Origin of the sequence: Williamsia sp. D3 (assembly GCF_000506245.1) — a bacterium.
Classification (GTDB): Bacteria; Actinomycetota; Actinomycetes; order Mycobacteriales; family Mycobacteriaceae; genus Williamsia; species Williamsia muralis.
The window spans coordinates 230,687-274,719 of sequence record NZ_AYTE01000012.1; the positions used below are offsets into that span (position 1 = coordinate 230,687).

Consider the following 44,033-nt stretch of genomic DNA (forward strand, 5'->3'; position numbering starts at 1 on the left):
GCCGATGTCACCCCGTGTCCGTCTGAGATGCCGACCACCCGACCACTGCCTCGAATCGAGCTTCCGATCCTCACGGGTGCCGGCATCGAAAGCGCAAGCCGAGCCTGCACGGTGGCCGAGCCCGGGGGTTGTGAATGGTAGAACTCAGCGCCGCCGACGATCTCGGCGAGTGTGGCGACCGAGGTCAGTCCGGCATCGCCCCGGTGGTCCACCAATCCGGTCCCCACGTACTGACGAAACGATCGAACCCCCGCGTCGGTCTTCGAGTACTCGATGGCGAGCGAGGTCAGCGGCCCGGACGATTCGGTCATGTCCACTACCTACCACGACCGCCGCGGGTACGGCTCAGCCGGGAACGAGTCCATGCAGCTCCGGCAACGTGTAGGGGGGTTCGTCCTGATGTCCGCGATACGCCACGAAAGCAGGCTCGAAAGCCGGATATCGGCCGATGAATCCTCCTGCTGCACTGAATATCTGGCCGGTCACCTCGGACGCCAGATCACTCACCAGGTAGGCGTACAGCGGGGCCACGTAATCCGGTGGTGCCGGATCGAGCGCGGCGTCACGGGTGAACTCGTCGAGCAGTCCGCGCTCGAAGAGACCCTTGATGTGCGCTTCGTAGCCGGCACCGGTCGACAGTCGGGTTCTCCCACCGGGACAGATGACGTTGACCCGGACGCCGTGCGGCTTCAGGTCTGCGGCCAGCGCCAGCGCCAGACCGTTGACGCCGCCCTTGGCCGCCGGGTATCCGGTGCCACCGAAGTTGCCGGCCGCGGCCGCCGAGCCCGTGGCCACGATCGACCCGTGAGCTTGCCGGGACAGGACCGGCGCGGCCACCCGAGCCAACTCGAAGGTGCTCAGCAGGTGGGCGTCGAGCTGCGCGCGGAAGTCGGCAGTCGACATGGTGAGGATCGACGACTGTTCGGGTTCGGCGATCCCGGCGCAGTTGATCACCGCATCCAAGCGGCCGAACCCGTCGATCGATGCCGCGATCAATGCTTCGGCGACGCCGTCATCGGCCGCCGAACCGGCAACCGCCACAGCGACACCGCCGCGGTCCCTCAGATCGGCGGCGACGCGGGAGGCCACGTCACCGTCGCGTCCGTTGATCACCACCGATGCACCCTCGGCGACAAGGCATTCGGCCACGGCGCGACCGATTCCCCGGCTCGAACCGGCGATCACCACGCACTTGCCGGAGAGATGCTGTTCGGCCACGGAGGTCAGGCGCCCGAGTTGACCGGCGTGATCGACAGCGGGATACCTCGATCGGCGAATTCAAAGGTCGATCCGCCGCTGAATCGCGCAATCGTGACCTCGCCGAGTTCCTTGATGGCTTCGGCATGTGCGATCTCGACCACAACGTCGCCACCGTCGCGGTAACCGGTCACCGCCGACCAGGTGAGATCGACACCGGTGGCCATCGCCAGGACCGGTTCGAGATGGTCTGGATCGATGTGTGCCAGCCAGCCGCCGTCGCCGACCGCACTGGAATCGGCAGGGATACGCAGCCGGACGATGGCGGACTCCCCCGTGCCGTGCACCGACACCTCGGTGCCCGCGTACTGATCAGGGCCGAGGATCGGATGTACCCGCAGTACCGCGGCCAGATCCTCGGCGCCCTGTCCAAGGCCAAGGCATTTACGCAATCGATCGGCCGTCAGACCGGATATTCCCGTCAACTGCTTGCGGAAGATCTCGGCTGCCTTGTCTTGGTCGGTCTTGCCCCGCACCGACATCAAGAAGCCCAACGCCAGCAGATGGTGTTGCAGTGCAACCTCTTCGGCGATACGCACCAGGGCCGAGTGGGACCAGTCCTCGAAACGCAGGTCTTCCCAGACCGGCCCGATGTAGTCGCCGTGGCCCTCGCTTTCCGGGTCGATCGGCGACAGTTCAATCTTCGCAGCCTGTGTTTTCGACATCTCGATGGATTCGGGAGGCAGCGGTAGCTCTTCGCGGTCCGGCTCGATGGTGACCGTCCACGCGCAGTGCGGGTGCTGATCGGCCGGACGGCGAGGTGGCCGGTGGATCGGGCGAATCCGTGCCCGCCGGTTGGTGGCGATCGCGGTGGCGTCGAAGGTGGGGTCTTCGATGTCGTGGCACATCGAGGTCACGTAGTCGTCGCCCATCGGCTCCACGTCCATCAACGCGCCGCAGTGGTTGAGGACGAACTCGCCGTGATACTTGTCGAAGATCGTGTAGCGGAAGTCCATGAACTGCGGTGGTGCGCCGATGTCGAGTTGCAGGCATTTGAACATGTCCGCCACGCCGTCACCGTCGATCTGCAGAGCGGTTCGCATCCGCCCGGTGTAGACCGGGCTCGCGGCCATCCACTCCTCGATCGCAATCTGTGCCATGGTCTCGCGGCCGAAAGCCGCTATGCAGTGCGCCATTCCGGACCGGTCGATCAATTGGCCGGACAGCAGTAGTTCTGGCACCAGCTTGGCCAGCTGGGCGCGACTCAGGTCCGCGTATGACATCTGCCGGTCACCACATCGGAACTGGAGTCTTGCCGAGGGGGTACCACCCTGGCAGCAACTCCTTGGCGTTGACGACCCGGTCGATGCGGCCCTGCATTCCCTTGCTCATCACGCCGTCGGTCATCATCTCCATGAACAGTGCGGTGACGTTGCCGTAGTCGAAGAAGTCCCGCTGCCAGCCCCACTTGTAATCGCCGGCGTACTTGAACCAGCTGCCCTGGATCCCTTCCAGCCCATAGTGCGAACCATCCGGGCGGGTGGCCTCGAAGATCTGCTTCCACAGTCCGAGCATGTCGCCGGTCTTCTCATCGATCACCCACGTCTGGTAGGGGTAGGTCCACCCGTCGAGACCGTCCATCTCGTAGCCGATCGCGTAGTCACGGATCTCATCTCGACCGACCGCCATGAAGTCATGCTTGGCGCCATAATTCCAGCCGTATGTGGCGTCTTCGGTGTAGAACTCCGCAAGTGGACGCCAGTCGCCGGCTTTCTCGCAGTCGACGTTCCCCTGCAGCCAGCGCTCGACCATCTCGTCGAGCTCAGCGCGATCAAATGCCATGGAAATAACCAACTTTCATTCTTCAATGATCTTGAGGGCCTGAGTGGGACAGTAACGCACAGCGCGCTTCACGTCCTCCAAATGACTGTCATCCGGTTGCGGGTCAAGGAGATTCACCGATTCGCGTTCAGCTTCGAAGATCTCCGGCGCTTCCATTTCGCACATTGCGTGTCCCTGGCACAGATCCAGGTCGACTTCGATTCTCATCGGCTGCTCCCGTCTTCAGCGAGCGCGCTTGCGGTACTTCACCTTGCACGGCTGGGCGAGCTGCACAACCATTTTCGAGTGATCGTTCTTGTACGACTCGGACGGCTGGCTCATCTCGAACTCATAGTTCTGCAGCAGCACAGAGAAGATCGCCTTGAGCTGCATGATGGCGAACTGCGCGCCGACGCAACGGTGCCTGCCCGCACCGAAGGGAATCCACGTCCACCGGTTGGCGAGATCTTCCTGACGGGGTTCGAGGTAGCGGTCCGGGTCGAAGCTGTCCGGGTTCGGGAAGTCTTCCGGCAACCGGTTGGAGATGGCAGGCGACGCGGCGATGGTCTGGCCCGCGGTGATCTCGAAGTCCTCGACGATGAACTCGTTCTGGACCACGCGCATCAACACGATCAGCGGAGGGTGCAACCGCAGGGCTTCTTTGAGCGCCGACTCCAGCTTGGGGATCTGACGCATCGCACCGAAGCTGTATTCGGCACCACCGGAGTAGATCTCGTCGAGCTCGTCGGTGACCTGCTTCATGTAGTCGGGGTGGCGCAGCAGTTCGATCAGCGTCCAGGCAGCGGTGCCGGATGTGGTGTGGTGTCCGGCGAACATCATCGAGATGAAGATCCCGGTGATGGTGTCCGCGGTGAAACGGAGGTTTCCCTCCTCGTCGCGGATCGAGACCAGGACGTCGAGCAGGTCCTTGTCGTCGCTCTCGTCCGGCTCGGCGATGCGGGTGTCCATGATTTCCTGGACCAGCGCGACCAGTCCCTCGCGGGCGGCGTCACGCTTGCGGAAACTCTCGATGTCGGCATGGGCGTCCACGTACGCGATCGGGTCGGTGCCCTTCTCGAGGTCGTGGTAGAGATGCGCGAACCTGCCGTCGAGCTGTTCGCGGAACTTCTTGCCCACCAGGCAGGTCGACGACGTGTAGATGGTCAGTTCGGCGAAGAACTCGAGCAGATCGATCTCGCCCTCGTCACCCCAGTCGGCGATCATGCGCTCGACCTCGAGCGGGATCGTGACGGCGTGGTTCTTCATGTGGGCACCCTTGAGCGCCTGGTTGTGGAGCATCTCCGAACGCCGTTCGGGGCTGGCATCGAACACCACACCCTCACCGAAGATGGGCGTCATGAAGGGGTAGGCCGCCGCCTGGTCCAGGTCCTCTTCCGATGCACGGAAGAAGGCTTCATTGGCCGCGGCGCCCGAGACCAGCGCGACCTCGCGGTCGGCGAGCTGGAAGATCCCGACGTCGCCGCATTCTTCACGGACCCGCTTGAACAGGCCGATGGGATCGGTGGACAACTCGTCGAGATGGCCGTGCTCGCCGTCGCCACCGGATACGCGCTTGGGCTTGGTCAGTGTCATTTGCTGTCTCCTTCAGTACGAGCGACCGGGGCTTCGGCCTCGACCTCGACCAGGCGCATGTGTGCACCCCGAGGCATTGAAACGATGGTTGTGACCGCGGTGGCCAGATGAACGGGCTTGAGGAAGTTGCCGTGCCGGGCCAGGCCCCACGGAATCCAGTCGTTGAGCACCGATTCGGCGACCTCGGGCGAGAAGTTCATCCCCATGCCGGTCATCACCTGGCCGGGACGAACGAGACTGGCGCGCACACCCGTGCCCTCGAGTTCCATCCTGGCGACTTCGGCGAGTCCTTCGACACCGCATTTGGCGGCCACGTAGGCGCCCATCTGCGGACGCGGCGACACCACCACATCGGAGCTGATGAACACAAAATCACCACGCCGGCGACCGATCATCTCGGGAATCAGCCTGCGGTACAGACGTTGCGCCCCGAACAGGTGGATGTTCACCTGCGCGGCGAAGTCGTCGGTGGACACCTCGAACGAGCGTCCCGGTTCCAGGTCGCCGGCACCGGACACGGCCACCTCGATGGGACCGAGCTGGGCTTCGGCCTTGGTGACGAACTCGTCGATCGAGTCGGCATCGGTGATGTCGAGCGGCAGGGCGATCGCCTCGCCACCCGCTTCGTTGATCTGGTCGGCGAACTCCTGTGACTTCTGCACCCGCCGGGCGCCCAGTGCCACCGGATAGCCGGCCGCACCGAGCATGACGGCCGTCGCTGCGCCGATGCCGGACGAGGCACCGGCGACGACCACCGGCCTGCGTTCTGGGTGTCCGGGGAACCGTGGCATCAGCGCACCTTCACTTTCATGGGCAGGGCCGCGAACCCGCGGACGTTGACCGAGTGCACCCGGGCGGCGTTCTCGATGTCGATGTCGATCTGGTCGATCGACTTGACGATCTGTCCCAGTGCGACATTGGCTTCCAGCCGCGCGAGGTGTGCGCCGAGGCAGAAGTGGGTGCCGAGGCCGAAGCTGGTCAGGGCCTGCGAGCTGTCCCTGGTGATGTCGTAGTTGTCGGGGTTCTCGAACACGTCCTCGTCGCGGTTCGCCGAGCCCAGGAGCAAGAGCACACGCTGACCGGCTGGGATCGTGTAGCCGCCGTACTCGACGTCCTCCATGACCCGGCGGACGACGATCTGGGTGGAGTTGTCGTACCGCAGGGTCTCTTCGGTCCACTGGGGCACGGCCTCGGGATCGGCCATCGGTATCGCGAGCTGATCAGGGAACCGCCATCCCCAATACACCGCATTCGCAAGCAATTTGGTGGTCGTCTCGTTGCCTGCGACGATCATCAGGATCATGAACCCGATGATCTCGTCCTCGGTGAGCCTGGTCTTCTCACCCGTCTCGTCGTCGAGGACCTCGGCGTCGAGGAGAGCGGACACCAGGTCGGTACCCGGCTTCTTGCGGCGCTCGACGAGCAGCTCGGTGTAGTAGCGGGTCAGCTCGAAGTAGGCGAGCACCGCGGCCTCGGGAACGTCGAAGACGCCCTCTTCGCGGTGGATCAGCAGGTCGGACTGGGTCCGCAGGTGGGCGCGGTCGGCCACCGGCACGTCGAGCAACTCCGACACCACATCCATCGGCAGCAGACCGGCGAACTCGGTGACGTAGTCGAACTCCCCCATCTCCAGGCAGCGACTCCAGTGTTGTTGGGTCAGTTCAGCGATCCGGTCACCCAGCTCCGCGACCCGCTTGGGCGTGAAGCCCTTGGAGACCAGTTTGCGGATACGCATGTGCTTCGGGTCGTCAAGGGCAAGGAACGACATCGACTTGTGCGCATCGGGGCCGTACGCGGCCGGGTCCATCGACACACCCCAGCTGTTGGACAACCGGACCGCATCGCGGAATCCGTTGCGTACGTCCTCGTGCTTGGCGAACGCCCAGAAGTCCATGTCCGCGTTGTGGTACACCGGCGCCTCGGCGCGCAGGCGGGCATACGTGGGATAGGGGTCTTCGTGGAAGTTGTAGTCGTAGGGGTCGAACGGGACCCGGGTCTGCATACCTGTGGTCATCGGTTCTCCAGCAGTAGTCGTGCCGCCGCGTCGAGCCGGTCGGCGATGGCGGAATAGGTTTCGTATCCCATGCCGGCACGCACGAGCGCGCCGGAGTACAGCATTTCGAGCGCCTCCAGCAGCGCCTCGTTCTCAGGGGCCTCGGGGTCGCCGCCGAGGGCGGTGGCCAGTCGTTGCCGGATCAACACGCCGATCCGCAACCGGAGGTGCTCGACATCCGGATCCGAGCCCAGCAGCGATGCGGTCACCGCACGGGCCAGATGGGTGTCGTCCTCGACAGCCAATGCCACCGAACGCAATTGGGTGACAACCCGTTCGGTTCTGGGCAACGAGGGGTCGGGGTCGGCGATCCCCTCGGCCAGCCGGCGCCAGAAGAGCTCGGCCACCACATGGCCCTTGGAACTGAAGTACGTGTAGGCCGTGGCCGGTGCGACGCCTGCGCGCTTGGCCACAGATCGCACGGTCAAGGCGTCGTATCCGACTTCCCGCAACACCTCCACCGCCGCGGCGGTCAACCGGTTGACGGTCTCCGCCTGAGCGGTCGTCAGCCGCCGGCGAGTGGATTCGAAAGAAACCGGACTGGACATGGACGCTGACATTACACTAGGTTCATACTCGAGTCCAGACACGTGTCCAGAAGGAGGCGACCAGCAATGGCGCTGAAGCCAGAAACCAGCTCTGAGCTGCTCATCGACGGGAAGCTCGTACCCGGTTCCGGTGGCACTTTCGACATCATCAACCCGGCCACCGAGGAGGTGATCGGGCAGGCCGCCGACGGCACCGTCGCCGACATGGAGGCCGCCATCGCCGCCGCGCGCACGGCATTCGACACCACCACCTGGCGCCACGACCACACCTTCCGGGCCAAGTGCCTGCGCCAACTCCGCGACGCCTTGCAGGGCCATATCGAAGAGCTCCGCGAGATCACCATCGCCGAGGTGGGTGCCCCCCACTTCCTGACCTCAGGCCCCCAACTCGAGGGCCCGATCAACGATCTCGGCTGGTTGGCCGACCTCGCCGAGAGCTACGAATGGGAAAGCGACCTCGGTCGGGCCAAGCCGATGGGTATCAAGACCCAGCGGCGCGTACAGCGTGAGGCCGCCGGAGTGGTCGGCGCCATCACGCCGTGGAACTTCCCGCACCAGATCAACTTCGCGAAGATCGGCCCCGCGCTGGCGGCCGGTTGCACGGTGGTCCTCAAGCCCGCCCCCGACACCCCTTGGTGCGCGGCGCTGGTCGGCAAGGTCATCGCCGAGGAAACCGATATCCCGGCCGGTGTGATCAACATCGTCACCTCGAGCGATCACTCTGTGGGAGCCGTACTTTCGAGCGATCCCCGCGTCGACATCGTCTCGTTCACGGGCTCCACCGCAACCGGCAAGAAGGTGATGGCGGCAGCCGCCGACAGCCTCAAGCGCGTCTTCCTCGAACTCGGCGGCAAGTCGGCGTTCATCGTGCTCGACGACGCCGACCTCGCATCGGCCTGCTCCATGGCCGGCTTCTCCGTGGTCACCCATGCGGGCCAGGGTTGCGCGTTGACCACGCGACTGCTGGTTCCCCGCGAGAAGTACGACGAAGCCATTGCGCTGACCCGTGATTCGATGGCGGGACTACCTGCCGGAGATCCCACCGATGCCGGAACCATCTGTGGTCCGGTCATCTCCGCGACGCAGCGAGACCGCGTCGAGGGCTACTTGAAGCTGGCGCGCGACGAGGGCGGCACCATCGAGATCGGTGGCGGCAGGCCCGCGAACAAGGAGAAGGGCTACTACATCGAGCCCACCCTGATCTCGGGGGTGGAGAACTCTGCACGTGTTGCGCAAGAAGAGATCTTCGGCCCCGTGCTCGTGATCATCCCCCACGACGGCGACGACGACGCGATCAACATCGCCAACGATTCCCCCTACGGCCTGTCCGGTGCTGTGTGGGGCACCGACCCCGAGCGCATCCAGCACGTTGTCGACGGCGTCCGCACCGGGACGATGAGCATCAACGGTGGTATCTGGTACGGCGCCGACGTACCGTTCGGCGGCTACAAGCAATCCGGCATCGGACGCGAGATGGGCGTTGCCGGATTCGAAGAATACCTGGAACTCAAGGCCATCGCGGCACCAGCATAAGGAGCATGTATGAGCAACAACCGATTTGAAGGCAAAACCGCCATCGTCACCGGCGCCGCCGGTGGTATCGGCGAAATCTATGCACGCCGTCTGGCCGCCGAGGGCGCCAACGTTGTGGTCGCCGACCTCAACGACGAGGCAGGCAAGCAGGTCGCTGGCGACCTCGGTGGACTCTACGTCAACACCGACGTCTCCGATCCCGAGTCGGCGCAGGCCCTGGCCACCGCCACCCTCGATGCGTACGGGCAGATCGACTATCTCGTGAACAACGCCGCGATCTACGGCGGGATGAAGCTCGACTTCCTCATCACCGTCCCCTGGGATTACTACAAGAAGTTCATGAGCGTGAACCTCGACGGCGCCCTTAACGTGACCCGTGCGGTCTACGGTCACATGAAGCCCGGTAGCGCGATCGTCAACCAGTCCTCCACCGCGGCATGGCTGTACAGCGGCTTCTACGGCTTGGCCAAGGTGGGAGTGAACGGCCTGACCCAGCAGCTCGCCACCGAACTCGGCGGTTCCGGCATCCGCGTCAACGCGATCGCACCGGGGCCCATCGACACCGAGGCGACCAAGTCGACGACGCCGGGCAGCATGGTCAAGGACATGGTCAGCAAGCTGCCGCTGTCTCGCATGGGTACACCCGACGATCTGGTCGGCATGCTCCTGTTCCTGCTGTCGGACGAAGCCGGCTGGATCACCGGTCAGATCTTCAATGTCGATGGCGGACAGATCATCCGGTCATGACAGATCAGAAAGCAGTCGGCTTCATCGGCCTGGGCAACATGGGTGCCCCCATGGCCGAGCGCCTACTCGCCTGGCCCGGCGGCCTGGTTGTCTGCGACACCCGGCCCGAGGCGGCCGACAAGCTGGTCGAAGCCGGAGCCACGCTGGCTGATTCGCCTGCCGAGGTCGCCAAGACCGCAGGGGTCATCGGCATCACCGTCCTCAACGACGAGCAGGTCAAGTCGGTGGTCTCCGGCCCCGACGGCATCCTGCAGACCGCGGCGCCCGGCACGGTCATCGCGATCCACTCCACGATCGGTCCGCAGACCGCGATCGATCTCGCCGCGGTGTGCGCGAAGTCCCGCGTGGAGTTGGTGGATGCACCGGTCTCCGGGGGCGCCCCCGGAGCGCAACAAGGCAAGCTCGCCATCATGGTCGGCGGTGAGCGGTCGGCCTATCTACAGCTGAAAGAGCCGTACTCATCCGTCTCGGACATGATGGTGCACGCCGGACCGGTGGGTGCTGGTACCCGGATGAAGTTGGCCCGCAATCTGCTTCACTTCATCGCTTTCACCGCGACCACCGAGGCGGCGCGGCTGGCGGAGGCGGCGGGCATCGACATCGCCAAGCTCGGCAAGGTGGTCCGGCACACCGATGCGATAACGGGTGGACCGGGTGCGATCATGCTGCGGGACACCACGGCGCCCATCGATCCCGACGACTTCTGGTACGGGATCTTCACGCACGTGCGGGATCTCGGCGAGAAGGACCTTGCACTCGCCTTGCAGCTCGGCGCCGAACTCGGGGTCGATCTGCCGCTCGGGCATATCTCTTTGGATCGTTTCGCTGACGGCTTGGGTGTGGGAAAGGCAAACAATGACAACTGAGGGCACGTCAGAGCGACGTCAACGGGGCCTGGACATGATGTCCAAGGTGTACGGGTGGGACATGCAGGACGGCCCGGGCGACTTCTTCGCTCACACCGCCGATCAGCTGTTCGCCGAGGTGTGGACCCGTGAGGGTCTCACCGTGCGGGATCGGAGACTGCTGCTGCTGGGCGCGCTGGCCGCAACCGGGCAGACCGATGTCGCCGAGATCCAGGCCGGCGCCGCACTCGGGAACGGCGAACTCGATGGCGATCAGCTACTCGAAATCGCTTTGTTCCTCTGCTATTACATCGGCTGGCCGCAAGGTACCCGGCTCAACATGATGTTCGGCGAGGTCATCAAGAACCACAAGAAGGCGACGCGGGCAACGGACTGAGAGTCGTCCGGTGACATTCTTCGCGACTCGATTCGACTTCCGCGCTCCCGGCGCCACCCCCCGCCGCCCGCGGCGAACTGTTCGCGCGGTCGGTGGAGCAGGCGAAGTACCTCGACACGCACGGCCAGGACGCCCTGATGTTGTCGGAGCACCACGGTTCGCCCGACGGCTACCTCCCGAGTCCGATGCTGGTGGCGTCGGCGTTCGCCGCGCGAACGTCTCGGATCGCGATCACAGTGTCCGCGCTTGTCGCGAATTTGTACGACCCGCTGCGGCTGGCCGAGGACATCGCCGTCCTCGACCACCTCAGCGGGGGCCGGGTGTCGTACACACTGGGACTCGGGTACCTGCCCCACGAGTACGCCCAACTCGGTCGGCCGTGGGGCAGTCGGGGCGCCGATATCGAACGACTGATCGGCGTTCTTCGGGCCGCGTGGAGTGGAGAACCGTTCGAGTTCGAAGGACGGACAGCGCAGGTGACTCCGGCGCCGTTGTCCAAGCCCCATCCGATGTTGTTCTACGGCGGCGGCTCCAGGGCTGCTGCTCTGCGCGCCGCCCGGCTCGACCTCGGCTTCCAACCCCAAGTCGCCGACACCGCGTTGCGCGACCTGTACGAGTCCGAATGCCGTGCGCACGGCCGCGAACCGGGTTTTGTGATGATGCCGCCGCCAGGGCCGTCGACGGTGTTCTGCTCCGAAGACCCGGACCGGTTCTGGCACCACTACGGTTCGTACCTTCTCGCCGACGCCCAGGCGTACGAGGCATGGCACGGCGATCACGCCTCGCATGTTCGAGACAGCTCCACCACCGTGGACGAACTTCGTAGCGGCACGGGCTATCTGGTCTGCACCCCGGACGACCTGGTCGAGAAGTGCCGAAGTCGCGAAGTACGCCTGGTGACAAGTCACCCCCTGTGCGGCGGGATGCCTGAGCAACCATCCTGGGACAGCGTGCACCTCATCGGCGAGAAGGTGCTCCCCGCACTGAGGAACTGACGCCCCAGAGACTGGGACTGAGTCGGCCTCACACTGTGTAGTTGTCAAGGAGCTGGTCGATCGGTTACATGGTCTGCAGTTCGAGATCTCGAGTTCTAGGCGGCGGCCGGCAGGACGATCTGCGACCGCCGGTGGGCCGGTATCGGTTTCTGTCGTCGATCGACACTCTTCGGTGGCGTGAACCACGGATGCCCATCGCCACCTATCGCGACTGCCCACCCCTGGTGGTGAATCATTCGGTGATGGTGCCGACACAACAGGACGGTGTTGCTCAGGCTGGTCTTGCCGCCTTTGGACCAGTGCTCGATGTGATGGGCATCGGTCCATCCCGCAGGGCGACCACATCCTGGGAACGCGCATCCACAATCGCGCGCCAACAACGCTTTCCGTATCGCCGGGGTGACCGTGCGATGTTCTCGACCGACGTCGAGAGGTACACGTTCACCGTTGAGGATCATCGACGTCAACGTGGCATCGCAGGCCAGTAACCGTGCGGCTTCACCACTGATCGGACCCATCCACTGCAAGTGGAACGCGCTCGTATAACCCCGATCATCGAGGAACTGCGCGTACTCATCCGTCGACGCCCCTGACCCCGGCAGTGCCGCCCCTTCCTCGGCCAGCTCACGCGCATCAACGGTCATCGTCAGATGCGGGCGCACCCCACCCACCGTCGGCCGGTCTTCGGCCTGCAAGTAGGCGTCGATCAAGCGCTCGAGGCCTTCGGCCATTCGTTGTTCGGTCGAGCGTGGGTCGGGCGTGCCGTCGTCGGCCGGCATCGGCCTGGTCAGTGGATCCAGCCCGGTCAACAATTTCTCCCCGAGAATCGCGTCGACGTCGAACTTTCCGCGCACCCGCCCGTCACCACCGGGAGTGACCGTGAAGCCGTTCAGCGCAGCGTTTTCCGACACCGGCACCGCACCGGTTGTTGGCGCGAGCGCGCACGCATCACCACGAGCCCGTTCACCGATCTCAGTGGGTGTGGCACCCGACCACGCCTGCCCCAGCAGGCGGTTCACACAGCGTCGCGGGCTGCGTCCGGCAATTCGGGCACAGCTCGCTCGACATGCGCTATGCCCCGCACGATCGCGTCGACCTGCTCGCCGGAGAAGTCACCGTCGCGAGCATGATCCTCGACCCGCGGTAACAACGCCAAGGCACGACCTACCCGCACCGTGCGGTGGGAACACCCCGGCGCAAGTCCCCCGCTCATCAACAGAGCAGCAGTGGACGCCGCTCCGAGCCGCTTGGCCACACCACGCCGATCGAGCGCCCCCGCCCACACCGACAACACGTGATCAACAAGATGACGAACCTTGATCAACGCCACCACCTGCTCGGCCAGAACGGCATCAGCTTCAGGCGGTGACCCCTGCGCAACCACAGCCAACGCTGTGCGGATTCCCCCGATATCCATGCCTCAACTTTAGAACAAGATCACCGCTCGCACAAGTGTTCGAATCAATTTATTTCGCTGCGCCGCAACCCATTTCGAGGCGGCAAACACTGGGGAACCACCCAGTCTAACCGCGGGGTCTGACAGTTCTTTCGACCAGAAAGAGCCCAACTCAGCCCGCAACGCTCTCCGAGTCACCTTTGCGCGCACCCATGTACGCCCGCTCGACCAACGATGGATCGTCCGACAGCACCGACGAGGGCTGGTCGAGGACCACTTCACCGTGCACCATGATCACGGCCCGGTCCGCGATCCCGAGGGCGAGGTGGACGTGCTGTTCCACCAGCACGACTGCGGTGTCGCCCCGGTCCGCGACCGCGCGGATGATCGGCAGGATCGACTCCACCACAACGGGTGCGAGCCCCATGCTCAGCTCGTCGATGAGCAGTACCTTCGGCCGCTGGATGAGTGCGCGGCCGATGGCCAGCATCTGCTGCTCGCCCCCAGACAGCTGGCCGGCGTCGACTTTGAGGCGAGCACCGAGCGCCGGGAAGTACTCGAGCACCTCGTTCAGAGCCTGCTTTCCGCGGTCACGTCCGCGGGTCGCGAGCTGAAGGTTCTTGCGCACGCTCAGCCCGCGGAAGAGCGCGCGGTCGTCGGGCACCAGCACAAGGCCCGATCCCACTGCCGCGCGCGGACTTCCGCGACGAAGGGTCTGCCCACCCACCAAGACGTCCCCGCCGAAACTCGGCAACAACCCGGCCAAGGTGAGCAACAAGGTGGTCTTGCCCGCACCATTCGGCCCCAGCAGCGACACCACCTCGCCCGCGCCGATGTTCAGGTCGACGTTGCGCACACACGGGCTGCGCTTGAAGTACCCGGCCTCCAGGCCCTTGCATTCCAGCACGCTCATGAGATCACCTTCTGTTCCGTGAGCCCGGTCGCCGATGTGGCCTCGGCGGTGTCCCGACCACCCGCAGGCACACCCAGATAGGCACGGATGACGTGCTCGTCGGCCCGGATGGCGTCGGGTGTCCCACTGGCGATGACCTTGCCGAGATCGAGAACGATGATTCGATCGCACACGGACAGAACGAGTTCCATATCGTGGTCGACGAGGAGCATCGTCATGCCGTTGTTGCGGACGGCGCGTAGCCGTTCACCGAGCCACCGACTCTCGTTGCTGTCGAGGCCGGCGGCGGGCTCGTCGAGCAGTGCCACCGAGGGATTGCCCGCGAGCACCCGCGCCATCGACACCAATTGCCGTTGTCCTTGTGACAGTGAGGCAACGGTGACATCGGCGACCGAATGCAGATCGAGCAAGCCGAGAACATCGTCGACGCTATCGTCGCTCGTGGAAGCCTTACCGCCACGCGCGCCGACGGTGACGTTCTCCCGCACGGACAGGTCGTCGTACAGCTCGACATCCTGGAACGTGCGACCCAATCCACGTCGGCTGCGTCGGTGCGGAGCCAGATCGGTCACGTCGGTTCCGTCGAGAGTGATGTGTCCCGACGCCGACGCGAACCCACTGATGGCGTCGATCAGAGTGGTCTTTCCGGCACCGTTCGGCCCGATCAGCCCGACAATCTCGCCGTCGAACACCTCGAACGACACCTCACTCACGGCGGTGACCGCGCCGTACTGCACCGACACGGAGTCGACCTTCAGCAGCGTCCGGTCACGATCGATCACCGGTGTACCGGCGTCGAGCCGACCGGACGCCGTCGTCGGCGCCGTCGAGGCATCAGGCTCCCCTGCCGGGGCTCGGGGTGTCTCAGGGCGCGAAAACCGTTGCACCAGAGGGGTGATGCGTCCGGCGATGCCGTCCGGGTTGATCATCACCGTCAGGATGAGGAGCACCCCACTGGCCAGCGCGTAGTAGTCACCGAAGTCGAAGGCCCGGTCGAGCACGATGTACAGCAACGCACCGGGAGCGAGGACACCTGCGAGCAGGGCGCCCGACACGGACGTGATCCCGGCTGTGTAGATGATGGCGAAGATCGCGATGCCGGCGAACACACTGAACGGATCAGCGGTTGCGAGAGTTTGTTGGTATGCGAGCAATGTGCCGCTGAGCCCGGCGAGAAACGAGCCGATTGCGAACGCGGCCAACTTGGTTCGCGACACGTTGATACCCGCGGCGGCCGCGGACCTCTCGTTGGCACGGACGGCCAGCATGGCCGAGCCGAGCCGACTGCGCCGCAGCAGACCGACGCCGACCGCAGCGATCACCACGATGATCAGGCACAGGATCCCGAACGAGATCCTCGGGTAGTTCTCTCCGGCGCCGATACCCAGATCGATCCCGAAGATGCTCGGTGCGTCGAAGTTCGAGCCCTTGAGTCCGCCGTTGAACGACGGGTTGCGGAACCAGAAGGTCTCCAGGAACACCGCGAGCGCAAGCGTGACCACCATGAACGGGAGCCCCCGGATCCGGAGGGCGGGCAACCCGACCACCACCCCGATGACCGTGGCCATCAGTGCAGCCAGGATCGGCGCGAACGGGAACGGTATCCCCAGTTCGGTGTTCACCACACTCAACCCGAAGGCACCGACACCCGCGAGGGTCAGCTGGGCGAGCGAGACCTGTCCGGCGAACCCGGTCACCACCACCTGCGAGAGTCCGAGGATGGCGAAGATGAATGTGGCGATGATCGCCCCGCGGTAGCTGCCCGACGTCGCCGACAGGGCGATGACCGCAACCACGGTGGCGACAACTGCCGGCGTCCAGATCCGTCTCGGACGGGGAGCCCGTCCGAGGTTCTGGTGCACGATACCGCCGCGACTGGGCAATGGCCGACCTTTGACCACCAAGAACACCAGAATCAAGAGCAGCGGGATCGCCTCGGATACACCAGATTTCGGAATCCAGCTGTAGAGACTCTGCAGGTGCGTTCCCTCTGCCTGCAGTATGCCGATGCCCAGCCCGGCCGCGACGGCCAAAGCCATGGACGAGAAGTTGCCCACCAGCGCCGCAGCCAGCGCGGGCACGATGAACATCGTGTACGCGATCGGGCTCAGCGGCACGATCGGGGCGATGAGAATACCGCCGAGTCCGGCGATCACCGACGACAGAGCCCAGTTGCTCACTGCGATGCGATCGGGCGAAAGCCCGGTGACAAACGCACCTTTCTCCGATTCCGCGGCGGCTTCGGTGGCCACGCCGAACCGCGTGAAGTGGTACACCAGCGCGACCACTGTCGCCAGGGCCACGATCACCACGGCGAGCCAGATGCGGTCGGTGGGCACCTGACTCTCACCGATGGAGAGGACTCCCGGTTCGAAGATCGGTGCCACCGGAACCGCTGTGGTGCCGACCCGAAGCGCGAGGAGCGCCTGGATGGCCAGCATGAGACCGATCGACGCAACGGCTTTGGCGACCACCGGCGCCGACCGCATCGGGCGGAAGACCACCAGGTACAGCAGCGCTCCCAGCGCCGCCGCGATCACCAGCGAGATCGCGACGGCGGGAACGAGGTCGAGTTCGCCACCCAATTCGATCGTCGACGGGAAGCCGGGTACCGGGATGAGGAGTTCTCCCTCACGCAGTAACCCATACGTGTACGTGGTGTACAGCGCGACAGCTCCCGTCGCGAAGTTCACCACCCCCGAACTCTTGAAGGTCATCACCAACGCGAGTCCGAGGGCGGCGTAGACCGCTCCGTTGCCCAGGCCGAGAAAGAGGTAGGCAAAGTGCTCGGTCATCTACTGTTCCAACTTCTTTCGATTATTCAGGTGGGTCTTCTCGCGCTGGATCTAGCCGACGCTCGTCAGGTTCGAGGGCTTGCCCTCGCTGTCGACCGGACCGACGAGCAACGTCTTGCTGCAGATCGACGGCAGCTGCGGGATCGCGGTGCCGTTGCAGGTGAACTTCAGTCCGGCCCCGATCGGGAGCGGGATGTCCTTGGCTGCCTTGAGCGCTCCGGTCACCGTTGCGGGCGAGATGTCGCCGGTCAGGTTCTCGATCACCCGGTACAGGCCGAGAACGCCCTGGTATCCGGTGTAGCCGTAGCCGCCGATGTCGGTCTCCGGCGCGTACTGCGCCATCACGGAGCGGTAGAGGACCGAGTCGGGATCGTCTGAGTAGATGTCGACGGTGGTGAAGTCCTTGATGCCTTCCATGACCGATCCGCCAACGGCTTTCACCACGTCAGGGGCGACGCACGTGGCACGACCAGTCGGTCTTTGCCCGGAGCGACGGTCTGCATGGTCTTCAGCACCGAGATGCACATGTTGGCGTCGCCGACGATGGCGACGGCATCGGGGTTGTCGGACAGCCCTGCGGTGAGCTGCGGCGTGGGGTCGGGCACGGCGGTCGGAATGGGTACGACCTTGAGTTCGATACCTGCCGCCTGGAAGATCGGGTTGCCGATCGCGGAGATCGCCGCGGGGGTGCCTCCGCCGTCACCCGACATGAGGGCCAGCTTCTTGATGCCGTTCTGCGCCGAGTACTGAGCCATACCGGCGAGCACGCCTGGCAGTCCGGCGGTGAACATGAAGGAGTCCGGCGAGGTCAGCTCGACGGGGGTGACGCCGACCGGGCCGACGTACGGGATACCTGCGCCGGAGAGGATCGGCAACATCGCCGGCCCTTGGGCTCCACCGGGAACCACCACTGCGACAACACCTTGCTCGACCATCTGGTTGGCACAGTTCGTCGCCGAAGCCGGTTCTTCCTGCTGCTTGCAGATGACGAGTTCGATGGGCCGTCCGTCCACCCCACCCGCGTTGGCGTTGATGTATTCGGCTGCGGCCTGAGCGGTTTCCCGGTTGGCCGGGAAAGAGGCGAACGAGCCGCCTTCGCTGTTGATGAAGCCCACCTTGATCGGGGCGCCGGTGGCCGCGTCCGCCGGCAGGGATGTTGTGGGCAGCGACGAATCCTGAGAGTCACTGTCGGAACCGTCGCTGCACGCGCTGACGCCGAGAACTGTCAACAACACCGAGGCACCGACGCCGAAGATGACTTGACCGCGGCTGCGACTTGTCCTGCGTGACTTCATATTTCATACCCTTCACGAGCCATGGATGGGGCGATCGAGCGCCAGACGCCATCGCCCGGCCATCCACGACGGAGGACTGGTTTCTCAGTGGGCTCGCGAGGAGCGGGAGATGGGGCGGCTGGTGATGCAGATCACTTTGTTCGAAGCCAGTCAGACATTACGCACAGACATACGTATCGTCAACCGTATAGACGGGTGTCCAGTTGTGTGATTGAGTGAAGTTCTCGACAGCGGTCACAGGCACCGGACCCAGCGCGCATTCAGCGCCGGGAACTGGCGAAAGCTATTAGACGACTTGACTATTGAAGGCGCGAGCGTTCAGGCCAGAATTTGGCGCGCGGCAGCCTCGAGCTGGTCCGCGACCTCACCGTAGGACAGGTGACCCATCCCCGCGCGAACCATGGCACCGGTGTAGACCAATTCCAGCAGTCCCACATCTCTGGAGCTTCCCTCCGACCCGACGGCTGCCACCAAGAGCCGATGGATCTCGCGGCTGATCTGGAAGCGGAGCTGTTCGACGTCGGAGTCATTGCTGAGCAATGCCTGCGTCACCGCCGCGGCGAACTCGGGCTCGTCGGCAACGTTGAGGGCCAGGTACCGCAGCACACTCACGACGCGCTCGATCATCTCCGGAGAGTCGTTGGCCGGAGGTGTGGCCGTGGTCAGCCGACGCCAGTACACCTCAGCGACGAGGTGTTCCTTCGAGGAGAAATAGATGTACGCGGTCGCGCGGGCCAGGCCCGCCTTGGCCGCGACCAGAGGCACCGTCAGCTCCGAGTAGCCCACTTCGCCGAGTACCTCGACGGTGGCCGCACCCAGTTTCAACACCGTGTCGGCACGTTTGCCCGTCAGTCGTCGACGAGTGGCTTCAACCGGGGACTGATCAGGCACAGCTGGCAACGGTACCCCGACCGCCACGTGGGCCACCAACCTGCTCCGGCCGACCACCTCGGCACAGGGCGCCTCAGGCGCGGGCCGTTCTAGGTCTGCGCCGATGCGAAGTCGGTGATCGCCGCACGTACGGCTGACGACATCACCCCGCCGATGTGTCCACCCGGGTACCAGTGCACCGGCCCCGACCAATGGGCGTGCAGACGTTCCGCGGCGGCAACCGAGGTCACCCTGTCGTTCAGGGCGGCCACCACCAGACGGCGGTCCGCCTGCGCATGAGGTACCACCCTCAGGGGGTCCACCACGCTCGTCACGTCCTGGACCGGATCCGACCGCAACAGGTCTGCGATCGCACGACCCCGGTCACCGCCGCGGAGCAGATGATGGGCCATGGTTGCGTGCAGGTCCAGCATCGGAACCACTGCGATCACCGATTGCACCTGCGGTTCGAGGCCGGCCACGATTGCGGCGACCGGACCACCCAGCGAGATGCCACCGACGGTGATGGGGGTCGGATCCTGCGCATGCATCCACCGGACCAGGGCACGGACCTCCGCGATCCCACGAGCGGTGAGCGCGACGTTGGCCATCGGATCGAAGCCGGGGAAGGTCACGCCTTTGCTGCGTCGCATCCCATGCCCCGGCAGGACCGGGAACACGACGTTGTAGCCGAGTTCCTCATGCAGGAACGCCGCGCGCAACGACAACAGGTCGTCGATCCGACCCTGCCCGGCGCCATGGATCCAGAGCAGCCACGGGTGCCCCCGCTCGCGGTGTTCGAGAACACGCACGGTTGCCGCCGTCTTGGTCTTGTCGCCCGTGAGCAACAAAGGGTGGGGGTCCGGACTCGCGTAGTCCAGCCGCTCGTACGCCACCGGCCCCAGTTTCCGGCGGATCGACCGCTGGATTCGGAGCTCGGGAGGATCCGGGTTCGCCTCGGTCATCGGCAGCGCCCTGAGCCTGCTGCCCACCAACGCACACCTGTCCACGTTCGCTCTGATGTCGTCTTCATCGGGCACGGCGCGCAGCAGGGAAAAGCCGGCGATGAAGAACTCGTCGAGCGCTGTTTCACCCACCTGGCGGACGCCGAAGGCCGACGACGGGATGCCCGTGGCCGCGGCGCGATGGCTGGCGCTGCGCGAGCTCAGCACCGCCCGGGGCAGGACTTCGGCCAGCAGCGACATCCGTGTGAGCGACGAGTCGAATCTGTTCTGCCAGCGGCCACGATCCGGCCCGGGTGTGGCCGTCATCGATCCAGCATCTCAGCCGTGCGCAGTGCCGAGGTCAATTCGTCCAGAGACGACTGGACCCGGCCAAGGAATGCCGCCGGGTCAGCCATGGACTCTGGTGTGGTGATCAGGCCCATCGACAGTTGCCCTGCGTAGCTGTACGCGGTCAGGTTGACATCTGCCGGGGCTATCGCCAGTGCAAAAGACGTCCATTGCTCCACTTTCACGTCGCCGATCCATCGATGTTCTTTCGGTCCTGGCATGTTCGCCGTGGTGATGTGGTTCATCACCAGAGGCGCGATGGGCGCTGCGATCGGACGCGCCCAGGGTCCCAGGCGACCGGTGTAGGTCGCGAGATGCTCGGTGAGGTCGAAACCCAGCTGCCGGCGAAGGGACACGGCCGCAGCGCAACTCGATGCGGTGGCGCGCACCCGCTCGACAGGGTCGACGATCTCGGTGTGGAGGTAGACCGTCGCCGTCGCCAGCTCGTTGCCCTGGCGGCGGGGCGAAGAGAGGTCGCGGCACACCCCGAACATGCCGACGGCGGGGCGATCGGTCCGCTCTCGGCGGGCCAGACGCTCCGCGCGGATCGCGCCTGCCACGATCCCGTGAAACGCGCCGTTGACGGTTGTTCCCGTGGCATCCGCCACCCGCCGCACGTCAGCGAGCGGAATCGACGCACTGGCACAGCGCCGCCGATGTGAACTCGGGGTGTTGAAGCTCGTGCGGTCGGCGCCCATGAAGTGGGGTACGGCTCGGCGCTGTTCGAAACGACGGGCCGCCACCCCGGTCCGATACACATCTGCCACCACATGCGGTAGGTCGCGCATCAGGCGAACCGATTCTCGCCGGGCCATCGCACGCATCTCGGCGCGTTCAGGAGGTGTGGCGTCTTCGAAGGACCAGGGATTCGGTTCAGCCGCAGTCGCTCCCGGGCTGTCGCTGGTCACCGTGCGGAAACAGTTCAGCGCGGCCAGACCGTCCACCACTGCGTGATGCACCCGGATGACCACCGCCTGACGGCCGCCGCTGAGCCCGTGCACCAGCGTCATGGCCCAGAGGGGCCGGTCGCGCGAGAGCTGTTTCGTGGCCAGGGCGGCCAACAATTCATCAAGCTGCGATTGATCGCCAGGAGCCGGAAGGGTGTGCTCATCGATGTGGTGGGCGATCCGAAAGCTCATGTCGGACACCCAGAAAGGACGCCCGCGATGGCCACGCAGCGCTTCGATCCGCTGGGTCGCCCGGGGGAAGTGGCCGAGATAGCGGGGTACCAACGCGCGCAGTTCGGCGAGGGTCACCGGTGTGCCACGGTTCGACGAGTCCAGAATCGCGACCTTCAGGGTGTGCATCGGAGTCGTCGAGGTCTCCATGTTGAGCATCAACGCGTCCGGTCCGGTCATGCGCTCCATCGGACTACGTCACCCCGCTGTTCCGTGCTTGCCGGCCATCGAGGCCGTCGGGCGAAGGATCGCCCCACCTGGAGGCGATCGCTCCCCACGGATCGGCGAACCGACCCGGCGTGTGGCGATACGGCGACTGAGCGCGCAGGTATCTGCGCATCGCCGGGGCGATCACCCGCAGCGGGTAACGCCTGACACCCACCCGATCGCGGGTCTCGGCGATGAGGTCTGCAAGCGTGTGCCGCTGGAAACCCAGGGCCGCCTGCGCGGAGCTGGTGTCCATCCAATCCGTGGCGAACCAGTCGCGGTCGCTGTCCGGATTTCCCGGCCTGCCGATGGGGAGTCCACCGGTGAGACCCATCGCCTCCGAGACGGCCGGAGCGAGGAAACCCTGTGTGATGCGGTGCGACTCGTCACCGCCGATCAGGTAGATCTCGTTGCACATCTGGCCGGTGGCGGCTGCGGCGAACGCATGGGCGACATCGCGCACGTCCACGGTCTGGATGCGGCCGTCCGTGGGCAGCAACCCTTCGAAGTACACCAGATCCTTGTCGATGTCCCAGCGCGGTTCAGCTGTCATACCCCGCCCAACCGTAGGATCACCCAATCGAGATGCGAAGCGGTGACGATCTTTTCGGCTTCGGCCTTGTGTGCGCCGTACAGGTCCGACGGTGCCGGCGCCATGTCCGGGGTGAGGACATCGTCCACGCGGTGTGGGTTCCGCGGCCCGTACACGGCCACGCTGGATGCCTGGATGAATCGCGGCGGCGAGGGTTGGGCAACAGCGGCATCGACCAGGGACTGCGTGGCCGTCACGTTGACCTTGCGGGCGAGGTCAGGGCGCGCGTAGCAAGCGGGCGGGATGACTGCGGCCAAGTGCACGATGACCGTCGGACGAACCGCGGACACAAGCGCATTCAGCGCAGCGGGATTGGTTAGGTCGGCCCATCTGACGTCGAGCCCGTTCCTGCCGGCGAGCCCTTTGCTGCCGCTGAGCCCGTTCTTGCCGCTGAGCCGAGCGGCCTTCTTGAGATTGGGCTCGATGTCGAGGTCGGTGGCCACCACATCGTGGCCACCGGACAGCAGGGTGCGGACCAATTCGGCCCCCACCAGGCCGAACGCTCCTGTCACGAGTATGCGATCAGTTGTCATCGGCACGCCTTCGGTTCCGGACTTGCGGAGCAGCTCCCCGCCGGACTTCGACCATTAAAACATACACATGTCTGGACAGCCGTCCAGACGCACGCTTTGCCAAAGGGTGAGCAAGCAGTCGGTAGCGTGGGCGAGGTGTCCGAGCCTTCCCCCTCGTCCCCGGCCGAGGTGCACGCCGTTCGCAGGATCTGGAGCGACCTGGACCTCCCCGGAATGATCGACGTCCACACCCATTTCATGCCGAAGTCGGTGATGGACAAGGTCTGGGCCTATTTCGACGCCGCCGGCCCGCTCGTCGGAAGGCAGTGGCCGATCACCTACCGCACCGACGAACAACAGCGAGTACAGACACTGCGCGATTTCGGGGTCACGACGTTCACGTCGATGATCTACCCGCACAAACCCGACATGGCCGCCTGGCTCAACAGCTGGGCCGCAGAGTTCGCGTCACACACCCCCGACTGTCTGCGAACTGCCACCTTTTACCCGGAGCCCTCTGCACCGGCATACGTCGCCTCAGCGATTGAATCGGGCACATCGGTGTTCAAAGCGCATATTCAGGTCGGCGACTACAGTCCGCTCGACCCACTGCTCGATCCGGTGTGGGGTGCCATCGCCGATGCGGGGACACCGGTTGTCATCCATTGCGGATCGGGCCCGGCGCCGGGGACCTTCACCGGTCCGGTGCCCATCGCCGAACTGTTGCAGCGGTTTCCGACGCTGACGTTGATCATCGCGCACATGGGCATGCCGGAATACGCGGACTTCCTCGATATCGCGAGCCGCCACGAACGGATTCATCTCGACACGACGATGGCATTCACCGACTTCGCCGAAGAGATGGCACCGTTTCCCGACGATCGCAGGGCACAGCTGGCCGATCTGGGCCACCGCGTCCTGTGGGGCAGCGACTTCCCCAACATCCCCTACGGCTACGCAACGGCACTTCGTGCGGTCACCCGACTCGACATGGGCGACGAGTGGTTACGCCGGGTGCTGCACCACAACGCGTCGGAGTTGTTCGGACTCGGTTAGGCTCCTCGCGCCGCTCGCGCCGCGATCCGCGCCTGCACCTCTGGACGACGCAGGGGCGGAACGGTTTTGGGGGGGCTGTCGCCGGGGCGGCAATGACTGGAGCAACTCCTGCGTCGCAGCGGTCACCCGCAGGACCGCCAGTTCGAAGGCCTGCTGGTTCGCCTCCGACGGCTTCTGCACGCCGCTGACCTTACGGACGTACTGGCGGGCCGCGGCCTCGATCTCAACGTCGGTGGCCGGGGGTTCGAGTCCACGAAGCTCAGTTATGTTGCGACACATTGTTTTCCACTCCCACTATTCCGATATCTTGACTACCGCCTTGCCGAGGACCTTGCCTGCCGCCAGGTCGTCGAGAGCCTGGGGCAGATCGGCCAGTTCGTAGGTCACGTTCACCGGTGGCCGCATGCCGTCGGCGATCATGGTGGTCAGCTCCTGGTGGATCTGCGCCGGGAGTCCGGGGTGGGTGCGGACGTACTCGCCCCAGGCAGCGCCGACCACCGAGATGTTCCGGAACAGCACGCGGTTCAACTTGACCGTGGGGATACCGCCTGCCGCGAACCCGATGACCACGAACCGGCCGTCAGGGGCCACCTGACGCAGCGCCTCGTCGAATACCTCGCCCCCCACCGGGTCGATCAGGACGTCGACACCGTTGCCGGTGAGTTCCTTGATCCGCGAGCCCCAGCCCTCCTCGAGTTGGACCACCTCGTCGGCGCCCATCTCCCGCAGCATCTCTTCGGCACCGGTGCGATGCACGATGGCGATCACCCTGGCGCCCATCGCCTTTGCGACGCGAATGGTTGCCACGCCCACACCCCCGGCGCTACCGAGCACGCCGACGGTCTCACCCGGTTCGAGATGGGCACGTGTCTTCAGCGCGAACAGCGCGGTCTGGAAGTTGATGCCCATGGCGGCACCCTCGTCGAATGTGAGGCCGTCCGGGATGGGCAGCAATTGCTCGGGCGCCGCAGCCACCTTCTCGGCAAAACCGCCCACCACCGACATGACAAGAACCCGGTCGCCCACCGACAGGTCGGATCCCTCGGGCACCCACGACACGACACCCGCCACCTCGGTGCCCGGCGTGAACGGAGTCGGCACCTTGAGCTGGTACTTGCCCTGGCTCATCAGGAGGTCGGGGAAGCAGACGCCACAGGACTTGATGTCGACCAGCACCTGGGTGTCGGCGGGCTCCGGGTCCGGGACCTCGTTCAGGGACAATCCGCTCGGGCCGGATTCTTCGGTGAGTATCTGCGCCTTCATAACGCACAACCCTACGCGGCGGCGCCGATAGGATCACCGGTATGACATCTGTATCCGAAACCCGAAACGACCAGCCGAGCGAACGGCACCTGCACGCCGCGGCCGAGGCTCCCGGCTTCATGCCGATCGACGAGGCCGTCGCGCTGTATCGGGTTGCGCAGCAATACCTGTCGGCTCCCGACGCGGTGGGCATCGGGGTGGAGATCGGAACCTACTGCGGCAAGTCGACCGTTTTCCTCGGGGCCGCCGCAGAACCGACCGGCGCCACCATCGTCACCATCGACCACCATCGCGGCTCCGAAGAGCATCAGCCCGGCTGGGAGTACCACGACACCTCGCTGGTGGACCCGCACACGGGAACACTGGACACCTCGGCCCGGTTCCGGCGCACCATGTGGGACGCCGGTCTCGAAGCGACGGTGATCGGACTGCTTGCCACCTCGACGGCGGCGGCAAAGGTGTGGGGCCGGGCCGCGGACTTCGTGTTCATCGACGGTGGCCACAGCAGCGAAGCAGCCCAGAACGATCTTGCGGGGTGGGCACCGTGGGTGCGGGTGGGCGGCGCCCTGCTCATCCACGACGTCTTCCCGAACCCCGAGGACGGTGGCCGGCCACCGTTCGAGATCTACGAGAAGGCCCTGCAGACAGGGCAGTTCACGGAGGTCGGCGCGCAGGGGTCGCTCCGGGTGCTGCGTCGCGACAGCGGAACACCGGGTCAGCCGCTACCGGCCTGACCCTAGATCGCTGACGTCTGGCCACGGGCCGGGCGTCAGCGGTTCACCTCTCGATCCGATGCAGAACGACATCGCCGAGGTCGCCATCGACCACGCGAGCAGTCATGTACGTGCAATACGGCTGCCTGCGCCGGTCGGTGGGCGAACCGGGATTGAGTAGACGCAGACCCGTGCCCGTGGTGGTGTCCCACGGGATGTGGCTGTGACCGAACACCAGGACATCGGTGTCGGGGTACGCGACCGACATCCGTTTTTCCCGACCCCCTGACGCGCCGGTCTCATGAGTGACGGTGAAACGCAGCCCGCTGAGGGTCACATCGGCCCGCTCGGGCATGCGCGACCGCAGATCAGGGCCGTCGTTGTTCCCCCAGCACGCGATCAGTCGTTTCGCCCGGCGCTCGAGTGCTTCGAAGCTTGCCAGGTCGACCCAGTCACCGGCGTGGATCACCACATCGGCCCGGTCGACCTCGTCCCACACCAGCGCCGGAAGGTCTTTCGCGCGTTTGGGGATGTGGGTGTCGGCCAGCAGCAACAGTTTCACGACCACAGTTCTACCGGTCGAGGCGCCAGGCCGCAGCCGCCTCATTCGCGTCGCGCAGGATCTCCGCGCGATCCTCCTCGAGGACAAAACCGCGCGCGATCGCCTCGTCGGCGGCAGCCGTGTACTGCTCGAGATAGGCCTCGGGTGAGCCGTACATCGTGGTGAGTTCAGACGGGGACAACGGGACGGTGGACCCGAACAGCTGGCAGATCCGAGATGCCGTGGCCGTGCTGAATCCGCTGAGGACCGACGTCGGGACCTCCACGCTCGGAGTGCGCACTCCCCCGACGACGTTGCCCACCGCATCGGTGACGAACCGCGGAGTGGGTCCGGTGTCGTCCACCGCCATCTGCTCGGCGGCAGGCGGCTCGCGCCCGTCGCTCACCCAGGCGTCGAGATGACTCAGGGCGGCCCGCACGACAAAACGTTGCTGGCCGTCGTTGACCGCGGTGGGACATCCGAGGAACGACTCGAAATCGCCGATCTGGAATCGGTCGGCGTGCGCACTGCCTGCGACTTCCCACAGTCGCAGTCGGGCCGAATCAGCTTGTCGGGCAGGGTGGTACCAGAGATGCCCCAAGATGTCGGTCTCGGTTTGCACGAGGATCACCGGGACGTCGAGATCGTCGCGGATTCGCACGGCTGGTGCCCCCAGAGCGGCGACGAGATCGATGGCCCGGCCAGGTTCCCCGAGCGGCATGGGGGCACCTGCCCGGCTGTGGATGACAAACCCGTCGACGAGACGGTCGTGCGGCTGGACGCCGTTCGCATACGTGGTCATGGCGAGCGCGGACTGGGACTCACCGACCGCCAGCACCCGCTGGATGTCGAGGTGGGCCAGCGGGGTCGCAGAGCCGTTTCGCAAGGTGTCGATGATCCTGGAGAAGATCGAATAGCTGTACCCGTCGCCGGGGTGATGCAGGCCGCCGTACCGCTCCGGGTCGGCACCGACCAGGCCCTTCGGCGCGCCATCGCCGACGGCCACCGTCGCCGAACCACCCTGAACGCCGGAGAATTGCGCCGACACCCCCACCCAGGCGTATCCGCCCCGGACGATCTCCTCGCTCAGGTAGGTGTAGTCGGGGGCCGCGTCCTGTCCGCTGCTGACGTTCAGCCACTCCACCACCAGCGTGCCGTTGAAGCGCTCGGCGTCGGCGGGCGCTCGCGTGACCACGCGGGTGATGAACTCGGCGTCGTCGACCGGCTCGATGTCGAAACGGCCATCGGCCGGGAGGTCGGCGGCGGAGTACCTCGTCGCCACCCCCGACACCGCGTATTCACCCTCGTCATACCCGGCGCCGGCCAGGTCGGGACCGGGCACCGCCGACATCAGCGACAGGCCGGCACCTCCGCTGAGCACCGCGAACTCGGCGCCCATCAGGCGACCTTCCTGTAGCGACCGGGAGTCATCCTCATTGCTGGTGTCATGTCTCCCCATCCCCTCGTGCCGTGGTGGCCGGCGACCGGCCGATGCGCGAGAGTATCGCGTCGGCGATGGCCTCCGGATGCTCGTCGGGCAGCCAGTGCGAGGCATCTGGGATCTCGATGAACTGATAGTCGCCGCGCACGAACTCGCCGCAACGCTCGGCTCCGGCCCTCGCGATCGCGATGTCGCCCGAACTCCACACGAACGTGGTCGGTACGTCGACGACGGGAACGTCATCGCTCGCCGGGGTCTGAGCGCGGTACCAGTTCAGAGCGGCGGTCATCGCCCCCGGCGCGCTGAGGACCCGCACATGTTGGTCGGCCACATCACTGGGAACCGCATCCCCGAAACCCATCCGCAGCGCAGCGGCATCGTCGGCCAGCAGATTGAACTCGGGCTCGTCCGGTATCTGGAAGTACTCCATGTATCCCGAACGCTCTCGCTGCTCGGGGTCTTCGCTCTTGGCCCACGCGAAAGCTGCGGGGTGCGGCACGGATACAGCGGTCAGCGACGAGATCCGTTCGGGATGCCGCGCGGCCACGGTCCATGCGACGGCAGCTCCCCAGTCGTGTCCCACGAGATGCACGGTGTCCAGCCCGAGTGCGTCACAGATCGCGATGACGTCCGCGACGAGTTCGTCGAGCTGGTAAGCGTCGACCCCCACAGGGCGGGCGCCGGCCGAGTAGCCGCGCTGATCAGGTGCGATTGCCGCGTAACCGGCGTCCCGCAGCAGGTCGGCAACAGCGCTCCAGGATGCTCGCGATTCAGGGAACCCGTGCAGCATCAGCACAGTCCCGGCCGGCGGTGACTCCGGCCGCGACACCGAGATGTCGAACGTCAGATCACCGACGGTCACCTGCTCCGGCGTGGTCCCGACTCCGTCTGCCCCATTGGTCACCTGCGGCAGTCTACTGAGCACGCTCCGTCCCACCAATGATTTGCACAGTGCAAACACTCTGCGAAAGCGGTTGCGCCACTTGATACTCAGACGCGGGATTCTCGTTGACAGTGCCGCGCTGCTGTGAACTAATGACGGAACAAATGTGACGTGGGTCGCATCGATGGACGGTGCGTGCACCGGCCGTGATCGGGGAGCGAACATGCGGGCAGCTGTGGTCGACACCGGAACGTTCTCGGTGTGCGAGGTCGACGATCCCACGCCCGGCCCCGACGATCTGATCCTCGCGGTGAGCGCGTGTGGCATCTGTGGATCAGACATCAAGACCGCCCCCTTTCTGCCCGCCGGCACGATCATGGGACACGAGTTCGCCGGCACCGTTGTCGCTGCCGGGCGCGATGTCGCCGCTGGGTGGCAAATCGGCACACCGGCGACCGCGATGCCCGTGAGCGGTTGCGGCACATGCCTTTCCTGCGTGTGCGGGGACGTGGCCCGATGCACGCGGGTCGAGGCGTTCGGCCTGGGTGGACGTGCCGGCGGATTCGCGGAGTACATCCGGGTCAGCGCCCGCGAGACGGTTCGATTCGACGGCGCACCCACCGCGGTCGGAGCGGTCACCGAGCCTCTTGCCGTGGGGTTGCACGCCGTTGCCCGCGGGGCCATCAAGCCCGGCCATCGTGTGCTGATCGTCGGCGCGGGGCCGGTCGGTGTCGCCATTCTGCTCTGGGCGGTCCGTCAAGGCGTCGACGAGATCGTGGTGTCCGATCCGGTCGCCTCCCGGCGTACCTCAGCGCTTGTCTATGGCGCGTCCTCTGTTGTTGATCCCACCGCTGATCACCCAGGTGAGGGGTTCGACGTCGTCTTCGAATGTGTGGGGTCGCGCGGGATGATCGCCGCCTGCCTCGAATCCGTCGCACCCCGCGGCCGGATCGTGGTGGCCGGAGTGTGCCTCGAAGAGGACGGCTTCATGCCCGTCGCCGGCGTGGTGAAGGACATCGACATGAGCTTCGTCTCGTACTACACCAGGCAGGAGTTCACACTCGCCGCAAAACTGTTGCAGCAAAGCAGGATCGACGTCTCCGACTTCATCACCGGGCGCGGCGGGCTCGACGACCTCGGACGGCTGATCGCCGAACTGGGGTCGCCGTCGAATCAGCAGAAAGTACTCATCGAACCGCAGCAGGTGCTGGTCGGCTGACCGGCACCAGCGAGAACACAGGAGCCATCATCAGCACCCACAGCAAGGTCTCGCTTGTCATCGGCGGCGCCTCCGGAATCGGACTCGCGACCTCTCGACTGCTGGCCGAAGGCGGCGACACCGTTGTCCTGGCCGACGTCAACGCCGAGCAGGCCGCACAGCGGGCAACCGAGATCGGCCAATCGGTCACGTCCAAGCGGCTCGACGTGACGGACGAGGAATCCGTCGACCGCGCCTTCACCGAGATCGTGGCCGAACACGGGCAGCTCCACAGCGTCGTCAACTGCGCCGGACTCACGATCCCCGGCGCCATAACCGACCTGGCCCTGGCCGATTGGCAGACCACTATCGATGTCTGCCTCACCGGGGCGTTCCTGGTGACCAAACACTCGGCCAGACACCTCGCGGACGGTGGGAGCCTGATCACCATCGCATCGCTGAACGGCCGGCAGCCGGGAACCGGCATGGCAGCGTACTGCGCCGCGAAAGCCGGCGTGCTGATGCTGACCGAGGTCGCGGCCCTCGAGCTGGGCGAGCGAAAGATCCGGGTCAACGCGATCTCTCCCGGCCTGGTCGACACCCCACTCGTCGCGGGCCTGGCCCTGGTTCCTGGTCTCACCGAGGACTACATCGAGAACACACCCCTCGGCCGCAGTGGACAACCAGAGGAAGTGGCGGAGATGGTTGCATTCCTGGCCTCAGACCGTGCGTCGTGGGTGAGCGGAGCCGCCTTCGACCTCAACGGCGGCGCGCACACCCGCAGGTATCCCGACATCCTCAAACACGTGGCAGCAATGGGTGTTTGATGGTCAGGCGTTCACCCCAGACCGAGCGATTGGTGGAGATCGTCGAGTACCTGGCCGACCGCCCCACTGACGGGCGCAGCCTGGCCGACATCTCGCGAACCCTGGGGGCCGACAAGGCGACACTGTTCCCGATGCTGACCGAGCTGACGCGGGTGGGCTGGGTGGTCAAGCACCCGACCAAGAAGACCTACCGGCTCGGACCCCGGCTCGCACCCGTGGGTGACTCGGCGCGGATCGCCGTCAACGCGATTGCGCCGGCCCGTAAACCCATGTCGCTGTTGGCCATCGAGTCGGGCAATGTGTGCTGCCTGATCGTGCCGTCTGGTGGCGACCTCGTGGTCGCCGAGGTCGCTCATCCCGAACCGGACGACCGCCCGCTCCTCGGTGTGCGAGCCGGCGACAAGATCACCCATCGGCCGCCGCTGGGTTCGGTCTTGGTGGCGTGGGCCGACGACTTCGCCATCACCGCGTGGTTGGACCGCAATCCCGTTGTCGCCGAGGACTCTAGCCGGTATCGGGCGGTGCTCGACCTCATCCGCAACCGGCGTTTCGCGGTGGAGCAGTATCCGCCCGAGCCCGCAGCTTTCCGAGACATGGCGGTGTCGGCGACCTCCATCGCCTACGGGTCCGGGCGCGCGTCCCGGTTCACCCGCGGCCAGGAGGAACGACTCAACGTCGAGATGCTCGTCGGTGAGATCGACGACGCCCAGCTCTACCGACCGCTCTCGGTCAATTCGCCTGTCTTCGACCGCGAGGGAACGGTCGTCGGGTCGCTGTGCCTGCTCGACGTGCCGGAGGCGATCACCGGTGGCGAACTCCGCGACATCGGACATCGGCTCCGGGACACCGCAGACGACATCACCGCCGAGCTGGGCGGAGTGGTACCGGGGTGAGCACTGCTCGCGATCCGCAGGCGCATACAACGGTCGGGACTGCCGTCATCGGAGCCGGATTCTCCGGCATTGCAGTGGCTCTGAAGCTGCAGGCCGCCGGTGAGGGCGATTTCGTGGTCTACGACAAGGCCGACGCCGTCGGGGGTACGATGGCAGGCCAACACGTACCCGGGTGCCGCCTGCGACGCACCTTCCCATGTCTACAGCTTTTCCTTTGCCCAGCAGGTCGACTGGTCCCGGCGCTTCGCGCCCGGTCCGGAGATTCGCGATTATCTACAGCGCTGCGTCGACGAGGCCGGGATCACCGAACGGTTCCGTCTGGGCGTGGGCGTCACGTCGGCAACGTGGCGCGACAATCGGTGGGAACTCGAGCTGACCGACGGTTCCCGGGTGGACGCGCAGGTTGTGGTCTGTGCGACGGGCCAACTCGACATCCCGGCCGTTCCAGACATCGACGGCCTGGAGACGTTCTCCGGACCGGCCTTTCACACTGCGCGATGGCGGCACGATGTCGATCTCACCGGCAAGCGGGTCGCCGTCATCGGCACCGGCGCCAGCGCCGTCCAGGTGATCCCGGCCATCGCAGAGGAGGTCGGACACCTCACCGTCTTCCAGCGCTCCGCGCCGTTCGTGTTCCCCAAACCGGACGGTTCGTACGGTCCCGGCATCAGCGCGGTGTACCGGCGCTATCCGCTGCTCAGGAGCGCCGCCCGACAACTGATGTGGCTCTACCTCGAGTTCTTCGGAATGTTGTTCTGGCGCTGGCCCCGAATGCTCACCTCTCTGGCACTGATCCACCGGATCATGTTGCGGCACACAGTGCGTGATCCGGACTTGCGTACAGCGCTCACTCCGGACCACCGGATCGGATGCAAACGAATCCTGATCGCGGACGGTTACCACGAGAGCCTGCAGCGTCCGAATGTCACCGTGTCCACCGACAGGATCGTCGGTGTCCGGCCCGGTCGGGTCGAGACCGATGCCGGACCATGTCCGATCGACGTTCTGGTCTTCGCCACGGGCTTTGCCACGTCCGGTTTTGCCGGCGGCGTGACGATCATCGGGCGTGACGGATTGGCGCTGCACGACAAGTGGGCCGGCGCCCCCGAGGCCTACCTGGGACTGTCGGTGCCCGACTTTCCCAACCTGTTCTTCATGTACGGTCCCAACACCAATCTCGGCTCGGGGTCGGTGATCTACCTGATGGAGGCCCAAGCCGACCACGTCGTCGCTGCGGTCAAGCGTCTGCGGCGCGGCGCCGTCCGCGTCCTCGAAGTGCGCCGAAAAGTGTTCGCCGACTTCATGACCGCGGTGCGCACGAGGCAACCGGGCACGGTGTGGGCGTCGGGATGCGACAGCTGGTACAAGCAAGCGGACGGGCTCGACACCCACAACTGGCCCTGGTCCATGTCGCGATACCGGCGGATGACCCGCAGGGTGGGCCCGGACGTGTACGGGGTCTGACTTTCTGGGCCAGACTGTCCTGGGCCCTACTGTTCTTGGGCCCGCCGATCCCTTCTGCCCTCTAGTGCACCGCCGTGCTGGCGATGTCGTAGGAGGTGCCGCGCGCCTCCCGGATCCACAGTTCGCCGGTGCCCGGGGTCGGCCCCTCGGCCACCAGTGCACGCTTGAGCACCTTGTTCGTCGCGGTGGACGGCAGATCGTCTGCCACGCGCACGTAACGAGGCCACGCTTTGGGCGACAGGTCGGGCTGGGCCGCCAAGAACTCCTCGAACCGCTCCGGGGTGAGCGTGGCGTCGTCCTGCAACACGATGGCGGCCATCACCTGGTCGCCGACCGCGACGTCGGGAACCGCGTACACGGCAACCCGATTGAGTTCTGGGAGCCGCAGTAAGATCCGCTCGATCGGTGCGGCAGCCATGTTCTCTCCGTCGACGCGCATCCAGTCAGCGGTGCGGCCGGCGAGGTAAATCCACCCATCGGCATCGCGGTAGGCCAGATCTCCGGACCAGAACATTCCGTGACGCATCCGGTCCTCCGTGGCGCCGGGGTCGTTGTAGTAGCCCGAGAAGAACCCTGCCCCTTCGAGGTTGACCAGTTCACCGACCGCCTCATCGGCATTGGCCAGCGCACCCGATTCGTCGAACTGCGCCACGGCACATTCTTCGATGGTGGTGGAGTTGTAGATCGCGACCCCCGGAAAGCCCTTGCCGATCGACCCCAGGGGGGTGCCCTCTTCGCGGGTGATGATGACAGCACTCTCGGTGGAGCCGAAACCGTCCCAGACGGTGCAGCCGAAACGCCGGCCGAACTCGATGATGTCGCGGTCGGTCGCCTCGTTGCCAAAGGCCACCCGGAGTTGATTGTCTGCATCGTCAGGCCGCTCTTCGGTGGCCAGCACGTACGCCAATGGCTTGCCGACGTAGTTCATGTACGTTGCGCCGTACCGCCGGATGTCGTCGACGAACCGCGACGCCGAGAACGTGGCCGGAGCCATGGCGGCCCCGGCGTTGACGGCCACACTCCAGCCGGCGAGCACAGCATTGGAATGGAACAGCGGCATAGAGAGGTAACACGTGTCGGCCGGACCCAGTTCGTACTTCTCCGTGAGCATCTGACCGGCGAACAGCACCATCATGTGAGCCACTTGAACCGCTTTGGGATCACCGCTGGTTCCCGAGGTGAAGATCATCATGAAGGTGTCGGTGACCTGCGCCTCGTGGTGCGGGACAAGAGGTCCCGCGTCACGCTTGAGCTGGGTCCACTCCGCCGCGTCCGTGGTGAACACCCGCACGCCCGGCAGTGACAGACCGTCCAGGAGTGGCAGGTGTTCGGCGTCGGTGATCAGGATCTGGCAGTCCGCACGCACGATGTCGGCAACCAGTCCCGGACCCCGCCGGGTGTTGTTGATACCGCACAGGACGTAGCCGCCCAGACCTGCAGCCGCCATGGCGCTGAGCATGTCCGGGGTGTTGGCCAGCAGCACACCCACGTGCAGGGGGCGCTCCTTGTCGGCGACGCCGATCAGCGCCGATGCCTGCGCTTCGGCGTCGGCGATGTGTTCGCTCCAGGTCCACGTCTGGTCGCCGTACTTCACCGCAACATTCGTGTCGTCAGCGCGTTGGCGGAGAAGTTGCTGAATCGTGTCGGCCATCGTTACCTCGATCTGTTCGGAACTGGTCGTTTGTCGGACTCGGCTGCGGCGTCAGCCGGCGGCCACGGGTTCGGCGGCAACGGAGGACTTTTGCCGGGGTTCGTCGTTCGCCGGTGTCGCAAGGTGTCGGCGGAGAAACGAGATCTGATGGGCCACGGCCGATTCGAAGCAGTCCTGACCGGGCCACACACCGAAGTGGTCGCACGGATAGTGGCGCACCTCGGCTCGCGCCGTGAACGCCGCCTTGCCCGCGGCGTGCGGCGGTGCACTGCGGTCGAAGTCCGCCACCTGCACAAGCACCGGGCACCGCACATCCTTGGCGGACTTGTCGGCCCGGAGGCGACCCAGCTCGAGCCCGATGCTCGCGTCGATCTCGTTGCGCCAGGTGGGCCCCGCGATGGTCATGTAGTCCGCGTAAGAACCGTCCAGTGTCAGAGCTGCGACCTCGCCCGGGCTGCCCACGATCGGCATCATGACCCCGGCGCCGCCTCGCAGACCTGACATGCGACTGCGCACGCCTGCCGCAGTGGATTTCGCGATGGCCGACACGGGATGGTGTGCGAAGGCGAGCCGGCCGGCGGCAGCGCCGTTCACCAGCGGCGTGAGCGAGACGACCGCACAAACGTCGTCGCGGCCCGCGGCCGCGGTCAACACGTGCCCCCCGGACAGCGAGACCCCCCACAGCACAATCCGGTTCGGATCCACACCGGGGAGGGCGGCCGCGGTTGTCATCGCGGCGCGGTAATCGTCGATCTGGCCGCTGATCGACACCGTCTGCCGCGGTGAGCCGTCGGAGTCGCCGAACCCGCGGTAGTCGAACGCCAAGACGTCCATGCCTGCCGCGGCGATCTTCTCGGCGAATGGCGCCAGCCCGGAATCCTTCGTGCCGCCCAGACCGTGCGCCATCACCACCACCGGCCGGCCGGCCGGACCATCGAGCGCGTCAGCGGTCGCGGTGAAGTGCCACGCAGCGCAACGGGTTCCGCCCGACTCGAAGCTGACGTCGGTGAAGGTGTTCTCAGCTGAGCTCATCTGGAGGCCACCCCCGCCCATGCCGGCGCACCCAATTCTCGGGCGCGGCGCAACCCCGTCGGCAATTCCTTCACCCTCATGTCGTGCTCGTAGATGAAGAAATCGACCTGCTGCGTGTGCCGCGGACGATCGAGCATGTGGCCGGTGTACTTCTGCTGGTCGCTGATGATGACCTCTTCCATTTCGGCCACCGGCGGCAGCCGGTAGCGACCGGCCGCGTACGCCGCGACGAGGCGGGACTGGCACTCGACAAACGGGAACAACGTGGGTGTCGACTGGGCGAATCCGACAAACGCCAGATCATCGATGCCGGGCTTGAACATTCGCTTGTACAGCGGGATGTGGTTGTCGGGAGCACTCACGAAGTCCTCGTCGAAGAACGGGAAGGTGATGTTGTACCCCGTGGCGTAGACGATGATGTCGAAGTCGGACTGTGTGTTGTCGTCGAAATGCACTGTGGCCCCGTCGAGGCGACTGACGTTGGGCTTGGGGATGACATCGCCCGACCCGAGCCGCAGCGGCAGTTCCACCGACTGCGTCGGATGCGCCTCGAAGAACTTGTGATTGGGAGTGGGCAGCCCGAAGTTCTCCGGTCGCCCCGCACTGAGCGGCTGGCCGAGCTGCACCAGCTTTCGCTGCCATGACAGCGGGATGTGGGGACTGGTTTTGAAGTACTTGTCCGCAGGTCGGCCCGCGATGTACTTGGGAACGATCCAGGCACCGGACCGGGTGGAGAGTGTCACATGGTTGCTCAATGCCTTCGACGACAGTTCCACCGCGATGTCGGCCGCGCTGTTGCCGATACCCACCACCAGGATCCGTTTGCCAGTGAACGAGAGCGGGGTCTGCGGATCGACGTAGTGGTGGGCGTGGATCGACTCACCGGTGAACTCGCCGGGGAAATCCGCCATGCGCGGGTCCCAGTGGTGCCCATTGGCAACCACCAGGAAGTCGAACAGCCGCGTCTGCCCGTCCTGCGTCTGCAGTTCCCAGCCCCCGGAGTCCAGACGCCGGGCATGCTTGACGCCGTTCTCGAACTCGATGTTGTCCTTGAGGTCGAACGCCTCGGCATAGTTCTCGAGATACGACTTGATCTGCGTGTGGTGCGGAAAGTCCGGGTAGTGCTCCGGCATCGGGAAGTCACGGAAAGACAGCCGGTGTTTCGAAGTGTCGATGTGCAGCGAGCGGTAAGCGCTACTGTGCCCGTTGGGGTTTCCGAACGCCCAGTTGCCACCGATCCGGTCGGACATTTCGAAGCACGTGTACGGCACGCCGTAGTCGGCCAGCATCTTGCCGGCGGTCAGACCGCTGATTCCGGCGCCGATGATGGCGGTGGTGGGTCCTGGCATAGCGGCTCCTAGCGAGCGAAGTAGACAGAAACTAGAACCTGTTCACACGGAGAGTACACAGAATCGAGAATCTGTCTACGCGTTTTGGTACGTTTGCCCCTGCCCGGCCGACAACAGCGAGGACCCATCGCCCGTGACCGACACCGCCGATACCCGCAGTGTGCACGACCGGCTTCTCGATGCCGCCGAACAGTGCCTGGCTGCCAAAGGCATTCGCGCGACCACCGTGCTCGAGGTCGCCGAGGTGGCCGGTGTGTCGCGGGCGTGGCTCTATCGCCACTTCCCGGATAAATCGGCGTTGCTGGGCGGCGCAATCGTCCGATTGAACGAGACCTTCTGGGCGGATTCGCACTCCACACTGGCCGAGGTGGAGGGTTTCGACCAACGGGTGGCCGCCGGCGTGCGCATCGGCCGCAGCGCATACGACGCTCCCGGAGCCTTGTTGATGAAGTTGCGGGTCAATGAGCCCGAGGAGTTCGCCGCCTGTGCGGGCGCGGGCGTGCAGGGTCTGGTTCCCGACCTCGCCGCGTTCTGGCGGCCCTACCTGGAGATCGCCCAGGAGAAGAACGAACTCCATCCCGACATCGACATCGTCGAGGCCTCTGAATGGGTGGCGCGTTCGCTCATCAGCATCGCGACCGTTCCCGGCGACACACTCGACCCCGACGACGACGCGGCCGTGCTGAGGTACATCCGCCGGTACGTGCTGCCCGGCTTGCAGTCCGGCCCGACCTGAGACAATCCCGGCGCCTCCGCTGCGACCGGACAAAACGAGGAGTTCTTCATGTCGAAATCTGTCCTGGTTGTCATCGGCGTGGGCGGCATGGGTGAAGCGATAGCGAGGCGCCTGGGCACCGGCCGTCCGGTTGTCCTGGCCGACTTCGACGTCGACAGACTCGAATCGCTCGGAGAATCTCTGCGACACAATGGGTACGACGTGCACACCCAACAGGTTGATGTCAGCGACCGCGAGTCACTGAGTCGCCTTGCCGACTTCGCCCTCGGCTTCGGCTCGATCACCGCGCTCGTTCACACCGCCGGCCTCTCCCCCGCTCAAGCCCCGGCCAATCGGATCATCGAGGTCGATCTCGTCGGAACTGCGCTGTCGCTGGATGTGTTCGGCAGTGTGATCGAGGAAGGTGGCGCCGGCGTCTACATCGCCAGCGTCGCCGGCCATATCCTCGGTGCCGCGGTCGACGAAGAAGCAGCAAAGATACTTGCGACAGCGCCCGTCGACGAATTGTCCGCAGCCACAATCCTCGACATCACGGGCCTGCCGGACGATCTGACCCGGGCCCTGACCTACGGCTACTGCAAACGCGGCAATCAACTACGGGTCCAGTACGCCGCGCCGGCATGGGCTCGGCGCGGTGCCAGGGTGAATTGCATCAGCCCCGGCGTCATCGCGACCGCCATGGGCTGGGCCGAGTTCAACGCCTCGTTTGCACATCAGGCGTACGAGGCGATGGTGAATCAATCTGCGGCCGGCCGTTTCGGCACCGCCGAAGACGTGGCTGCCGCTGCCGAGTTCCTGCTCGACCCGGCGAAGGCCGGCTTCATCACCGGTACCGACATCCTCGTCGACGGAGGCGTTGTCGCCGGGGTCAAGAGTGGCGAATTGTTGTTGGGGTAGATACTCCGGTCGAGAGATCTGCGCCCGGCGACCGTCGACTCAGTCTGTCCATCCGTGGGGCCGTGTGGTGAATGTTTGCCCGTATTGGGTTGTCCAGGTGATGGTTCCGTCAGCGTGCATACGCGCCATCCAGTAGCCGAGTGTTTTGCGTTTGTGGTCGGGGCGGCAGATGGCGCCGAGGTTTTGTTCGATGGTCCAGCCGCCTGACCGGGGGTCGGCATGGTTGAACGGGATGATGTGGTCGATTTCGCATTCGGATGCCGGTGTGGAACATCCTGGGGTGCGGCAGGTGCCGTCGCGCGCGATGATCGCCTCGCGTAAGGCTTGTGATGGTTGGTAGGTGAGTGCGCCTGGTGGTGGTTCGGGGAGTCCGCCGTGGCCGTCGGGTGGAAGTAGTCCCGGTGGCGGGGCGGTGATGCCGGGTTGTCGGTGTCGGCCGCGGGCGAATTGGTGGGCTTCTTTGTAGAGCCTTGCCAGGTGGCGTCGGCGGCGAGTTCGCGTGCGAGGGCGGGGTCGATGACGCCGTATCCGTCGATGGTGGGGACTTGTCCGGTCAGGCCGGCCAAGGTGGCTGCGTCGGTGTGGATTTTGACCATCGGCTTGGGTGGGGCGGGTAGGGGTTCGCGGTGCTTTTCGGGGCATTGGTCGCGTTTTGCAGGTGCAGTCGAGGTGCGTGTGTCCGCGCATAACGGCAACGAAGGCGTCGGCGCGTTGCTGGTTGGGTTGGCGGCGGTCGCGACTGCACACGGTGCCGGTGACTGCGGTGATTTGTGCGTCGAGTTCGGCGGCTTCGGCTGCGGTGATGGTCGCGGAGATATGGGCAAGGCCGTTGAGGTCGCGGGAGGAGCGGTAGTCGCGGTGCGGTTGCATCGCTTTGCGTCGTTCCGCTGCTCCGTCGGGGTCGGCAGCGATGACCATGCGGTCGAGTTCGTTGCGGAGTGCGGATCGTGAGAGTCCCTGCTGGGCAATCAGTATGGCTTCGGGTTCGAGTTGTGACACCAGTTCGTCACTCAGGGCTTGGAGTGCGGTGACGATCTCGCGGACGTGGGTGAATCCGATGTCGCCGGCTTCGAACGCTGCACGTGTTTGGTGGAATCGGTCGCGCAGTTGTAAGCCGTTGTCGATGTAGACGCCGGCCATCGTGCGTGAAACATTCAGCAGCATCGACACTTCGATGACTGGGATGCGTGCGGCCTTGTCCAGGTCGCCTGATACGGCCAGTTCTTCATTCACCCGCAGCGAAGCCAGCTCGACGACGTCGGCGATCGTCTGCGCGAACCGGCGGTTCTCCTCGCGTGGAACAGTTCTCAATCCCTCGGCCAACTGCGTGACTCGAGTTCCCCCCTCGACCAACAACATACGACCAGCTTAGCGACAGGGTCTGACATTCTGCGCGGATCGATTTCGTTGTTGCACAGCGGTTGCCGGTCTCCGGGTTACCGCAGTTGCAATCCGGCGATAGGATCGGCAACCGCACAATGCGGACCCAACTCCCGCCAAGCGCGTGAACTACATGGACCGCAAACAGGTCGCCCGGGGCGATCACACCGATCCACACCGCGATGAACGCAGAGGCCGCCCGGGGTGGGTGAGAAGCGTTCCGCGACTCCGCGCTGGGCAACAACACCCGAGTGCCGCACTTGCTTCAACCGATCCTGGTAACGATTCACACCCATTCCTGGAGTCCCCTCCCGAGCTCCGGCAAGTCATCCACACCACCACCTCGATCGAGTCACTCAACTATCGATTGCGCAAGATCATCAAGAACCGCGGCCACTTTCCGAACGACGCGGCAGTCCGCAAACTGCTGTGGCTGACCATTCGCGACATCGAGGACAAACGAGCGTCCCAACAACTCCAAGAACGCGGCATAAAGCAGTCCCTTGGGCACTCGCGATGGCCTACTCAGAACACATCAAACCCTACCCAAACTGACGAACAGAAACGCAAAGATGAAGCAGGAGTGGCGTTCTTACGCAATTATATTGACAAGCTCCCCGCCGAATCAGCTCAGCTCGCGCTGGCCGCCGCGTGACGGTTCCGGATCAGGGGCAGGTCCGCGATGGTGACAAATCCCGGTGGTGCGGCGACCACTGCAGCCACCGAGTTGACGGCCTGGCTGGCCGTGGCGACGCTGGCCGCGTTCACGTGTTCTGCCAGGGAGACATCACGAACGAAACTGGCCAGTGTGACGATGTGGGCCTGAGCCGATGGGGTGCCCTCGAGTGTGATCGTCCAACCATGCTGAGGCGCGGGCCAATTCGAAGGCGGGCGCTCCCCCACCGTCCACACGGCCTCCACCTCGACGCGGATGTGTCCCGCTGAGCGACCGATCCACCGCCACCACTGACCCGCCACCGTGCCGGCCTTGAGCGTACGACCGAAGACCTCGTGGTCGACGGACGCCGGGATCACCTGCAGGTCGGTCACCACCTCGTCCAGGTCGAGGCCCAGAGCGTCGCCCACAAGCCACACCTGTTCCCGGAACAGATCACTGGTGAACTTCAGGCTTTCGCATTTCGGTGTCACCTCCCCGACCGGACTTCCGAACCTCATCTGGTCGAACGTGATCTCCAGACTTTCGTACACCGACCAATCGGCGCGCTCCTGAATTTTCACGTTCGTGATGTCGCGCGTCAGCCCGGACAACGCCAAAGGCATCACAACACCGAGGTTGCCGGGGTTGAGGCCCGTGCCGTGAAATGACGTTCCGCCCGCCTCACGGGCCTCGCGCAGGCGATCTTTGTCGGGACCATCAGCACGCGCGGTGTGAAAGCCTAATGATGTTGTCACGACGTTCTTCCCGGACGCCAAAAGGGCGCACACGTCATCGATTGACGGACTACGGGGTGTGTAGAGGACACAATCGGCGTCCGACTGCACCACTTCGTCGAGGCTGGTGGTAGCGGTGACGCCCACGGCCGATCGGCCGGCCAACACACCGGCATCGACACCATGCTTGTCGCTCGAGTACACCCTGACACCGGCCAGTTCGAGATCGGGATGGTCGAGGATGCCGCGCAAGGCCTCGACACCCACTGCCCCGGTGGCCCATTGGATCACGCGCGTCTTTCCCTCGGCTGCGCCTGGCATCAGCCGACCTTCAGCTTGTCGGGGATCCGGCTGCCAACGCGATGGTGCCGAGATCGCGAATCGCAGCGCACGATCGCGCCACCATCGCCGCAAACATCCGGTCGCCACGATCGGTGCGACTTCCGTATGCGCACCCGAACACCGACACCAGTGGGCCCTGGACCATCGCGAACCGATAGTCGTCCCAGCACGTATCGAGGTCGTAGTCGGTCACACCCTGAGTCACAAGCGCTTGGTGGTAGTCGGCGACCAGTGCCGATTCGTGCGCGCCCCGCTGCTGCGGTGAGAGGCTGGTGCCCAGAAAGTATGCGAGATCGCGTGCCGGCAGCGCCAAACTCAATGTCTGCCAATCGATTGCCGACACCCCCGGCCCGCCGTCCGGAGGAAAGAGCAGATTGTCGAGCCGATAGTCGCCGTGCACCAGACCGAAGCGCTCGGCTCGTCCCAGCGTCCAGGCCTCGCAGACGTCCACGCATTCCCACAACGTCCGGCGATCCTCCTCGGCGATCAGGTCACCGAGCGCCTCGACGAAGATCTCCGTCGCAGGACCGTAGAGTTCGGCCATCATCTTGGCATCGTCGGGGCCGTTGATGGACATCCCATCGATGTCGAGCAGAATCGGGTCGCACCACCGGGGGCCGTGGAGGCCGGCGAGATTGATCACGGCATCGCGCGCCTGATCCACAGTGCAGCCTGCCAGCTGATCGCCCTGCTCGGCCGGGCTCATGTCTTCGAGCAGCAGCGTGAAGTCCGCACCGGTTTCCGATGACGCCGAGTAGAAGCAACGCGGTACCCGGATCGCGACGGTGTCGGCGATCAGAGTGTAGAACCTGACCTCAGAACGGTAGACGCCCGCGAGCATCTCTCGGGTCGCCGGGTCTGACGCCGGCAACTTCGCGAGAAGCCGTTCCGGCACATCATTTCCGGTGAGGCTCAACCGGTAACACGTACCGATCTGGCCCGTCCCGACCGCTGTGGCGTCTACCGACTCGACCTCCCGGCCCAGCGCTGCCGACACCCAGCCGGCGGTCAGATCATCGGCGGACGTCACGATCTCGGTGATCACGGAAAGGCCCTTCCGGGGTTGGCGGGCAGGCGGTCGAATCGATCACCCGGGCGGATGGAGCGCCAGGCATCGAGTACCGGCGCGAGCTCGGTCGGGGTGGCCCCGTGCAGGATCACACTGTCGGCGCCGGCGTTGAACTGGTCTGCGATTCGGTTGGCGCACTGGGCCGCATCGCCGGTGGCCGAGGCCGCAAGCCAATGATCGGGAAGCAGGGCGCTGATCCTGGTCAGGTCGTCGACTGTGCCCACGGCGTCGAATGCTCCCGAAAAGCCCTGAACAAAAGGATCATTCCGGAACCGCTCCAGGTCGGCCAGATCCCAACCGTTCGACCTGACCAGTACCTCCCCGTAACCCTGCAGATAGGTTGCCAGCCGACCGACGAGTTTGCGAAGACGCAGCTCCTCAGGAATTGATTCCTCGACGGTGGCGAGCACCGACCAAATCCGGATCGCCGCTGGATCCCGGCCGCTCTCGGCCGCCGACTCGCGGATGATCGCCACCGAACGTTCGAGTGTCTCATCGCTGAAAAACGTATGCAGCACAACGCCGTCCGCAATCCGACCCGCCAGTTTGAGGGTCTGATCACCGATCGCCATCAACATCAACGGGATGTCTTCGTCGAACGACGCATCCTGCATCAGGAACGGATACTTCCCCGCCGGGCCATCGTGTCCGACAACCGCCTCGCCCTTCCAGAGGGTGCGGTAGATGCCGGCCGCGTCTTCCATCTGTGCGGAGGTCACCCGGGGAACACCCATCACATCGAACAGGAGATTGAAACCCCGCCCGAGTCCGAGCGCATAGCGACCGCCGGTGAGCCTGTGCATCGACGTTGCCATCGTCGCCGTCACCAGCGGATGCCGGGTGTTGTGATTTGTTGCCGCGGTGGCGATCCCGATGTGCCGGCTCACCGCACCCGCGGCGCCGGCCAGCACCGCAGCATCTTTGACGTTGAACCGTTCGGACAGGAAGACCGAGCCGAGACCCAGCTTTTCCGCCTGCTGAACCTCGTCGACGAGATCGCGCGGGCTCGCAGAGTGTCCGGCCAGCCCGTAGCAACCCAATTCGGGAAACTCGACGCCGGCAACGGCCCGTTCGACGGACATTTCGGCCCGGTCGGCGGTCGTTACGGCCCGGTCGACGGCCTTTTG

At 65.3% G+C, this 44,033-nt stretch carries 42 protein-coding genes and 4 pseudogenes (1 of these 46 cut by a window edge); 15 read left to right on the forward strand and 31 right to left on the reverse strand.

The features are described from left to right. The 9 genes in view from W823_RS37885 to W823_RS37925 are tightly spaced (at most 34 nt apart) and all read right to left on the reverse strand, a layout consistent with a single transcriptional unit that may run on beyond the window. On the reverse strand, positions 1 to 311 hold the 5' portion of the coding sequence (locus W823_RS37885; protein WP_152538009.1) for a PaaI family thioesterase. It extends 583 nt beyond the left edge of the window; the window shows 311 of its 894 coding nt (coding positions 1-311); its start codon is at positions 309 to 311; its stop codon lies off the left edge, out of view. Positions 312 to 345: 34 nt separating this feature from the next. Further along, positions 346 to 1,218, reverse strand: coding sequence for an SDR family NAD(P)-dependent oxidoreductase (locus W823_RS37890; protein WP_023956177.1), 873 nt, complete (start codon positions 1,216 to 1,218; stop codon positions 346 to 348). A gap of 5 nt (positions 1,219 to 1,223) precedes the next feature. Then, a complete protein-coding gene (locus W823_RS37895) occupies positions 1,224 to 2,480 on the reverse strand; it encodes a hypothetical protein (RefSeq protein WP_023956179.1) in 1,257 nt (418 codons plus the stop codon). 7 nt (positions 2,481 to 2,487) lie between these two features. After that, the gene (locus W823_RS37900) at positions 2,488 to 3,039 is read right to left on the reverse strand and encodes a hypothetical protein (RefSeq protein ID WP_023956181.1); all 552 of its coding nucleotides are present in this window, start codon (positions 3,037 to 3,039) and stop codon (positions 2,488 to 2,490) included. Between the two features lie 15 nt (positions 3,040 to 3,054). Then, positions 3,055 to 3,246 carry a ferredoxin gene (locus W823_RS37905; RefSeq protein WP_023956183.1) on the reverse strand — a complete coding sequence of 64 codons (192 nt, stop codon included), beginning with the start codon at positions 3,244 to 3,246 and terminating at the stop codon, positions 3,055 to 3,057. Between the two features lie 15 nt (positions 3,247 to 3,261). Further along, positions 3,262 to 4,611, reverse strand: a complete 1,350-nt coding sequence (locus tag W823_RS37910; RefSeq protein ID WP_023956185.1) for a cytochrome P450 — start codon at positions 4,609 to 4,611, stop codon at positions 3,262 to 3,264. Then, complete coding sequence (locus W823_RS37915; protein ID WP_023956187.1) at positions 4,608 to 5,402, reverse strand: SDR family oxidoreductase; 795 nt, start codon at positions 5,400 to 5,402, stop codon at positions 4,608 to 4,610. Before W823_RS37915 ends, W823_RS37910 begins: the two co-directional genes overlap by 4 nt. Then, a complete protein-coding gene (locus W823_RS37920) occupies positions 5,402 to 6,625 on the reverse strand; it encodes a cytochrome P450 (protein WP_023956189.1) in 1,224 nt (407 codons plus the stop codon). Before W823_RS37920 ends, W823_RS37915 begins: the two co-directional genes overlap by 1 nt. Beyond that, positions 6,622 to 7,212 (reverse strand): TetR/AcrR family transcriptional regulator, encoded by a 591-nt coding sequence (locus tag W823_RS37925; protein ID WP_030165000.1) that lies wholly within the window; start codon positions 7,210 to 7,212, stop codon positions 6,622 to 6,624. Before W823_RS37925 ends, W823_RS37920 begins: the two co-directional genes overlap by 4 nt. Positions 7,213 to 7,278: 66 nt before the next feature. On the opposite strand from W823_RS37925, the gene W823_RS37930 reads away from it, so the two are divergent. The 5 genes from W823_RS37930 (at position 7,279) to W823_RS37950 (ending at position 11,729) form a co-directional block, all read left to right on the forward strand. Beyond that, positions 7,279 to 8,745: an aldehyde dehydrogenase gene (locus W823_RS37930; RefSeq protein ID WP_023956193.1), complete on the forward strand. Its 1,467-nt coding sequence runs from the start codon at positions 7,279 to 7,281 to the stop codon at positions 8,743 to 8,745. Positions 8,746 to 8,754: 9 nt separating this feature from the next. Then, positions 8,755 to 9,492 carry an SDR family oxidoreductase gene (locus tag W823_RS37935; RefSeq protein WP_023956195.1) on the forward strand — a complete coding sequence of 246 codons (738 nt, stop codon included), beginning with the start codon at positions 8,755 to 8,757 and terminating at the stop codon, positions 9,490 to 9,492. Continuing rightward, the gene (locus W823_RS37940) at positions 9,489 to 10,358 is read left to right on the forward strand and encodes an NAD(P)-dependent oxidoreductase (RefSeq protein WP_023956197.1); all 870 of its coding nucleotides are present in this window, start codon (positions 9,489 to 9,491) and stop codon (positions 10,356 to 10,358) included. Before W823_RS37935 ends, W823_RS37940 begins: the two co-directional genes overlap by 4 nt. After that, positions 10,348 to 10,734: a carboxymuconolactone decarboxylase family protein gene (locus tag W823_RS37945; protein WP_023956199.1), complete on the forward strand. Its 387-nt coding sequence runs from the start codon at positions 10,348 to 10,350 to the stop codon at positions 10,732 to 10,734. The genes W823_RS37940 and W823_RS37945 overlap by 11 nt, the downstream gene beginning before the upstream one ends. A gap of 92 nt (positions 10,735 to 10,826) precedes the next feature. Beyond that, positions 10,827 to 11,729, forward strand: a complete 903-nt coding sequence (locus tag W823_RS37950; RefSeq protein ID WP_235189451.1) for an LLM class flavin-dependent oxidoreductase — start codon at positions 10,827 to 10,829, stop codon at positions 11,727 to 11,729. A 95-nt stretch (positions 11,730 to 11,824) separates the two neighbouring features. Here W823_RS37950 and W823_RS37955 read toward each other — a convergent pair whose 3' ends face one another. From W823_RS37955 to W823_RS37995, 10 genes and pseudogenes are all read right to left on the reverse strand, one after another. Then, on the reverse strand, positions 11,825 to 12,748 hold the full coding sequence (locus W823_RS37955) for an HNH endonuclease signature motif containing protein (protein WP_051406408.1): 924 nt from the start codon (positions 12,746 to 12,748) through the stop codon (positions 11,825 to 11,827). After that, positions 12,745 to 13,146, reverse strand: coding sequence for a hypothetical protein (locus tag W823_RS37960; RefSeq protein WP_038252531.1), 402 nt, complete (start codon positions 13,144 to 13,146; stop codon positions 12,745 to 12,747). Before W823_RS37960 ends, W823_RS37955 begins: the two co-directional genes overlap by 4 nt. A 151-nt stretch (positions 13,147 to 13,297) precedes the next feature. Beyond that, on the reverse strand, positions 13,298 to 14,038 hold the full coding sequence (locus W823_RS37965; protein ID WP_023956201.1) for an ABC transporter ATP-binding protein: 741 nt from the start codon (positions 14,036 to 14,038) through the stop codon (positions 13,298 to 13,300). Beyond that, positions 14,035 to 16,833, reverse strand: coding sequence for a branched-chain amino acid ABC transporter permease/ATP-binding protein (locus tag W823_RS37970; RefSeq protein ID WP_023956203.1), 2,799 nt, complete (start codon positions 16,831 to 16,833; stop codon positions 14,035 to 14,037). The genes W823_RS37965 and W823_RS37970 overlap by 4 nt, the downstream gene beginning before the upstream one ends. Before the next feature lie 51 nt (positions 16,834 to 16,884). Further along, complete coding sequence (locus tag W823_RS59525) at positions 16,885 to 17,250, reverse strand: hypothetical protein (protein ID WP_369792589.1); 366 nt, start codon at positions 17,248 to 17,250, stop codon at positions 16,885 to 16,887. Between the two features lie 20 nt (positions 17,251 to 17,270). Next, on the reverse strand, positions 17,271 to 18,128 hold the full coding sequence (locus tag W823_RS37975; protein ID WP_369792590.1) for an ABC transporter substrate-binding protein: 858 nt from the start codon (positions 18,126 to 18,128) through the stop codon (positions 17,271 to 17,273). 318 nt (positions 18,129 to 18,446) lie between these two features. Beyond that, positions 18,447 to 19,019: a TetR/AcrR family transcriptional regulator gene (locus W823_RS37980; RefSeq protein WP_038252633.1), complete on the reverse strand. Its 573-nt coding sequence runs from the start codon at positions 19,017 to 19,019 to the stop codon at positions 18,447 to 18,449. Positions 19,020 to 19,108: 89 nt separating this feature from the next. Then, positions 19,109 to 20,269: an alpha/beta hydrolase gene (locus tag W823_RS37985; protein ID WP_023956207.1), complete on the reverse strand. Its 1,161-nt coding sequence runs from the start codon at positions 20,267 to 20,269 to the stop codon at positions 19,109 to 19,111. Then, entirely contained in the window at positions 20,266 to 21,648 is a 1,383-nt protein-coding gene (locus W823_RS37990) for a wax ester/triacylglycerol synthase domain-containing protein (protein WP_023956209.1), read from the reverse strand. The genes W823_RS37985 and W823_RS37990 overlap by 4 nt, the downstream gene beginning before the upstream one ends. 13 nt (positions 21,649 to 21,661) lie before the next feature. Continuing rightward, positions 21,662 to 22,800 (reverse strand): annotated as a pseudogene (locus W823_RS37995) (NAD-dependent epimerase/dehydratase family protein). 135 nt (positions 22,801 to 22,935) lie between these two features. On the opposite strand from W823_RS37995, the gene W823_RS38000 reads away from it, so the two are divergent. Beyond that, positions 22,936 to 23,835 carry an amidohydrolase family protein gene (locus W823_RS38000; protein ID WP_235189453.1) on the forward strand — a complete coding sequence of 300 codons (900 nt, stop codon included), beginning with the start codon at positions 22,936 to 22,938 and terminating at the stop codon, positions 23,833 to 23,835. On the opposite strand, the pseudogene W823_RS57150 reads toward W823_RS38000, so the two are convergent. Both W823_RS57150 and W823_RS38005 read right to left on the reverse strand, forming a co-directional pair. Further along, a pseudogene (locus W823_RS57150) lies at positions 23,832 to 24,114 on the reverse strand (DUF2277 domain-containing protein). The gene W823_RS38000 and the pseudogene W823_RS57150 sit on opposite strands and share 4 nt — an antisense overlap. Before the next feature lie 15 nt (positions 24,115 to 24,129). Beyond that, positions 24,130 to 25,098, reverse strand: coding sequence for an NADPH:quinone oxidoreductase family protein (locus tag W823_RS38005; protein ID WP_023956213.1), 969 nt, complete (start codon positions 25,096 to 25,098; stop codon positions 24,130 to 24,132). Between the two features lie 41 nt (positions 25,099 to 25,139). On the opposite strand from W823_RS38005, the gene W823_RS38010 reads away from it, so the two are divergent. Further along, positions 25,140 to 25,832 carry a class I SAM-dependent methyltransferase gene (locus W823_RS38010; protein ID WP_023956215.1) on the forward strand — a complete coding sequence of 231 codons (693 nt, stop codon included), beginning with the start codon at positions 25,140 to 25,142 and terminating at the stop codon, positions 25,830 to 25,832. 43 nt (positions 25,833 to 25,875) lie between these two features. Here the strand turns inward: W823_RS38010 and W823_RS38015 are convergent, their stop codons facing one another. Genes W823_RS38015 through W823_RS38025 form a run of 3 tightly spaced genes read right to left on the reverse strand, consistent with a single transcriptional unit; the run spans position 25,876 to position 28,697 of the window. After that, positions 25,876 to 26,373, reverse strand: coding sequence for a metallophosphoesterase (locus W823_RS38015; RefSeq protein WP_031331747.1), 498 nt, complete (start codon positions 26,371 to 26,373; stop codon positions 25,876 to 25,878). Positions 26,374 to 26,383: 10 nt separating this feature from the next. Continuing rightward, positions 26,384 to 27,751 carry an alpha/beta hydrolase domain-containing protein gene (locus W823_RS38020; RefSeq protein ID WP_023956219.1) on the reverse strand — a complete coding sequence of 456 codons (1,368 nt, stop codon included), beginning with the start codon at positions 27,749 to 27,751 and terminating at the stop codon, positions 26,384 to 26,386. A 46-nt stretch (positions 27,752 to 27,797) separates the two neighbouring features. Continuing rightward, the gene (locus tag W823_RS38025; RefSeq protein ID WP_023956221.1) at positions 27,798 to 28,697 is read right to left on the reverse strand and encodes an alpha/beta fold hydrolase; all 900 of its coding nucleotides are present in this window, start codon (positions 28,695 to 28,697) and stop codon (positions 27,798 to 27,800) included. A 145-nt stretch (positions 28,698 to 28,842) separates the two neighbouring features. Here W823_RS38025 and W823_RS38030 point away from each other — a divergent pair, with 145 nt between their 5' ends. The 5 genes and pseudogenes from W823_RS38030 to W823_RS38040 all read left to right on the forward strand — a co-directional run bounded on the left by W823_RS38030 (position 28,843) and on the right by W823_RS38040 (position 33,058). Further along, positions 28,843 to 29,895 carry an alcohol dehydrogenase catalytic domain-containing protein gene (locus W823_RS38030; protein ID WP_023956223.1) on the forward strand — a complete coding sequence of 351 codons (1,053 nt, stop codon included), beginning with the start codon at positions 28,843 to 28,845 and terminating at the stop codon, positions 29,893 to 29,895. Positions 29,896 to 29,924: 29 nt separating this feature from the next. Further along, the gene (locus tag W823_RS0128460) at positions 29,925 to 30,701 is read left to right on the forward strand and encodes an SDR family NAD(P)-dependent oxidoreductase (protein ID WP_031331752.1); all 777 of its coding nucleotides are present in this window, start codon (positions 29,925 to 29,927) and stop codon (positions 30,699 to 30,701) included. Continuing rightward, on the forward strand, positions 30,701 to 31,594 hold the full coding sequence (locus tag W823_RS38035) for an IclR family transcriptional regulator (RefSeq protein WP_023956226.1): 894 nt from the start codon (positions 30,701 to 30,703) through the stop codon (positions 31,592 to 31,594). Before W823_RS0128460 ends, W823_RS38035 begins: the two co-directional genes overlap by 1 nt. Next, positions 31,591 to 31,722, forward strand: a pseudogene (locus W823_RS59530) (hypothetical protein); the annotation flags it as partial. The gene W823_RS38035 and the pseudogene W823_RS59530, both read left to right, overlap by 4 nt. Continuing rightward, a complete protein-coding gene (locus tag W823_RS38040; RefSeq protein WP_023956228.1) occupies positions 31,694 to 33,058 on the forward strand; it encodes an NAD(P)/FAD-dependent oxidoreductase in 1,365 nt (454 codons plus the stop codon). The pseudogene W823_RS59530 and the gene W823_RS38040, both read left to right, overlap by 29 nt. Before the next feature lie 61 nt (positions 33,059 to 33,119). On the opposite strand, the gene fadD1 is transcribed toward W823_RS38040, so the two are convergent. Genes fadD1 through W823_RS38055 form a run of 3 tightly spaced genes read right to left on the reverse strand, consistent with a single transcriptional unit; the run spans position 33,120 to position 37,090 of the window. After that, complete coding sequence (fadD1, locus tag W823_RS38045; protein ID WP_023956230.1) at positions 33,120 to 34,709, reverse strand: fatty-acid--CoA ligase FadD1; 1,590 nt, start codon at positions 34,707 to 34,709, stop codon at positions 33,120 to 33,122. 51 nt (positions 34,710 to 34,760) lie between these two features. Further along, the gene (locus tag W823_RS38050) at positions 34,761 to 35,741 is read right to left on the reverse strand and encodes an alpha/beta hydrolase (RefSeq protein ID WP_031331753.1); all 981 of its coding nucleotides are present in this window, start codon (positions 35,739 to 35,741) and stop codon (positions 34,761 to 34,763) included. Continuing rightward, positions 35,738 to 37,090 (reverse strand): NAD(P)/FAD-dependent oxidoreductase, encoded by a 1,353-nt coding sequence (locus W823_RS38055; protein WP_023956234.1) that lies wholly within the window; start codon positions 37,088 to 37,090, stop codon positions 35,738 to 35,740. Before W823_RS38055 ends, W823_RS38050 begins: the two co-directional genes overlap by 4 nt. Before the next feature lie 133 nt (positions 37,091 to 37,223). Between W823_RS38055 and W823_RS38060 the strand changes: the two genes are divergently transcribed. Together W823_RS38060 and W823_RS38065 are read left to right on the forward strand one after the other, a co-directional pair. Beyond that, positions 37,224 to 37,826 carry a TetR/AcrR family transcriptional regulator gene (locus tag W823_RS38060; protein ID WP_023956236.1) on the forward strand — a complete coding sequence of 201 codons (603 nt, stop codon included), beginning with the start codon at positions 37,224 to 37,226 and terminating at the stop codon, positions 37,824 to 37,826. A 48-nt stretch (positions 37,827 to 37,874) separates the two neighbouring features. Beyond that, positions 37,875 to 38,723 carry an SDR family oxidoreductase gene (locus tag W823_RS38065; protein WP_023956238.1) on the forward strand — a complete coding sequence of 283 codons (849 nt, stop codon included), beginning with the start codon at positions 37,875 to 37,877 and terminating at the stop codon, positions 38,721 to 38,723. Between the two features lie 39 nt (positions 38,724 to 38,762). On the opposite strand, the gene W823_RS56420 is transcribed toward W823_RS38065, so the two are convergent. Beyond that, entirely contained in the window at positions 38,763 to 40,082 is a 1,320-nt protein-coding gene (locus W823_RS56420; RefSeq protein ID WP_051406410.1) for an HNH endonuclease signature motif containing protein, read from the reverse strand. Positions 40,083 to 40,392: 310 nt separating this feature from the next. Here W823_RS56420 and W823_RS57160 point away from each other — a divergent pair. Next, positions 40,393 to 40,658: pseudogene (locus W823_RS57160) on the forward strand (transposase); the annotation flags it as partial. Positions 40,659 to 40,733: 75 nt separating this feature from the next. Here the strand turns inward: W823_RS57160 and W823_RS38075 are convergent. Genes W823_RS38075 through W823_RS38085 form a run of 3 tightly spaced genes read right to left on the reverse strand, consistent with a single transcriptional unit; the run spans position 40,734 to position 43,988 of the window. Further along, complete coding sequence (locus W823_RS38075; RefSeq protein ID WP_023956240.1) at positions 40,734 to 41,816, reverse strand: dihydrodipicolinate reductase; 1,083 nt, start codon at positions 41,814 to 41,816, stop codon at positions 40,734 to 40,736. Positions 41,817 to 41,826: 10 nt separating this feature from the next. After that, positions 41,827 to 42,882, reverse strand: coding sequence for a phosphotransferase (locus tag W823_RS38080; protein WP_023956242.1), 1,056 nt, complete (start codon positions 42,880 to 42,882; stop codon positions 41,827 to 41,829). After that, positions 42,879 to 43,988 carry a TIGR03857 family LLM class F420-dependent oxidoreductase gene (locus W823_RS38085; RefSeq protein ID WP_031331758.1) on the reverse strand — a complete coding sequence of 370 codons (1,110 nt, stop codon included), beginning with the start codon at positions 43,986 to 43,988 and terminating at the stop codon, positions 42,879 to 42,881. The genes W823_RS38080 and W823_RS38085 overlap by 4 nt, the downstream gene beginning before the upstream one ends. Positions 43,989 to 44,033 lie beyond the last annotated feature (45 nt).

Coding starts and splice junctions, on each gene's coding strand:
- W823_RS37965 (WP_023956201.1), bottom strand. CDS start 14,038: ATGAGCGTGCTGGAATGCAAGGGCCTGGAGGCCGGGTACTTCAAGCGC.
- W823_RS37945 (WP_023956199.1), top strand. CDS start 10,348: ATGACAACTGAGGGCACGTCAGAGCGACGTCAACGGGGCCTGGACATG.
- W823_RS37910 (WP_023956185.1), bottom strand. CDS start 4,611: ATGACACTGACCAAGCCCAAGCGCGTATCCGGTGGCGACGGCGAGCAC.
- W823_RS37920 (WP_023956189.1), bottom strand. CDS start 6,625: ATGACCACAGGTATGCAGACCCGGGTCCCGTTCGACCCCTACGACTAC.
- W823_RS38005 (WP_023956213.1), bottom strand. CDS start 25,098: ATGAAGGCGCAGATACTCACCGAAGAATCCGGCCCGAGCGGATTGTCC.
- W823_RS37925 (WP_030165000.1), bottom strand. CDS start 7,212: ATGTCCAGTCCGGTTTCTTTCGAATCCACTCGCCGGCGGCTGACGACC.
- W823_RS38035 (WP_023956226.1), top strand. CDS start 30,701: ATGGTCAGGCGTTCACCCCAGACCGAGCGATTGGTGGAGATCGTCGAG.
- W823_RS37985 (WP_023956207.1), bottom strand. CDS start 20,269: ATGACGGCCACACCCGGGCCGGATCGTGGCCGCTGGCAGAACAGATTC.
- W823_RS38050 (WP_031331753.1), bottom strand. CDS start 35,741: ATGAGCTCAGCTGAGAACACCTTCACCGACGTCAGCTTCGAGTCGGGC.
- W823_RS37960 (WP_038252531.1), bottom strand. CDS start 13,146: ATGGATATCGGGGGAATCCGCACAGCGTTGGCTGTGGTTGCGCAGGGG.
- W823_RS38010 (WP_023956215.1), top strand. CDS start 25,140: ATGACATCTGTATCCGAAACCCGAAACGACCAGCCGAGCGAACGGCAC.
- fadD1 (WP_023956230.1), bottom strand. CDS start 34,709: ATGGCCGACACGATTCAGCAACTTCTCCGCCAACGCGCTGACGACACG.
- W823_RS37935 (WP_023956195.1), top strand. CDS start 8,755: ATGAGCAACAACCGATTTGAAGGCAAAACCGCCATCGTCACCGGCGCC.
- W823_RS37970 (WP_023956203.1), bottom strand. CDS start 16,833: ATGACCGAGCACTTTGCCTACCTCTTTCTCGGCCTGGGCAACGGAGCG.
- W823_RS37915 (WP_023956187.1), bottom strand. CDS start 5,402: ATGCCACGGTTCCCCGGACACCCAGAACGCAGGCCGGTGGTCGTCGCC.
- W823_RS37975 (WP_369792590.1), bottom strand. CDS start 18,128: ATGAAGTCACGCAGGACAAGTCGCAGCCGCGGTCAAGTCATCTTCGGC.
- W823_RS38085 (WP_031331758.1), bottom strand. CDS start 43,988: ATGTCCGTCGAACGGGCCGTTGCCGGCGTCGAGTTTCCCGAATTGGGT.
- W823_RS38075 (WP_023956240.1), bottom strand. CDS start 41,816: ATGCCAGGCGCAGCCGAGGGAAAGACGCGCGTGATCCAATGGGCCACC.
- W823_RS37900 (WP_023956181.1), bottom strand. CDS start 3,039: ATGGCATTTGATCGCGCTGAGCTCGACGAGATGGTCGAGCGCTGGCTG.
- W823_RS37940 (WP_023956197.1), top strand. CDS start 9,489: ATGACAGATCAGAAAGCAGTCGGCTTCATCGGCCTGGGCAACATGGGT.
- W823_RS37905 (WP_023956183.1), bottom strand. CDS start 3,246: ATGAGAATCGAAGTCGACCTGGATCTGTGCCAGGGACACGCAATGTGC.
- W823_RS38020 (WP_023956219.1), bottom strand. CDS start 27,751: ATGGGCGCCGAGTTCGCGGTGCTCAGCGGAGGTGCCGGCCTGTCGCTG.
- W823_RS37895 (WP_023956179.1), bottom strand. CDS start 2,480: ATGTCATACGCGGACCTGAGTCGCGCCCAGCTGGCCAAGCTGGTGCCA.
- W823_RS38065 (WP_023956238.1), top strand. CDS start 37,875: ATGTCGAAATCTGTCCTGGTTGTCATCGGCGTGGGCGGCATGGGTGAA.
- W823_RS37930 (WP_023956193.1), top strand. CDS start 7,279: ATGGCGCTGAAGCCAGAAACCAGCTCTGAGCTGCTCATCGACGGGAAG.
- W823_RS59525 (WP_369792589.1), bottom strand. CDS start 17,250: ATGGAAGGCATCAAGGACTTCACCACCGTCGACATCTACTCAGACGAT.
- W823_RS38055 (WP_023956234.1), bottom strand. CDS start 37,090: ATGCCAGGACCCACCACCGCCATCATCGGCGCCGGAATCAGCGGTCTG.
- W823_RS56420 (WP_051406410.1), bottom strand. CDS start 40,082: ATGTTGTTGGTCGAGGGGGGAACTCGAGTCACGCAGTTGGCCGAGGGA.
- W823_RS37990 (WP_023956209.1), bottom strand. CDS start 21,648: ATGACCGGACCGGACGCGTTGATGCTCAACATGGAGACCTCGACGACT.